Annotated in this window: 43 protein-coding genes, 9 tRNA genes, 1 other RNA gene and 1 pseudogene (1 of these 54 running past the window's edge); 23 read left to right on the top strand and 31 right to left on the bottom strand. The window is 72.7% G+C overall.

The features are described from left to right. The 9 genes from AB0910_RS28325 to AB0910_RS28285 all read right to left on the bottom strand — a co-directional run. Positions 1–281, bottom strand: partial view of a helix-turn-helix transcriptional regulator gene (locus tag AB0910_RS28325; protein WP_366747501.1) — the 5' portion only. 580 nt of this gene lie to the left of the window's left edge; the window shows 281 of its 861 coding nt (coding positions 1–281); the start codon lies at positions 279–281; its stop codon lies beyond the left edge, outside the window. A gap of 174 nt (positions 282–455) precedes the next feature. After that, positions 456–1,376 (bottom strand): metal ABC transporter permease, encoded by a 921-nt coding sequence (locus AB0910_RS28320; protein WP_366747500.1) that lies wholly within the window; start codon positions 1,374–1,376, stop codon positions 456–458. After that, a complete protein-coding gene (locus AB0910_RS28315) occupies positions 1,373–2,299 on the bottom strand; it encodes a metal ABC transporter permease (RefSeq protein ID WP_366747499.1) in 927 nt (308 codons plus the stop codon). The genes AB0910_RS28320 and AB0910_RS28315 overlap by 4 nt, the downstream gene beginning before the upstream one ends. Continuing rightward, positions 2,286–3,233, bottom strand: coding sequence for a metal ABC transporter ATP-binding protein (locus AB0910_RS28310; RefSeq protein ID WP_366747498.1), 948 nt, complete (start codon positions 3,231–3,233; stop codon positions 2,286–2,288). The genes AB0910_RS28315 and AB0910_RS28310 overlap by 14 nt, the downstream gene beginning before the upstream one ends. After that, complete coding sequence (locus AB0910_RS28305; protein ID WP_366747497.1) at positions 3,230–4,207, bottom strand: zinc ABC transporter substrate-binding protein; 978 nt, start codon at positions 4,205–4,207, stop codon at positions 3,230–3,232. The genes AB0910_RS28310 and AB0910_RS28305 overlap by 4 nt, the downstream gene beginning before the upstream one ends. 165 nt (positions 4,208–4,372) lie before the next feature. Further along, positions 4,373–4,445: transfer RNA gene (locus tag AB0910_RS28300), tRNA-Lys, on the bottom strand. A gap of 167 nt (positions 4,446–4,612) precedes the next feature. Next, a complete protein-coding gene (locus AB0910_RS28295; protein ID WP_366747496.1) occupies positions 4,613–6,718 on the bottom strand; it encodes a DEAD/DEAH box helicase in 2,106 nt (701 codons plus the stop codon). Positions 6,719–6,968: 250 nt separating this feature from the next. Further along, positions 6,969–7,550 carry a hypothetical protein gene (locus tag AB0910_RS28290; protein ID WP_366747495.1) on the bottom strand — a complete coding sequence of 194 codons (582 nt, stop codon included), beginning with the start codon at positions 7,548–7,550 and terminating at the stop codon, positions 6,969–6,971. Positions 7,551–7,822: 272 nt separating this feature from the next. Further along, positions 7,823–8,173 carry a metallopeptidase family protein gene (locus AB0910_RS28285; RefSeq protein WP_366747494.1) on the bottom strand — a complete coding sequence of 117 codons (351 nt, stop codon included), beginning with the start codon at positions 8,171–8,173 and terminating at the stop codon, positions 7,823–7,825. 131 nt (positions 8,174–8,304) lie between these two features. On the opposite strand from AB0910_RS28285, the gene AB0910_RS28280 reads away from it, so the two are divergent. From AB0910_RS28280 to AB0910_RS28260, 5 genes are all read left to right on the top strand, one after another. Further along, positions 8,305–8,377, top strand: a tRNA-Glu gene (locus tag AB0910_RS28280). A gap of 1,662 nt (positions 8,378–10,039) precedes the next feature. After that, complete coding sequence (locus AB0910_RS28275) at positions 10,040–10,285, top strand: type II toxin-antitoxin system prevent-host-death family antitoxin (protein WP_366747493.1); 246 nt, start codon at positions 10,040–10,042, stop codon at positions 10,283–10,285. Continuing rightward, on the top strand, positions 10,282–10,722 hold the full coding sequence (locus AB0910_RS28270; protein WP_366747492.1) for a PIN domain-containing protein: 441 nt from the start codon (positions 10,282–10,284) through the stop codon (positions 10,720–10,722). Before AB0910_RS28275 ends, AB0910_RS28270 begins: the two co-directional genes overlap by 4 nt. 24 nt (positions 10,723–10,746) lie before the next feature. After that, a complete protein-coding gene (locus tag AB0910_RS28265) occupies positions 10,747–11,013 on the top strand; it encodes a Txe/YoeB family addiction module toxin (RefSeq protein WP_366747491.1) in 267 nt (88 codons plus the stop codon). Positions 11,014–11,181: 168 nt separating this feature from the next. Further along, the gene (locus AB0910_RS28260; RefSeq protein WP_366747490.1) at positions 11,182–12,096 is read left to right on the top strand and encodes a helix-turn-helix transcriptional regulator; all 915 of its coding nucleotides are present in this window, start codon (positions 11,182–11,184) and stop codon (positions 12,094–12,096) included. A 31-nt stretch (positions 12,097–12,127) separates the two neighbouring features. Here the strand turns inward: AB0910_RS28260 and AB0910_RS28255 are convergent, their stop codons facing one another. Beyond that, positions 12,128–13,006 (bottom strand): SAM-dependent methyltransferase, encoded by an 879-nt coding sequence (locus AB0910_RS28255; RefSeq protein WP_366747489.1) that lies wholly within the window; start codon positions 13,004–13,006, stop codon positions 12,128–12,130. 108 nt (positions 13,007–13,114) lie between these two features. Further along, positions 13,115–13,537 carry a hypothetical protein gene (locus AB0910_RS28250; protein ID WP_366747488.1) on the bottom strand — a complete coding sequence of 141 codons (423 nt, stop codon included), beginning with the start codon at positions 13,535–13,537 and terminating at the stop codon, positions 13,115–13,117. 442 nt (positions 13,538–13,979) lie between these two features. On the opposite strand from AB0910_RS28250, the gene AB0910_RS28245 reads away from it, so the two are divergent. Continuing rightward, positions 13,980–14,846, top strand: a complete 867-nt coding sequence (locus AB0910_RS28245; RefSeq protein ID WP_366747487.1) for an endo alpha-1,4 polygalactosaminidase — start codon at positions 13,980–13,982, stop codon at positions 14,844–14,846. Positions 14,847–14,926: 80 nt separating this feature from the next. On the opposite strand, the gene AB0910_RS28240 is transcribed toward AB0910_RS28245, so the two are convergent. Further along, positions 14,927–16,648 carry an SDR family oxidoreductase gene (locus AB0910_RS28240; protein ID WP_366747486.1) on the bottom strand — a complete coding sequence of 574 codons (1,722 nt, stop codon included), beginning with the start codon at positions 16,646–16,648 and terminating at the stop codon, positions 14,927–14,929. Between the two features lie 319 nt (positions 16,649–16,967). Between AB0910_RS28240 and AB0910_RS28235 the strand changes: the two genes are divergently transcribed. Then, entirely contained in the window at positions 16,968–17,630 is a 663-nt protein-coding gene (locus tag AB0910_RS28235) for a 1,4-alpha-glucan branching protein (RefSeq protein WP_366747485.1), read from the top strand. A 129-nt stretch (positions 17,631–17,759) separates the two neighbouring features. Then, positions 17,760–18,548, top strand: coding sequence for an SAM-dependent methyltransferase (locus tag AB0910_RS28230; protein WP_366747484.1), 789 nt, complete (start codon positions 17,760–17,762; stop codon positions 18,546–18,548). A 75-nt stretch (positions 18,549–18,623) separates the two neighbouring features. Here AB0910_RS28230 and AB0910_RS28225 read toward each other — a convergent pair whose 3' ends face one another. After that, the gene (locus AB0910_RS28225; RefSeq protein ID WP_366747483.1) at positions 18,624–22,076 is read right to left on the bottom strand and encodes a glycoside hydrolase family 3 C-terminal domain-containing protein; all 3,453 of its coding nucleotides are present in this window, start codon (positions 22,074–22,076) and stop codon (positions 18,624–18,626) included. 351 nt (positions 22,077–22,427) lie between these two features. Here AB0910_RS28225 and AB0910_RS28220 point away from each other — a divergent pair, with 351 nt between their 5' ends. The 5 genes from AB0910_RS28220 (at position 22,428) to AB0910_RS28200 (ending at position 27,563) form a co-directional block, all read left to right on the top strand. Further along, positions 22,428–22,796 carry a hypothetical protein gene (locus AB0910_RS28220; RefSeq protein WP_366747482.1) on the top strand — a complete coding sequence of 123 codons (369 nt, stop codon included), beginning with the start codon at positions 22,428–22,430 and terminating at the stop codon, positions 22,794–22,796. Between the two features lie 201 nt (positions 22,797–22,997). After that, positions 22,998–23,072, top strand: a tRNA-Asp gene (locus tag AB0910_RS28215). A 23-nt stretch (positions 23,073–23,095) separates the two neighbouring features. Further along, positions 23,096–23,169 (top strand) — tRNA-Phe (locus tag AB0910_RS28210). Positions 23,170–23,339: 170 nt separating this feature from the next. Continuing rightward, complete coding sequence (hrpA, locus tag AB0910_RS28205) at positions 23,340–27,362, top strand: ATP-dependent RNA helicase HrpA (RefSeq protein ID WP_366747481.1); 4,023 nt, start codon at positions 23,340–23,342, stop codon at positions 27,360–27,362. A gap of 126 nt (positions 27,363–27,488) precedes the next feature. After that, positions 27,489–27,563: transfer RNA gene (locus AB0910_RS28200), tRNA-Asp, on the top strand. Between the two features lie 855 nt (positions 27,564–28,418). Here the strand turns inward: AB0910_RS28200 and bldC are convergent. Both bldC and AB0910_RS28190 read right to left on the bottom strand, forming a co-directional pair. Then, entirely contained in the window at positions 28,419–28,625 is a 207-nt protein-coding gene (gene bldC / locus AB0910_RS28195) for a developmental transcriptional regulator BldC (RefSeq protein WP_187827830.1), read from the bottom strand. 721 nt (positions 28,626–29,346) lie between these two features. After that, positions 29,347–30,258: a hypothetical protein gene (locus tag AB0910_RS28190; RefSeq protein ID WP_366747480.1), complete on the bottom strand. Its 912-nt coding sequence runs from the start codon at positions 30,256–30,258 to the stop codon at positions 29,347–29,349. Positions 30,259–30,490: 232 nt separating this feature from the next. Here AB0910_RS28190 and AB0910_RS28185 point away from each other — a divergent pair, with 232 nt between their 5' ends. Beyond that, positions 30,491–31,576: a Glu/Leu/Phe/Val dehydrogenase dimerization domain-containing protein gene (locus tag AB0910_RS28185; RefSeq protein ID WP_366747479.1), complete on the top strand. Its 1,086-nt coding sequence runs from the start codon at positions 30,491–30,493 to the stop codon at positions 31,574–31,576. 264 nt (positions 31,577–31,840) lie between these two features. Then, complete coding sequence (locus tag AB0910_RS28180; protein WP_345650816.1) at positions 31,841–32,092, top strand: DUF3073 domain-containing protein; 252 nt, start codon at positions 31,841–31,843, stop codon at positions 32,090–32,092. A 107-nt stretch (positions 32,093–32,199) separates the two neighbouring features. On the opposite strand, the gene purM is transcribed toward AB0910_RS28180, so the two are convergent. From purM to purS, 8 genes are all read right to left on the bottom strand, one after another. Then, positions 32,200–33,279: a phosphoribosylformylglycinamidine cyclo-ligase gene (gene purM, locus AB0910_RS28175; RefSeq protein ID WP_366747478.1), complete on the bottom strand. Its 1,080-nt coding sequence runs from the start codon at positions 33,277–33,279 to the stop codon at positions 32,200–32,202. Between the two features lie 139 nt (positions 33,280–33,418). Then, positions 33,419–34,945 (bottom strand): amidophosphoribosyltransferase, encoded by a 1,527-nt coding sequence (gene purF / locus AB0910_RS28170; protein ID WP_366747477.1) that lies wholly within the window; start codon positions 34,943–34,945, stop codon positions 33,419–33,421. Positions 34,946–35,239: 294 nt separating this feature from the next. After that, the gene (locus AB0910_RS28165) at positions 35,240–36,109 is read right to left on the bottom strand and encodes an META domain-containing protein (RefSeq protein WP_366747476.1); all 870 of its coding nucleotides are present in this window, start codon (positions 36,107–36,109) and stop codon (positions 35,240–35,242) included. A 173-nt stretch (positions 36,110–36,282) separates the two neighbouring features. Then, the gene (locus AB0910_RS28160; protein ID WP_366747475.1) at positions 36,283–37,074 is read right to left on the bottom strand and encodes a sterol carrier family protein; all 792 of its coding nucleotides are present in this window, start codon (positions 37,072–37,074) and stop codon (positions 36,283–36,285) included. A 134-nt stretch (positions 37,075–37,208) separates the two neighbouring features. Next, positions 37,209–37,361: a hypothetical protein gene (locus AB0910_RS28155; protein ID WP_366747474.1), complete on the bottom strand. Its 153-nt coding sequence runs from the start codon at positions 37,359–37,361 to the stop codon at positions 37,209–37,211. A 13-nt stretch (positions 37,362–37,374) separates the two neighbouring features. Next, positions 37,375–39,633, bottom strand: a complete 2,259-nt coding sequence (gene purL, locus AB0910_RS28150) for a phosphoribosylformylglycinamidine synthase subunit PurL (RefSeq protein ID WP_366747473.1) — start codon at positions 39,631–39,633, stop codon at positions 37,375–37,377. Further along, the gene (gene purQ, locus AB0910_RS28145; RefSeq protein WP_366747472.1) at positions 39,630–40,313 is read right to left on the bottom strand and encodes a phosphoribosylformylglycinamidine synthase subunit PurQ; all 684 of its coding nucleotides are present in this window, start codon (positions 40,311–40,313) and stop codon (positions 39,630–39,632) included. The genes purL and purQ overlap by 4 nt, the downstream gene beginning before the upstream one ends. Beyond that, positions 40,310–40,582 (bottom strand): phosphoribosylformylglycinamidine synthase subunit PurS, encoded by a 273-nt coding sequence (gene purS, locus AB0910_RS28140; protein WP_366747471.1) that lies wholly within the window; start codon positions 40,580–40,582, stop codon positions 40,310–40,312. The genes purQ and purS overlap by 4 nt, the downstream gene beginning before the upstream one ends. A gap of 1,005 nt (positions 40,583–41,587) precedes the next feature. On the opposite strand from purS, the gene AB0910_RS28135 reads away from it, so the two are divergent. From AB0910_RS28135 to AB0910_RS28120, 4 genes are all read left to right on the top strand, one after another. Beyond that, positions 41,588–41,923: an Lsr2 family protein gene (locus AB0910_RS28135; RefSeq protein ID WP_366747470.1), complete on the top strand. Its 336-nt coding sequence runs from the start codon at positions 41,588–41,590 to the stop codon at positions 41,921–41,923. Positions 41,924–42,053: 130 nt separating this feature from the next. Beyond that, positions 42,054–42,125: transfer RNA gene (locus AB0910_RS28130), tRNA-Gly, on the top strand. A gap of 67 nt (positions 42,126–42,192) precedes the next feature. Continuing rightward, positions 42,193–42,265 (top strand) — tRNA-Gly (locus tag AB0910_RS28125). Between the two features lie 159 nt (positions 42,266–42,424). Next, positions 42,425–42,497: transfer RNA gene (locus AB0910_RS28120), tRNA-Gly, on the top strand. 77 nt (positions 42,498–42,574) lie between these two features. Here the strand turns inward: AB0910_RS28120 and AB0910_RS28115 are convergent. The 6 genes from AB0910_RS28115 to ffs form a co-directional block, all read right to left on the bottom strand. Continuing rightward, positions 42,575–43,474, bottom strand: coding sequence for a phosphoribosylaminoimidazolesuccinocarboxamide synthase (locus tag AB0910_RS28115; protein WP_366747469.1), 900 nt, complete (start codon positions 43,472–43,474; stop codon positions 42,575–42,577). A gap of 212 nt (positions 43,475–43,686) precedes the next feature. Further along, complete coding sequence (locus AB0910_RS28110; protein ID WP_366747468.1) at positions 43,687–45,144, bottom strand: N,N-dimethylformamidase beta subunit family domain-containing protein; 1,458 nt, start codon at positions 45,142–45,144, stop codon at positions 43,687–43,689. A gap of 476 nt (positions 45,145–45,620) precedes the next feature. After that, a complete protein-coding gene (locus AB0910_RS28105; RefSeq protein ID WP_366747467.1) occupies positions 45,621–47,837 on the bottom strand; it encodes a hypothetical protein in 2,217 nt (738 codons plus the stop codon). 540 nt (positions 47,838–48,377) lie between these two features. Beyond that, the gene (gene purD, locus AB0910_RS28100) at positions 48,378–49,628 is read right to left on the bottom strand and encodes a phosphoribosylamine--glycine ligase (RefSeq protein ID WP_366747466.1); all 1,251 of its coding nucleotides are present in this window, start codon (positions 49,626–49,628) and stop codon (positions 48,378–48,380) included. A 142-nt stretch (positions 49,629–49,770) separates the two neighbouring features. Then, the gene (locus AB0910_RS28095; RefSeq protein WP_366747465.1) at positions 49,771–52,188 is read right to left on the bottom strand and encodes a DNA polymerase III subunit gamma and tau; all 2,418 of its coding nucleotides are present in this window, start codon (positions 52,186–52,188) and stop codon (positions 49,771–49,773) included. A gap of 22 nt (positions 52,189–52,210) precedes the next feature. Next, positions 52,211–52,309, bottom strand: an RNA gene (gene ffs, locus AB0910_RS28090) — signal recognition particle sRNA small type. Between the two features lie 72 nt (positions 52,310–52,381). Here ffs and AB0910_RS28085 point away from each other — a divergent pair. Further along, positions 52,382–52,466 (top strand) — tRNA-Ser (locus AB0910_RS28085). Positions 52,467–52,779: 313 nt separating this feature from the next. Then, positions 52,780–54,528 carry a DUF4209 domain-containing protein gene (locus AB0910_RS28080; RefSeq protein WP_366747464.1) on the top strand — a complete coding sequence of 583 codons (1,749 nt, stop codon included), beginning with the start codon at positions 52,780–52,782 and terminating at the stop codon, positions 54,526–54,528. 361 nt (positions 54,529–54,889) lie between these two features. Here the strand turns inward: AB0910_RS28080 and AB0910_RS28075 are convergent, their stop codons facing one another. Beyond that, the gene (locus AB0910_RS28075; protein WP_366747463.1) at positions 54,890–55,465 is read right to left on the bottom strand and encodes a hypothetical protein; all 576 of its coding nucleotides are present in this window, start codon (positions 55,463–55,465) and stop codon (positions 54,890–54,892) included. A 271-nt stretch (positions 55,466–55,736) separates the two neighbouring features. Next, positions 55,737–56,412 (bottom strand): annotated as a pseudogene (locus AB0910_RS28070) (DUF4291 domain-containing protein). A 171-nt stretch (positions 56,413–56,583) separates the two neighbouring features. Between AB0910_RS28070 and AB0910_RS28065 the strand changes: the two are divergent. Continuing rightward, entirely contained in the window at positions 56,584–56,967 is a 384-nt protein-coding gene (locus AB0910_RS28065) for a type II toxin-antitoxin system RelE/ParE family toxin (RefSeq protein WP_366747462.1), read from the top strand. Between the two features lie 77 nt (positions 56,968–57,044). Next, positions 57,045–57,299: a helix-turn-helix transcriptional regulator gene (locus AB0910_RS28060; protein WP_366747461.1), complete on the top strand. Its 255-nt coding sequence runs from the start codon at positions 57,045–57,047 to the stop codon at positions 57,297–57,299. The last annotated feature ends 372 nt before the right edge of the window (positions 57,300–57,671 follow it).

The following is a 57,671-nucleotide window of genomic DNA, read 5'->3' as shown; positions in this document are numbered from 1 at the left end:
TCGTGGAACCGCTGCCACCAGCCGGGCTTGTTGGCCTCCTCGGTGATCTCAAGGAAGGAGGTCACGCCCGCCGGGTCGACCCCGTAGGCGGGCAGCAGCACCTGCAGGTAGGGGATCTTGAGGGCGACCTCGGCCGACTCCATGCGGCGGATCGTCGCCACTGTCACATGCAGGAGCTTGGCCGCCTGGTCGCGGGTCATCCCGGCCCGTTCGCGCAGACCGCGCAGCTGTCTGCTCAGGACGAGCTGTCCTATGGTCGGGGCCGAGCGCGGTTCACTCATGACCCGTGCCCCCCAGTGCTCGCATGGGCGCAGTCTGCCACAGGACCAGAACGTGAGTACGGGAGCCCTCGTCCCGTTTTCGCTCTCTTTCCACCCCCGTCTCTTACCACCCCGGAACACCGGGTGCAGCGGCAGCCGCGCCCCGCGGGCCGGTGCGGGGCGCGGCCGCCGCCGTCAGAGCGCGGGCTGTACGGACCGCCCGCGGCCGCGCGCCCCCTTGAGGAAGGTCAGCGCGTACACCAGGGTCGCCGCCGCCATGATCCCGAAGCTCGGGGGGAGCGTCGGCACGGCGTAGCTCAGCGCGAGCCCTGCCCACATCTCGCCGAGGCCGAGTCCCGCGGACAGGGCGAGGCCGCGCATCGGACGGTCGGTCAGGCGCATCGCGGCGCCCGCAGGGGCCGCGAGCAGGCCGAGCAGCAGCAGCGCGCCGACCGCCTGGGTCGCCTCGGCAGCGCACGCGCCGACCAGCACGAGGAAGCCGAAGCCCAGCATCCGCACGGGCACGCCGCGCGCCGCGGCGACGGCCTCGTCGAGCGAGGCGAACAGCAGCGGGCGCGCGATGGCGAGCAGCGCGACGCAGATGCCCGCGGCGATCAGGGCCGCGGTACGGGCCTGGCCCGCGGACAGGCCGAAGATCGAGCCGAAGAGGACGTTCACCCCTGCGCCGCCGTTGGCCGCGCTGCGGGACGCCGTGTACAGGGTGAGGAAGAACGCGCCGAGCCCGAGGATCCACGCGAACACCGACCCGATGACCACGTCGTCCGCGCGGCCCTTGCGCCCGATCGTGCCGATCAGCAGCGCGACGGCGACGGTCCCCGCGAACAGGCCGAGCCGCAGGTCGTATCCCCCGGCGAGCGCGGCGAGCGCGCCGGTGAACGCGACGTGGCTGAGCGCGTCGCCGGTGAAGACCTGGGCGCGCAGCACCAGGAAGTACCCGGTGAGGCCCGCGGCGAGCGCGATGGCCGAGCCGGCGAGGAAGGCGTGCAGGAAGTACGGGTGGGTGAAGGCGGCGAGCCAGCCGTGGCCGCCGCCCACGGCGAGCCAATCGTGGCCGCCGCCCACGGCGAGCAGCGCGGCCGCGGGGTGCCCGGTCATGCCGCACCCCCGGCCGTGAGCGCGGGCCGCGCGGGCAGCCGCCCGCGCACGTACTGCCCGCCGCGCGCCAGCGCGTAGACGCCGAACGCGAACGTCGTCACGTAGAACCCGACCGGGTAGGGCGAGTAGTAGGCGACGATCAGGCCCGCCCAGGTGACGGCCACGGCGATCACCACCGAGAGCAGGAGGCTCGTGGCGGGCCTTGCGCTCAGCGCCTGCGCCGCGGCGCCCGGCATCACCAGCAGCGCGAAGACCAGCAGGGTGCCGGTGATCTGGCTGGCGCCCGCAGTCGCCGCGCCCAAAAGGACGAGGAAGACCGTGGAGAGCAGCCGCACCGGGACGCCGCGCCCTGCCGCCACGTCCGGGTCGACGGAGGCGAACAGCAGCGGGCGGCCGACGACCGCCAGCGCGAGGAGCGCGGCCGCCGTCACGCCGCCGAGCAGCCACACCTGGCCCGTCGTGATGCCGAGGAAGCTGCCGAACAGGAGGGACGTCACCCCGCCGAGCAGCCCCTTGTACAGGGTCGTGAAGAGGAACCCGCAGGCGAGCAGGAACGCCTGCACGGTGCCGGTGACCGCGGACTCGTGGCCGACCGCGGCCCGGCCCGAGCGCGGCAGGGCCGCGATGACCAGCGCGGCCACCACGCAGAAGGCGAAGTAGCCGTAGGTCGCCGAGACGCCGAGCAGGGCCGCGCAGGCGGCGCCGGGGAAGCCGACGGTGGAGATGGTGTGCCCGGCGAAGCTCTGCCGCCGCAGCACCATGAACCAGCCCAGCACGCCCGCGCCGACCGCGACGACCGTGCCGGCGCGGAAGGCGTTGACCATGAAGGGGAACGCCCACATCTCCCGCAGGTCGGCCGCCGGGTTCCAGGACCAGGCGGGCAGCGCCCCCGCGGCGAGCGCGAGCGCGTCAGCCGTCGGCACGGCGGCCCTCCCGCCCCTGCTCCGCGCCGGAAGCGGCGCCCTGCCCGGCCGGCGCGTCCCCGTGCCGGTCGGTGTGGCGCGCCGGGGCCTCCGGCTGTCCTACGACCACGAGCCGGCCGTCCGACGTGGTCAGCACCTCGACGGAGGTGCCGTAGAGCCGGGAGAGCGTCGCCGAGTTGATGACGTCGGCGGGGCGGCCCGCCACCGCGCCGCCCTCCGCGAGGTAGACCACGCGGTCGAGCCGGGACAGGATGGGGTTGACGTCGTGCGCGACCATGACGACCGCGACGCCCTCCTCCCGGCAGATCCGGCCGATCAGCGCGGCGACCGCCGCCTGGTTGGGCAGGTCGAGGCTGTCGAGCGGCTCGTCGAGCACGAGGAGTTCCGGGCGGCGCACCAGGGCCTGCGCGATCAGCAGCCGCTGCTGCTCGCCGCCCGAGCACTGACCGATCGGCCGGTCGGCGTACGCCTCGGCGCCGACCAGCCCGATCACCTCGGCGACCCGCTCGGCCGCCCCGCGCGAGCGCGCGCCCCACCGGCCGGGCAGCGGGAACGGCAGGGGCACGCCCCACCGGTCGCCGTCCCAGCCGAGCCGTACGACGTCCGTGCCGCGCAGCCGCAGGGACGCGTCGAAGCTGCGGCGCTGCGGGAGGTAGCCGACGCGCGCCCCCGCCCTGCCCGGCCGCGCGCCGAGTACGCGGACCTCGCCCGCGGCCGGCTGCTCGACGCCGAGCAGGACCTTGACGAGGGTCGACTTGCCGACGCCGTTCGGGCCGAGCACGGCGACGAACTCCCCGGCGCCGACCTCCAGGTCGACGCCGGACCACAGGGTCCTGCCGCCGACCCGGACGCCCGCGCCGCGCAGCGCGACCACCGGGGCCGCGGCGCCCGGCGCCGCTTCCGCCGTACGGGCAGGGGCGTGCGCCACGGTCATTTCCCGGTCGCCTTGTGGAGCGCCGCGGCGATGCCCTTGAGCTGGCGCACCTGCCAGTCCTGGAAGGAGGCGCCCGCCGGGGTGAGGGTCTCGGTGACGGTGGCGACCGGGATGCCCTTCGCCTTGGCCGCCTTGACCTGGGCCTGTACGTCGGGGGTGGCGTTCTGGCTGTTGTAGACGTACACCTTGATCTTCTTGTCGGCGATCTGCCGGTCGATCGTGGACTTGTCCTTCGCGGTGGGGTCGGTGCCCTCGCTGATCGCGTCGAGGAAGGACTCGGGGGTGGCGAGGTCGAGCCCGAGGCCCTCGGCGAGCGGCGCGAAGATCGACTCGGAGGCGCCGACCGGCGTGCCCTTGTACGTCGCCTTGATGTCGGCGATCTCCTTGTTGTACGGGGCGAGCGTGGTGTCCTCGAAGGTGTTCTTGAGCTTGTCGAAGTCGGCGGAGTCGGCCGGGTCGAGCTTCTTGTAGTCGGCGGTGATCTGCTCGATGACCTGGTGGACGTTGTCCGGCGAGTACCAGCGGTGCGGGTTGCCGTTTGCGGGGATGCCGACGAGCTTGCCGACCTCCAGGTCGGTGCGGCTCGTGCCGGGGTTGGCGGCGAGCAGCTTGCCGGCCCAGGAGTCGTAGCCGACACCGTTGACGATGGCGAACTGCGCGCCTGCGACGGTGCGGGCGTCGGCGGCGGTCGGCTCGTAGTCGTGCGGGTCGGCGTTGGGGTTGTCGATGATGCTGGTGACCTTGACGTGGTCCCCACCGAGCTGGGAGGCGATGCTGCCCCAGAAGTTCTCGGCCGCGACGACCTGGATGGTCTTGCCGGAAGCGGTGGACGCCGAGGCGCCTCCCGCCGCCGGTGTTCCGTCCCCTCCCTTGCTGCCCTTGCTGTCGGACGAGGAGGTCGAGCAGGCGGCGAGGGAGACGGCGGCCAGGGCGGCTATGCCGCCGATGGCGATACGGGAGGCTGTGGCGTTCATGCCCGCCACGCTAAATGGGAATGACTTTCAAAACCAGGCCGATCGCCCAGATATGAAAATCATTACCATTCTGTGATTCTGGAGCGGCGCCGCGAGGGGGGTGGGGCCCGGAGGGCAGGCACCCGAGGGCGGCGCCTGGGGGTGGCGGCGGGCGCGTGGGAGGGGTGGGCCGTGTGGGACTCGAACCCACAACCTACGGATTAAAAGTCCGCGGCTCTGCCAATTGAGCTAACGGCCCCTGGGCGCCCCGCAGGGCACACCGAGCATAGCCCGCACGGCCGTTGGGGCCGATCGGGTATCCGCGCGGGGCGAAGACGGCGGCGGGCCCGCCCCACCGGAGAAGGTGGGGCGGGCCCGCCGCCGTGGTGTTCAGCGGGCCCGGGGTCGCCCGGGCCCCGCGAGGGGTCAGCTGCCGCGCTTCCAGCGGGGCTTGTCGTCGCGGCGGCCGAAGGAGCCGGCGCCCGCGCCGCCACCGCGGTGGTCGTCGCGGCGGCCGTACGGACGGTCGGACGAGCCGCCGCGGTAGCCGCCGCCCGCCGGGCGGTCGCTCTGCCGGTCGCGGTTGAACGGGCGGTCGCTGCCCCGGTGGTCGCGGCGCTCGAACGAACGGCCGCCGCGGTCGTCACGGCGCTCACCGCGGTCGCGGTTGAAGCCGCCCCGGTCGTCACGGTCGTCACGGCGCTGGAAACCACCGCGGTCGTCACGGCGCTGGAAACCGCCCCGGTCGTCACGGTCGTCACGGCGCTGGAAGCCACCGCGGTCGTCGCGGTCGTCCCTGCGGAAACCGCCACGGTCACCGCGGTCGCCCCGGTCGTCACGGCGGAAGCCGCCCCGGTCGTCACGGCGCTGGAAACCGCCGCGGTCACCGCGGTCGTCCCTGCGCTGGAAGCCGCCGCGGTCGCCCCGGTCGTCCCGGCGCGGGCCGCGGTCGTCACGGCGCTCGAAGTTGCCGCGCTCGTCGCGCCGCTGGCGCTGGCGCTCGGCCTCGGCGGCAGCGGCCTTGGCCGCCGCCTCCTCGATCGCGCGCTCGGCCTCGGCCTGCACCTCGGCGACCGCGGCCTCCGGGTCCTCACCGCGCTCGCGGGCGGCGCGCGCCACCAGGCGGCCCGCATCCTCGCGCAGCTCCGTCGCGCGGCGCTGCGCGCGCTCCAGCTGCTTCGTCAGGTCGGCGACCTCGCGCTCGGCCTGCTTGGCCGCGTTGTTCGCGGAGTCGGCCTGCACCTCGGTCAGCGACCTGGCGCCGGTGATCTCGGCGACCTCGGGGTCGAAGGCGCCCGCGCCGCCCACCATGTGGCGGGAGGCGTCGACGCCCGCGTCCTCCATCAGCCGGAAGATCTGGCGGCGCTGGTGCGGCAGCGCGAGGGAGACGACGACGCCGGACTTGCCCGCGCGCGCCGTGCGGCCCGAGCGGTGCAGGTAGTCCTTGTGGTCGCCCGCCGGGTCCACGTTGAGCACCAGGTCGATGCCGTCGACGTGGATGCCGCGCGCGGCGACGTCGGTGGCGACCAGCGCGTTGACGCGGCCGTCCTTGAAGTCGGCCAGCGTCCGGGTGCGCGCGCCCTGCGTCATGCCGCCGTGCAGCGCGTCCGCCTGGACTCCGGACTCGCGCAGCTGCTCGGCGATCCGGTCGGCGCCGAGCTGGGTCCGCACGAAGATGATCGTGCGGCCCTTGCGCGCGGCGATGGCGGCCGTGACGGGCGCCTTGTCCTTGGGCTTCACCACGAGCACGTGGTGGGACATGGTCGTGACGTTGCCCTGGGCGCTGTCCACCTCGTGGCTGACCGGGTCGGTCAGGTAGCGCTTGACCAGGGTGTTGATCTCGTTCTCCATCGTGGCGGAGAACAGCATGCGCCGGCCGCCCGAGGGGACCAGGTCGAGCAGCTCGGTGACCTCGGGCAGGAAGCCCAGGTCCGACATCTGGTCGGCCTCGTCGATGACGGCGACCTGGACCTGTTCGAGCGAGCAGGCGCCGCGGTTGATGAGGTCCCGCAGCCGGCCGGGCGTGGCGACGAGGACGTCGACGCCGCGTTCGAGGGCGTAGATCTGGTTGCCCATGGACGTGCCGCCGCAGACGACCTTCATCTTCAGGCCGAGCACGTCGCCGTACGGCTGGAGGGCGTCGGCGACCTGCATCGCGAGCTCGCGGGTCGGGGTGAGGATGACACCGCGCGGCTTCTTCTTGTCGGTGTGGCCGCCGGCCAGGGTGGCGAGCAGCGGCAGGCCGAAGGAGAGCGTCTTGCCCGAGCCCGTGCGGCCGCGGCCCAGGATGTCCTTGCCCGCCAGCGCGTCCGGGATGGTCGCGGCCTGGATCGGGAAGGGGACGGTGACCCCGTTCTGCGCGAGCTTGCGCACGATCGACTCGGGCAGCCCCAGGTCGCCGAAGGTGGTCTCGGGGGCGGTGGTGCCGGTGCCCTCGCCGCTCTCGTCGACGACCGCGGCGAGGGCGGCGTCGTTCTCGGGGTTCTCAGGGTTCTCGGGCATGACGGCGTGGTCAGTACTGGAAACGGACATGCGAAATGCGAAACCTTCCGGAGTCTCGGCACGCGCCCAAACTCCGTGTTTCACCTCTCGACCGCCTCAATGCGGTCAGCCACGGTAAGGGAGAGTACGCGCCACACGGCGCTCTTCTGTTTCGGCGCCGGGGGATGATCAAACGATCTACTACCATACGCAGTCTTCGCCGGTTGAGGCAAACCGGCGCGGGGCGACGCTGCTCACACCGCCCCCGCCCCGCGGGGCGGGGGCGCCCGGCAGCCCGGGCTCAGGCCGGGCCCAACTGCGGTGAGGCGGACGGCTCCTTGGCCGGTCCGGCGCCCGGGCCGAGCGCCGCCGTGCGGACGTCGGCCGCGGGCGAGGCGGACGGCGGGTCGGCCGGCCCGGTCGGCTCGCCGCCGCCCGTGCCGCCGTCGCCGCCACCGGCGGGCGGCGGGGGCGGCGGTGCCGACTGGTCGCCGCCCGGCGGGTCGGCCGGCGGCGCGGGCGGATCCGCGGGGGCGCCGCCCGAGCCGCCCGCCGCGCCCGGCCGGTGGCCGTGGCGGCCGGGGCGGCCGTCCGCCGTCACCACGGGCGTCGGACGTCCTGGCGAACTGGGCCCGGCCGAGGCGCCCTTGCCGTCCTTGCCCGCCGCGTCCTCGCCCTTCGCGCCCTTGCCGTCCTTGCCGTCCGCGTCCTTGCCGCCGCTGCCGCCGTCCCGGCCGCCGTGGGCGCCCCGGCCCGCGCCGCGGCCCGCGGCCCCGCCCGGCACACCCGTACCGGCGTCGGAACCGCCCTTCGAGCCGTCGGCGCCGTGCCCCGCCACGGAGTGTCCCGGCGCCGGGGCGCTCCCGGAGTCGCCGACGCTCATACAGCCGGCACAGGCGGCGACGGCCAGCGAAGCGGCCACCCACACGGCGGCCCTGCGGGGACGGGCGGGCCGGGACGGCAGAGGGGCCGAGGGCAACGGCGGGGCGGGCGAACGGCGCACGGGGCACCTCCGGGGCAGGGGCGGGCAGGCGGACTCCCGCACGGGGCGAGCGGTACGTCCCCCTGTCCAACGGGCCCGCACCCGTCAGGGACACGCCCATTCACGGACCCCACCCATCCCGGCGGCCGCCGGGATGGGTGGGGTCCGCCCGCTCAGCCGTACCCGAGCGCGTGCAGCCGCTCCTCGTCGATGCCGAAGTGGTGGGCGATCTCGTGCACCACGGTCACCTCGGTCTCCCTGACCACGTCCGCGCGGGTCTCGCAGTACCGGAGCGTGGGGCCCCGGTAGATCGTGATGCGGTCGGGCAGGACGCCCGCGTACCACTCGCCGCGCTCGGTCAGCGGCGTGCCCTCGTACAGCCCCAGCAGTTCGCGGTCGGAGGGCGGCGGCTCGTCCTCGACGAAGACGGCGACGTTGTCCATCAGCCGGGTCAGTTCCGGCGGGACCCGGTCGAGCGCCTCCGAGACCAGCTCCTCGAACTCCTCGCGCGTCATCTCCAGCACCCTGCCATTGTCGCCGCACGGGCCGCGCGGCGCGACGCTGACCACCGGGAAACCGTTTTGGCGATGTTCCGCGCCATCGCCTATGCTGCCGATGTCCTCCGAAGCGCCGCCCGGCGTCAGGCGGGCCCTTCGCCCTCATCGTCTAGTGGCCCAGGACGCCGCCCTTTCAAGGCGGTAGCACGGGTTCGAATCCCGTTGGGGGCATCCATCAAGACCCTCCTGACTGCGGAAAAACGGACAGGGGGGCTCTTTTGTCCCGTTTTCATATGCCGACATGCCATCACCGAGGTGCTGGCGCGAACGATCAAGAACGGCCGTGACCCGAGCGTATTCGGCTTCCAGGCCCTCTCCCGTTCCCGTGCTGGTCGATCAAGTCGCGCGGACTCAAGACCGCCTCTCCGCCGCCGCAGATGAGGCAGATCTTCAGGTCCACGAACTGAGGCACGTGCCCGGCGGAGACGGAGGACGACGTGACCTGCGGCATCCGCTCCGCGTCCTCGCCGCTCACCGCCGGGCAGACTGTTCGCGCGCAGGGCCCCTCAGTGAACTGCCCGACAGCCGGGACCCCGAAGCCACCGAGCGCGCCGAAGACACCCCGATCGAGTGCGACGACCGCTCGGTCGACGCTCGGCGCCATGTCATCCACAGCGCCACGCATGAGTTTCGCCATCCACTGACCGGATGACATGCCAGGACGACTCAGCGGCGGGACCGGAAAAGGGAAAGTCCGTTGGCCACGACTCCGACCAGGCAGATTGCAGCGTAGAGGCCCCCCAAAAGCTCGTACACGAGTGCCCATCGCGTCAGCGTGGCCAGGGGGTACCCGAGAGCAAAGAGCACGACGTACACCACGCAGATTCGAAGACGAATGCGCGTCCGCCGAAGGAACTTGGCTCGTTGCCTCGCCGCTGCGGCTCGCTCCGCGTCTTCAGCACCCCAAATCGCTTTGTCGCGCGCCATCATGCGAGCCCGGTGCTGAGCCTCTTCAGGACCGTACGTGTACGCACCAGACGACATCACCACATTGTGAACAACCCCTGCCTGTACGACAGGCCCCTCCACATTTCCGCTCACATCGTTTCGCACGCGCGACTGTTCGTCCATGGGACGGAAGATACGCCGGACACACGGTAGACCCACAAGGAGGAGCTGAGCGCTCACCGGTCCGCCGCCCCACCTCCAAGACCACTTGGACGAGACCAGCCGCGACGACGCGTGGCGCACCGCCGAGCGGCACCACCTCACCACGTACCGCGCCGACGCACTGCACCGCCGCGAGCGCCGCTGTCTGCGGGGACAGAACCGCTACCACCATGCGCCTCGCCTACACGTCCTCTTGCCGAGCGACGTAGCCACAACCAGCGACGACGGGATTACTGCATGATCAGGCGGCAGCGGGGTTCATGCAGCGAGAGCTGCTGGCGGGTCATGATGGATTCGTACTCGGCAGGTGGCAATCAGCCCAGGCGTCTCTGGCGCTGGCACCGGTGGTGGGTAAGCTCGAACCAGGTCACGATCGTGATCCGCAACTCCTTACGTGTGCCCCAGACACGGCGGTTTAGGTCATTCTTCTCCAGCAGCGCGAAGAAGCTCTTTTCTGCCATGTAAAGCCAGGCATGAGCGTGAGCTGTCAGACCTTGGGGGTGAGTGAAGAGAACCATCTCCACCACGCACAGAGATCTACCCATGATCAACAGCCAGCACGCCGAATGCGCAGGCCGTCGACCACGCGACCGTGCCGAGACTGTCGGCATGTGCGCCGGGTCGGCCCCGTCAGACCTTGACGACATGCCGCGTCCACGCTCAACACAGCGAGGCCTCCTGCCTCGGAGACGAGGACAACACGGGGGTAGTAACATGTACTACATGGAGACCACAGCTCGGGAGTTTAATCAGAAGTCGTCCCAAATCCTTGCGGCGGCGGCCCAGGGTGAGACCGTCACCGTCACCAAGAACGGCGTCGCCGTCGCACGCGTCGTGCCCATCGGGGATGATGTCCCTCCTTACCCTACCGACCCGATGGGGGAGATCGACCTTCCCGATCTCGGCCTCCTCGATCTCACCAACGGCGAGATCGAGGACGTGCTGAAGGGGATGGGAACGTCTTCGTGATCGCTATTGCCGATACCAATGCTCTCTACCGGCTCCTCGATCCACGCCTCACGGAGCACAAGGCACACAAGGACGGACTCGCGGCAATCAGCCACCTCGTCATCTCACCCATGGTTCTGGCCGAGCTGGACTACTTGATCTCCGCGCGTTCCGGGGCCCGCAAGGCCCTGACAGCAGCACGGTTCGTCGAGCGCTACACGCTCACCCGCCGGTTCGAGGTACCTCCAGTGGCCACGCACCTGTCTGCGGCAATCGCCGTCGCCGAGGGCTACGCGGACACAGACGGAGGAAAAGGCATCGGGATGACGGACGCCATGAACGTCGCTCTGGCGGCCGCGTACGGCACCGAAGTGCTGTTCACCACTGACCGCCACTTCCGCATGATCCGACCGCTGACCGGCCACAAGGCGTTCCGGCTGCTACCCGACGACCTTTAACGACGGGGCAAATCGCGGCGGTGTATGAAGGTGTTGTTCCTCGATGACGGCTGGGACGACTACCTGTGGTGGCAGGCGAACGATCGCAAACTGCTGAGGCGCGTCAACCAACTCCTCACCGACATCAAACGCGATGGTCACGAGGGAATCGGCAAACCCGAACCACTGCGGAACGACCTCTCCGGCTACTGGTCGCGACGCATCGATTCCGAGCACCGGCTGGTGTACCGCATCGATGAGGACGACACCATCCACGTCGTGGCGTGCCGCTTCCACTACGACCGTCGCTGAGAACGTGCCCACTGGTAGCCACGTTGCAGAGAGGAGGGCTCCGAGGAGTGGTTCTTCGGCGCAACCTCCGTCGCGTATCCGTCCGTTGGCCGGTGCTGCGCGGGCGGCGCTGCCATACTGGGGTGCTTCGCCGGTCGGGGTACCGGGCACGGAGAAGGGGGCCGCACCATGGCAGCACCGGCCGGAGCCGGGCCGTCGATCCTCGACTTCCCGCACCGCCCCGAGTGGGGCTCCGCGGTCCACCGGCTCGCGGTGGGGGCGCACTTCAGGCGGTGCAGGAAGCGCGCCTCGCTGGCCGCAGCCCCGGTCGCCGCCCGGCTGCGCACCTCGCCCGCGACGCTCAGCCGGATCGAGCGCGGGCAGACCCCGCTGGCCTGCGAGGACGTGGAGCGGCTCCTCGACCTGTACGCGGTGGACGACGAGCGGGAGCGCACGCGGCTGCGCGAGCTGGCCGCCGAGTCCCGCAAGCCCGAGGTCTGGCAGACCTACCGCGAGCCCGTCGCCCGCTGGGCCAGGCAGCTGATCGCCGTGGAGCCGGGCGCGCAGCGCATCCTCGCGTACGAGCCGCACCTGGTGCCCGGCTGGCTCCAGACGGAGGAGTACGCGCGCACGGTGCTGAGCGCCCACCACCCCACGGCGTCCGCGGAGTCGATCGCCGAGCGGGCCAGGCAGCACGCAGGCAGGCTCGCGATGCTGCGGCGCGCCGAGGGGCCGCCCGTGCTGCTCGCCGTGATGGACGAGACCGTGCTGACCAGGCCCGTGGGCGGCCCCGGCGTGATGTTCCGGCAGATCGAGCACCTGGTGCGGCTGCTCGACGAGCTGCCGTACACGCTGAAGATCCAGGTGGCGCCGCTGAGCATGGGCGCGGTGGGCGCGATCAGCCATCCGATCGTGCACCTGCGCTTCTCCTCGCCGCTGCTGTCCGACCTCGTCTACCTGGAGCAGGCGAACAGCGCGCGGTACGTGGACAAGCCGGAGAGCACGGAGCGCTACCTCGGCATCCTCAACAACCTGTCGGGCGCGGCCGAGCCCTTCGACCGCACGCCGTCGCTGCTGCGGGAGCGGCTGGAGCGCCACCGCTGAGAAGACCGGGCGGCGCGAAGGCGCGGCGCGCTCAGCGCACGACGCGGCCGAGGCCCCCGTACTCCTCCCACTCGAAGGTCTCCTGCGCGGGCACGCGGTCGGCGTCCGGGCGCCAGGTGGAGACCTCCACGAGGCCGGGGGCCTGGATGTCGAGGCCCTCGAAGTAGCCGCGCACGTCGGCCTTCTCGCGCACCCGGCCCCAGGCGCCGTGCGTCTGCTCGGCCATGTAGCGGGTGACGAAGTCGCGGATGCGGGGGTCGTCGCTGACCAGCTGGCACACCACCAGGAAGCTGCCGTCGGGCAGCCGGTCCCGCACGCGGGCGACCAGGCCCTTCGGGTCGTCCGCTTCGGGGATGCAGTGCAGGACGGAGACGAACAGCGCCGCGACCGGCTCGCGCGGGTCGATCAGCCGCCGCACCTGCGGGTCGCCGAAGACGGCCGCGGTGTCGCGCAGGTCGGCCCTGAGGACGGCGGTGTTCTCGTTGCGCTCCAGCATCGCGCCGCCGATGTTGCGGACGATGGGGTCGTTGTCGATGTAGACGACCCGGCACGACGGGTCGACCCGCTGGGCGACCTCGTGGACGTTGTCCCGGGTCGGCAGCCCCGAGCCGTGGTCGATGAACTGCCGTACGCCGTACTCCCGGGCGAGCACGCGCACCACGCGGCGCAGGAACTGGCGGTTCTGGAGGGCCAGGTTGCGCATGCTCGGCACCTGGGCGAGCAGCTCCTTGTTGGCGGCGCGGTCCACGGGGAAGTTGTCGCGGCCGCCGAGGAGGTCGTCGTACATGCGGGCGACGCTCGGGACGCTGATGTCCACGAAGCCGGTGCCGTCGTCGGGTCCTGGGGCGCCTGCGGGACCCGCCGCGGGTCCTGGAGCTGCGCCGTCGTCCTGTCCGTCTGTGCCGGGCATGCCAGCTCCCCCTCAGCGGCCGGTGGCGCCGCCTGGCGGGGCGCGCCTCCCGGGAGGCTCATCGTAGGGCGGAACGGACGGGTCCGGGAGGCGCGCGCCGGGGGCGGTTCAGCAGCCGCTCGCGAGGGGGGCGTGCAGAATGCCGGCCTGTGCGTCGCCGAGCAGTTCCGTGACGAGGTCGCGGCCGAGGCCGAGGCGGCCGGCGAGCAGGGCGGCGTCGTCCCCCTCGGGTAACGGCCGCCCTGCCTGCGCCTCCACATGGCGGCGCAGGCACGCCCAGGCGGTGGCGGCGAGGCAGGAGGAGCGCAGCACCCGGGCCCAGCTGCCCGAGAGTTCGGCGAAGGCGGCGCGGGCCGCGCGCCTGCCGAGGGCCGAACTGCCGAGCCGCACCGCGGCGTAGGCGGCGTAGTGGCCCTCGTAGAGCGCGCGGAAGGCGGCGAAGGCCATCGCGGCCGAGGCGTTGGCGCCCGCGGCGGGCGGGGCGGGTGGTCGCAGGAGGGCGGGCGGGGTGGTGCCGTGCGGCTCTGCCATGGCGGAGTGGTGTTCCTTTCACCCGGCCGGGGCTGTGGGTGGTGCCGGTGGCCAGGTCCTGGAGTCTCGGGAGCGGTCGTGCCCGCCGCGCGGTGCCCGCCGCCCCCTTCTCGTTCCGGCTGTCTCCCGCGCTCAGCGGGGCGGCGCCGGCTCCGCCGCGCAGGTGGTACGGGCCAGGGTCGGCGCAGCCCGTCCCGCGCCGGTCGCACGGCCGCCGGGCTGCGCGCCCCCGGCGTGCGCTGCGGGGGTGTGTCGGTCGTCCATCGCGGTCCCTCGCCCGTCGTGACGCCGCTCTCCCGGCGCCGGTGACCCGTGACTCTAACGCTCTGTCAGCAGCCGACGCCATGTGCGTATTCCCGCCGGGGGGTGCGCCGCCGAGGTCGTGCGCCCGCCGGGCGGGGGCGCGCACAGCCGGCGCACAGGGTCCGGGGAGACTGGCAGGATGCCCGCCCAGGTCGCCGCCCCCGCGCGGTCCCGCACCGCCGCCCCCGCCGTGCTCGCCGTCCTCGCGCTGCTCGCCGCCGTCCTCACCGCCTGCTCGGCGCGGCCCGGTAAGGCGGCGGCCCCCGCGGCGCGGGTGCGCCTCCCGGCGGCGAACGCCGCGTTCGACTACCAGCTCGGCGGGGCGTACGCGCCGCCCGCCGGGGTGCGCGCCGTCTCGCGCGACCGGTCCGCGCGCCCGGCGGCCGGGCTCTACTCGGTCTGCTACGTCAACGCCTTCCAGGCCCAGCCGGGCGCCGCGGCCGCCGCCTGGTGGCGCGCGCACCACCCCGGGCTGCTGCTGCGCGCGGGCCACGACCCGCAGGGCGCGCTCGTCGTCGACGAGGACTGGGACGAGCCGCTGCTCGACATCTCGACGCCCGCGCGCCGCACCGAGCTGCTCGGCGTCGTCGGCGGCTGGATCGACGGCTGCGCGCGGGCCGGGTTCGACGCCGTGGAGCCGGACAACCTCGACTCGTACCAGCGCTCGAAGGGGCTGCTGAGCCGGGCGGACGCGGCCGCCTTCGCCCGGCTGCTGGTGGCGCGCGGGCACCGCGACCACCTCGCGGTGGCGCAGAAGAACACCGGTGAGCTGCTCGGCCTGCGCCGGGACATCGGCTTCGACTTCGCGGTCGTGGAGGAGTGTGCGCACTACGGCGAGTGCGCGGACTTCGCCTCCGCGTACCACCGGCGCGTCTTCGACGTGGAGTACGAGGCGGCCGCCTTCGCCGCAGGCTGCCGCCGCTGGGGAGCGAGCCTGTCGATCACCCTCAGGGACCGGGACGTCGTACCGGCGGGCGAGCCGGGGCACCGCGACCGCCGCTGCTGAGCCCGGGCCCCCGGGGCCCCCGTCCCCGCCCGCGCCCGGCCTGGCCTCGTGACGCCCGCGCCCCGGATCCCGCGCCCCGGTCAGGCCGGCGGGACCCCGGGGCCCGGGTGCCAGGCGCGGCGGCGCAGCGCGCCGACGGCGCGCCTGGCCCGGGGCGCGGGGCGCAGGGACGTGCCGGCGGCCGCGCCGTCCAGGTCGCGGGCGGCGGCCGCGATGTTGCGGAGCATCCCACCGAAGATCACCGCGTGGAAGGGGTAGACGCTCCACCAGTACGCCTGCCCGAGGAAGCCGCGCGGGTGGAACAGGGCGCGCTGGCGGTAGACCGTGCGGCCCGCGCCGTCCTCGTCCGCGCGCATCTCGAGCCAGGCGAGGCCCGGCATCCGCATCTCGGCGCGCAGCCGCAGCAGGCTGCCGCGCTCGATCTCCTTGACGCGCCAGAAGTCCAGCGAGTCGCCGACCCGCAGATGCTCGTCGTCGCGGCGCCCGCGCCGCAGCCCCACCCCGCCGGCGAACCGGTCGAGCAGGCCGCGCACGGCCCAGGCCGCCGACATCGAGTACCAGCCGTGCGCGCCGCCGATGCCCTCGATCACCCGCCACAGCGACGCCCGCGTCGCCTCGACGGGCGCCTCGCGCTCGTCCGTGTAGAGGCTGCCGCCCGCCCAGTCGGGGTCGGTGGGCAGCGGGTCGCTCGGCGCGCCCGGCACCGCCGCGTTCGACCAGCGCGTGTCGACGCGCGCCTCCTGCACGCGCCGCAGCGCGAGCTCGATCGCCCGGTCGAGGCCGTACGGGTGGCCCGAGGGGTCGTGCACGTACCGCGCGATGTCGTGCTCCGCGCACACCACCTCGTGCCGCAGCGACTCCGTCAGCGGCTTCGCGATGCCCGAGGGCACGGGCGTGACCAGGCCGATCCAGTGGCTGGAGAGCCGGGGCGTGAGCACCGGCAGGGTCACCACGAGCCGCCGCGGCAGCCGCGCCACCCGCGCGTAGCGCCGCATCATGTCCCGGTAGGTGACGATGTCGGGCCCGCCGATGTCGAACGCCCTGCTGACGTCGGCCGGCAGCGCGGCGGCGCCGACCAGGTAGCGCAGCACGTCCCGCACGGCGATCGGCTGGATGCGGGTGCTGATCCAGCTGGGCGTCACCATCACCGGCAGCCGCTCGGTGAGGTAGCGCAGCATCTCGAAGGAGGCGGAGCCCGAGCCGATGATCACCGCGGCCCGCAGCACCGCGGTCGGCACCCCGGAGCCGAGCAGGATGTGCCCGACCTCGGCGCGCGAGCGCAGGTGCGGCGAGAGCGCGCGCTCGGGAACGCCCGCGGGGGTGAGGCCGCCGAGGTAGACGAGGCGGCGCACCCCCGCGGCCCGCGCGCTGCGCCCGAAGGTGCGGGCGGCCCGCCGGTCCGTCTCCTCGAAGTCGCGCCTGCCCTGGCCGAGCGCGTGCACCAGGTAGTACGCGACCTCGACGCCGTCCATCGCCGCGGTCACGCTCTCCTCGTCGGTCACGTCGCCCCTGGCGATCTCCACCTGGCGGGCCCAGGGGTGGTCGCGCAGCTTCTCCGGGGTGCGCGCGAGGCACCGCACCCGGTACCCGGCGGCGAGCAGCTCGGGGACGAGCCGGCCGCCGATGTACCCGCTGGCGCCCGTCACCAGGCACAGGGCGCCCTTGTGCACACCGGGCCCGCCGCTCCCCTCGTGTCCCGCGCGCTTCTCACCCTTCTCACGCTCCTCGTGTCCCGGGCGCCCCTCGCGCCCCTCGCGCTTCCCGTGTCCCCCGCGTCCGCCGCGTGCTCCGTCGTCCGCCATCCGGGCCTCCACTGCCGCCTCGTCGGTGCGCTGCCGCGCTTCGCCGTACGCACCCGGGCACGCCGCGCTGCGCGGCCGTGCGTGCGGTGGGCACGGCGGGCCGGGTACCCCGCGCGGCGCCGTGTCCCCGGGCGCGTGTCCCAGAATCCCCCGTGCGGGCGCTTCCCGCGCGTCGGCGTACGGGCGGCGGCGCGGGCGGCCCGGCCCGTACCCGCGGCCGAGGCGGACGCCCGGCCCCTGCTCGCGGCCGGCGCGGACGCCCGGCGTCCCGCCTGGCAGGATGACCGGCGTCGGCGAGACGACGAGAGAGGCTCCTGAGATGGCCGTGATCCACCGCACGACGATGATCCCCTCCAAGGAGGAACTGCTCGCCGCCTGGCTGCCGTCCCGCCCGTGGTTCCGCGGCGGGACGCCCGGTCTCGTGCGGGCGGGCGGCTACCGGCTCGACGATCGGGCGGGCGCGGTCGGCATCGAGTTCATGCTGGTCACCGACGTGTCCGGGCCCGAGCCCACCACCTACCAGGTGCCGCTCGCCTACCGCGACGCGCCGCTCGACGGCGCGCAGGACGCCCTCGTCGGCACCTCGGAGCACGGCGTGCTCGGCCTGCGCCAGGTCTACGACGGCGTGCACGACCCGGTGCTCGTGGAGCGGCTGTACGCGCTGGCGCGCCGTGCCGCCGAGCCGCAGGCGCAGCGCGAGAGCAACACCCCCGACCCGACCGTCACCGCCGACCCCGCGGGCGCCGCGCTGCCCGAGGCCGCCTTCGGCACCCCGCCGCTCGCCGTGACCGAAGGCCCCGGGTACAGCGAGGTCCGCGTGCCGGACGGCGGCCCGGTCCTGCGGGTGCACCGCATGCTGCGCCCCGCGGACGCGCCGGAGGCCTCGGACGCGGGGGCCGTGCTCGGCCGGATCACCGCGGGCTGGACGCTCCCCGGCGGCGCGGCCGTGCGCGGCACCCTCGCCACCGTCCTGCGCCCCTGAGGTGCGCGGGGGCGCCGCCCGGCGTCCCACGTCCCGGCCGCGTGCGGCACTCTTGGAGGTGTCGCCCCCCGCAGTCCCTGGCCGGCCGCCGATTCCCGCGGCGGCGGCCCTCGTACACCGGAGTCCTCCATGTCCCACGGCACACCCAAGCCACGGATCGACACCAGCAAGCCCCATCCGGCGCGGGTCTACGACTGGCTGCTCGGCGGCAAGGACAACTACCTGGTCGACCAGGCGGTCGGCGACAAGCTGCCGGAGGACTCCAAGGCGGCCGCGCGGCAGAACCGCTCGTTCATGCACCGCGCGGTCGCCTGGGCGGCGCGCGAGGGCTTCGACCAGTTCCTCGACATCGGCACGGGCATCCCGACCCAGCCGAACCTGCACCAGATCGTGCAGCAGGTGAACCCGCGCGCCCGGATCGTCTACACGGACTTCGACCCGATCGTGCTGCGGCACGCGGAGGCGCTGCTCATCTCCACGCCCGAGGGCACGACCGACTACATCCAGGCCGACGTGCGCGACCCCGGCACGATCATCGAGCACGCCCGCACGATCCTCGACTTCGACCGGCCCGTGGTGCTCTCGCTGATCGCGCTGATGCACTTCATCCAGGACGAGGAGGACCCGTACGGGATCGTCGGGACCCTGGTGGGCGCGCTGCCGCCGGGCAGCCTGCTGGTCTTCTCGCACGGCACGACCGACTTCCACCCGGCCGAGCTGGTCGACACGGTGAAGGAGGCGTACAAGAAGGGGACGATCCCGCTGCGCTTCCGCACCCGCGCCGAGACCGAACGGTTCTTCACCGGCCTCGAACTGGTCGAGCCCGGCCTGGTCACCGCGCCCGACTGGTACAAGGAGGAGCCGCGCCCCGAGCCGGAGCGCAGCGGCATCTTCGCGGCCGTCGCCCGCGTCCCGTAGGGGACGCGGCGGGCCGCACGGGCCGGGGGCCGGAATCCGCAGCCGCGGGTACCGGCCCCCGGCCCGTGCGCGCCGTCATCCGACGGCGGTCGCGAAGACGTGCAGCGCCGGGTTGGCGGGGAGCGTCACATAGGCGACCTGCTTGCCCGCGGTCAGCGGCACCGACGAGGCGTACAGGCTGACCCGGTGGTCGTGCGGCAGCGTGTCCTTCGCCGGGTTGTTCCAGTGCACCGTGGTCGCGACCAGCGCGCAGCCCTCGACCGCCTGGTCGGCATACCAGTCGGCCAGCGTCACCGTGCCGGTCGACGTGGTGCCGTCGGTGTAGGTGACGGTGGCCTGCCCGCTCTGGGTGCCGTTGGTGCCCGCGCCGAGGAACGCCAGCCGCGTGCCCGCGCCGTGCACCTCCACCGCCTGCCCTGCGGCCGGTACCTCGTCGGGCGTGCCCGCCGCCACAGCCGGCCAGGTGAAGGTGGCGTCCGCGGTGCGCACCTGGCCGCCCGGGGTGATCCCTGCGGCGGAGAGCGCCTGCGCCGAGTAGCTGTAGCCCGCGCCGCCGAAGCCGCCGGGCGCCGGGTCGGCGTCGTCGGTCACGCCGACCTCGGTGGCGGCCGACGCCAGGTCGGGGTGGGCGACCTGCACGGTCGCCGTCCCGTCCCCCGGAGCGGTGCGCGGCGAGCCCGGGTAGCGGGTGGCGCCGGTCAGCCGCGCCGCGCCGCCCGCCGCCCCCGCGGGGACGCGCACGGACCAGGTCGTCGAGACCGACTTCCCCGGCTTCACGAGCGGGTGCGCGGTGGCGCCGCGGGGCGCGGCCGACCAGCCGGCCGGCACCGTGAGCTTCGTGGCGGCGCCGCGCACGGGCTGCGTCGAGCCGTTGGTGAAGGTGGTGCGCACGGTGAGGGTGGCGCCCCCGGAGGTCAGGGCGGGCGCCGAGACCTTCGTGTAGCGCGGGCCCGTCGTCGTGCGGACCCGGAAGCCGCCGCTGAGGGGCAGGCTGCGCGACGAGTCGCCGACATGCACCCGGTAGGCGCCGGGCGCGAGGGTCCACGCCTGGGCGTCGCTGCTCCAGTACGAGGCGTCCCGCGCACTCACCTCGAAGGCGACCCGCTTGGTCTGGTGGGCCTTGAGCGCCACCTTCGCGAAGCCCCGCAGCTGGTTCTCCGGCTCGCCCGCCGCCTTCGGTCCCGTGAGGTAGAGCTGGGCGACCTCGGAGCCCGCGCGGTCACCGGTGTCGGTGACGTCGGCGGTGACCAGGACCTTGCCGTTCTCGCGCAGCGTGCCCGTGTCGAGCCGCAGGTGCGAGAAGCGGTACGAGGTGTAGGAGAGGCCGTAGCCGAAGGGGAACAGCGGGGTCTCGCCCGTGGCGTCGTAGTACTTGTAGCCGACGTCGAGGCCCTCCGTGTACCGGACGGTGCCGCCGGTGCCGGGCCACTGTGCGGGCGTCGAGGCGGGCACCTGGCCGAGCGAGGCGGGGAAGGTCACCGGAAGCCTGCCCGACGGGTTCACGTCGCCGTACAGCAGCGCGGCGATCGCGTTGCCCGCCTCCTGGCCCGGGTACCACGCCTCGATGACGCCCTTGACCCGGTCGAGCCAGGGCATGGTGACCGCAGAGCCGGTGTTCAGCACCACGACCGTGTTCGGGTTGGCCTTCGCGACCGCCTCGATCAGGGCGTTCTGGTCGCCCGGCAGGTCGATGGAGGAGAGGTCGCCGCCCTCGGACTCGAAGTCGTTGGCGTAGACGACCGCGACGTCCGATTTGGCGGCGAGGTCGGCCGCCTGGCCGGCCAGGTCGCTGCCGGGGGTCTCCCAGCCGAGGTGCACCTCGTCGCCGCCGGTGCCCTGGTAGTAGTCGACCTCCACCGGGACCGGCTCGCCCGCGGTGAGGGTGACCGTGCCGGTCTCGGTGTGGGTGGCCTGGTCGCGCCAGTTGTCGATGACCTGCTTGCCGCCGATCAGCAGCCTGCTGCCGTCGTCGCTGGTCAGACTGAAGGTGTAGGTGCCGGTCCTCGGCGGCGTGAGGGTGCCGGTCCACTTCGTGGAGAAGTCCGTGCCGGGCACGCCGGGCGCGGGGGCCGCGCCGTTCCAGTCGAAGTCGACCCGGGCGTCGGTGCGGGTCGCCGCGGGGCTGCCGGAGAGGGTCTTGTTCGCGTAGTACGCGCCGGTCAGGCCCTGGCCCGTGCCGGAGGCCGGGGTGAGGTAGGCGCTGTCGACGAGCGGCAGCCTGCCGTTGGCGCCGAGGTCGCCCTGCGCGTAGGTGACGGTGGTGCCGGAGCCCGCGCGCGCCGCGATCCCCTCGTACGGCGTGACGGTGCCGGTGCCCGTGACGGCCGCGCTGCCGCCGCCCGCGGTCATGGTGTCCTCGCCCGCGCCGTCGCCGATCACCGCGATCGACCTGGTCTTCCTGCCGAGCGGCAGGAGGCCGCCGCTGTTCTTGAGCAGGACGGAGCCGTCCTCGGCGGCCCGCCGGGCGACGGCGCGGTGCGCCGGGGTGGAGGCCGCGGCGTCCGGGGTGTCGGGCGAGGGGTGGTCGAAGAGGCCGAAGCGGAACTCCTCGCGCATGATCCGCGCGACCATGTCGTCCACCCGGGCCCTCTTGACCTGCCCGTCCTGCACGGCCCGGGTGAGGGCGGCGCCGAAGTACGAGTCGTCGGGCATCTGCATGTCCATGCCCGCATTCGCGGAGGCGGCGGTGGAGTGGGTGCCGCCCCAGTCCGACGTGATGAAGCCGTCGAAGCCGAACTCGTCCTTGAGGATCGTGTCCAGGTAGGCGTTCTCGCAGGCGAAGGTCCCGTTGACGGACGAGTAAGAGCACATCGCCGACGACGGCTTCGCCTGCTCGACGATGGTCCCGAAGGCGGCCGTGTAGACCTCGTGCACGGTCCTGTCGTCGATGACAGCGTTGTCGGCCGCGGTGTTCCTGTTGGTCTCCTGGTTGTAGACGGCCCAGTGCTTCACCTGGGCCATCACGCCCTGGGACTGGATGCCCTCGATGTCGGCCGCGCCGATCCGCCCGGTGAGGTACGGGTCCTCGCTGTACGACTCGAAGGCGCGGCCCCAGCGCGGGTCGCGGACGATGTTCACGGTCGGCCCGAGGTCGACGTCGACGCCCTTCGCCTTGTCCTCGGCGCCGACGACCGAGCCGTACGCCCGGGCGAGCGCGGGGTCGAAGGAGGCGGCGACGCCGGTGGCGCCCGGCAGTTGGGTCGTGTCGGCCATCCGGACACCGACCGGCCCGTCCTGCATCTTCAGCGCCGGGATGCACAGCCGGGCGTCGCCCGGCACATAGCCGGTGTACGCGGAGCCCGCGACCCCGTGCACCATCGCGATCTCCTCGGCCGGCGTCATCCGCGCAAGCACCTGGGAGACGCGGTGCTCGACGGGCGCGTGCGAACCGACCCAGGGACAGGCGGCCGCGGCGTGCGGCGCGCCTCGGGCGTCCGCGGCGGACGCGCCGCCCGCCGGTACGGCCAGGGCCGCGGCGAGCAGCGCGCCCGACGCGACCGCGGCGACGTGCGGTCTTCTTCTGCGCATGGGGGAACTCCTGAGAGCGGGGGCGGGGGGCGTGCGAGGGCCTGCGTTGCACGAAGGAGAGGGGGCGGGGCGCTCGGCGCACCGGTGACAGCGGGTGCGCGCGCGGAGACGGAGACGGAACAGGGCCACCGTGTTTCTACGGCCTGCCATGGGCAGGGACAAGACGACGGCACGGGAATTTGGCCGGAACATTGAACTCACCTGTTCCGCCCCGCGCTTGCCCCCGCACGCGCGCCCCCTCCACCGCCCCGCACCGCCGTCCGCCGCGGCGCGGCCGATCTGCCGGGGCGCGCGCGCCGGCCGACGTAGAGTACGGCCACCCGCACCGCACGGCAGGAAGCGAGCGTGCCCATGCCCGAGAGCCCAGAGCGCTACGTCGCCCGCGTCGTGGACGTGCCCGACACGGGCATCAGGCTCGCGCCCGCCGCCGGGACCGCGGCGCCGGCCGAGCCGACCGAGGCCAACCTGCTGGGCATGGCCGTCGCGCTCGCGCTCGGCGCCGCGGGGTACGCGCACCGTCCGGCGCCCCGCGAGGCGGCGCAGACCGTGGCGGCGCTGCTCGCGGGGGAGGCCGCGATGCCCTGGCGCGCCACGGCGCCGACGGCGACCGGCGCCCGCGAGACCGTGCCGTACGTGGTGTGCGAGCGCCCGCCCGGCGGCCACTACGCCTGCGCGCTCCAGCACCGCCCGCCCGGCGACGAGCCGCCGGCCGGCGACTGACCCCTGGGCTCCCGCGGGGGCCCGCGCGCACCCCCGCGGGCCCCTGGTCACGGCGCTCGGGGCCGGTCGGGGCACCCTCCCCGTTCTGATACGCTCATCTAGCGACTTCGGACAAGGAACTCCTCCACTGCCACCGGGCCTACCGGTTGCCCGGTGGGGAGCCGTCACCACTGTGTGCGAGACTTGTCCGCGTCATCGCCTGGTCCTGTGGAGCAGTTTGGAGTGCTCGCCACCCTGTCAAGGTGGAGGCCGCGGGTTCAAATCCCGTCAGGACCGCTGCGACCCCCCGCGGGTCGCGTGGCTGGGTAGCTCAGTTGGTACGAGCGATCGCCTGAAAAGCGATAGGTCGCCGGTTCGATCCCGGCCCCAGCCACTTTCCGTACGAGAGCGACTCCCCCGCAGCGAGCGGGCGGGTCGCTCTCGTCGTATGTCGCGGCCGTCCCGGCGCCACGTGCCGGCGGTCCGCCTCCTGGCCCGCGGGCCAGGAGGCGTACGTAAAGCGTTCGCCGCTTCGGCGGCGGCGGTGAGATCCTGGGATGCGGTATGTCTACTTCCCTCGCCGACCTCCAGTCCCTGCTGGCCGAGGTCTCCCTGCGCGACGCGCAGCGGCTCGGCCGCCGGCTCGAAGGCACCCGGCGCATCCGCAAGCCCGAGGCGCGCCAGGCCGTGCTCGACGAGATCGCCACCGAGGCCGGAAAGGCCGCGGAGCGCCTGCGGCGGCGCGCCGCCCGGCTGCCCGAGGTCACCTACCCCGAGCAACTCCCCGTCAGCCAGAAGAAGGACACCATCCTGGAGGCGATACGCGACCACCAGGTCGTGATCGTCGCCGGTGAGACGGGCTCGGGCAAGACCACGCAGATCCCCAAGATCTGCCTGGAGCTCGGCCGGGGCGTGCGGGGCATGATCGGACACACCCAGCCCCGCAGGATCGCCGCCCGCACCGTCGCCGAACGGGTCGCGGAGGAGCTCGGCACGCCGCTCGGCGAGACCGTCGGCTGGAAGGTCCGCTTCACCGACCAGGTCAACCCCGAGTCGACGTTCGTGAAGCTGATGACGGACGGCATCCTCCTCGCGGAGATCCAGACCGACCGCGACCTGCGCGCGTACGACACGATCATCATCGACGAGGCCCACGAGCGCAGCCTCAACATCGACTTTCTCCTCGGCTACCTCGCCCAGCTGCTGCCGCGCCGCCCCGACCTCAAGCTCGTCATCACCTCGGCGACCATCGACCCGGAGCGCTTCGCCCGCCACTTCGGCTCCTTCGCCTCGGTGGCCGCGGGGGCGCCGGCCGCGGACGGCGGGCGGGCGGCGCCGATCGTCGAGGTCTCCGGCCGCACGTACCCGGTGGAGGTCCGCTACCGGCCGCTGCTCGAAGAGGACGGCGACGACGGCGACCGCGACCAGATCACCGCGATCTCCGACGCCGTGGACGAGCTGATGGCCGAGGGCCCCGGCGACATCCTGGTCTTCCTCTCAGGCGAGCGCGAGATCCGCGACACCGCGGACGCCCTGGAGCGGCGCCGCCTGCGTGGCACGGAGATCCTGCCGCTGTACGCGCGGCTCTCCCACGCCGAGCAGCACCGCGTCTTCCAGCGGCACACCGGCCGCAGGATCGTCCTCGCGACCAACGTCGCCGAGACCTCGCTGACCGTGCCGGGCATCAAGTACGTGATCGACCCGGGCACCGCCCGCATCTCCCGCTACAGCCACCGCACCAAGGTGCAGCGGCTGCCCATCGAGCCCGTCTCGCAGGCCGGCGCCAACCAGCGCAAGGGCCGCTGCGGCCGCACCTCGGACGGCATCTGCGTCCGGCTGTACTCGGAGGACGACTTCCTCGCGAGGCCCGAGTTCACGGACGCGGAGATCCTGCGGACGAACCTCGCCTCGGTGATCCTCCAGATGACGGCTGCGGGCCTGGGCGACATCGAGAAGTTCCCCTTCATCGACCCGCCCGACCACCGCAACATCCGCGACGGCGTGCAGCTGCTCCAGGAACTCGGGGCCCTCGACCCCGACCAGAAGGAGCAGCGGGGGCGGCTCACCCCGCTCGGCCGCAAGCTCTCGCAGCTGCCCGTCGACCCGCGCCTCGCGCGCATGGTGGTCGAGGCCGACCGCAACGGCTGCGTCCGCGAGGTCATGGTGATCGCGGCCGCGCTCTCCATCCAGGACCCGCGCGAACGGCCCTCGGACAAGCAGGCGCAGGCGGACCAGCAGCACGCGCGCTTCAAGGACGAGACGTCGGACTTCCTCGCCTTCCTCAACCTGTGGCGCTACCTGCGCGAGCAGCAGGAGGCCAGGTCGTCGTCCTCGTTCCGCCGCATGTGCAAGTCCGAGTACCTCAACTACCTGCGCATCCGCGAGTGGCAGGACATCTACAGCCAACTGCGCACGGTCGCGCGGCAGATGGGGATCGTCCTCAACGAGGACGACGCACCGGAGCAGCGCGTCCACGTGTCGCTGCTCGCCGGGCTGCTCTCGCACATCGGCATGAAGGACGTGAAGGAGTCCAAGGGCCAGGACGCCAAGGGCGGCGACGGCGGGCGCGGCGCGCGCGGTGGCGAGTACATCGGCGCGCGCAACGCCAAGTTCGCGATCTTCCCCGGCTCCGCGCTGTTCAGGAAGCCGCCGCGGTTCGTGATGTCCGCGGAACTGGTGGAGACGTCCAGGCTCTGGGCCCGGGTCAACGCCAGGATCGAGCCCGAGTGGATCGAGCCCCTCGCGGGCCACCTGCTGAAGCGCACCTACAGCGAGCCGCACTGGGAGAAGGACATGGCGGCCGTGATGGCGTACGAGAAGGTCACGCTGTACGGCGTGCCGATCGTCACCGACCGCAAGGTCAACTACGGCAGGATCGACCCGGAGGCCTCCCGCGACCTGTTCATCCGCAACGCCCTCGTGGAGGGCGACTGGCGGACCCACCACCAGTTCTTCCACGACAACCGCAAGCTGCTCGGCGAGGTCGAGGAGCTCGAACACCGGGCGCGGCGCCGCGACATCCTGGTGGACGACGAGACGCTGTTCGACTTCTACGACCGGCGGGTGCCCGAGGACGTCGTCTCCGGCGCGCACTTCGACTCCTGGTGGAAGCGGAAGCGCACCGAGGAGCCCGACCTGCTCGACTTCGAGCGGTCGATGCTCATCAACGAGGCCGCGGAGTCCGTCACCAAGGACGACTACCCGGACGCGTGGCGGCAGGGCGGGCTGAAGTTCCGCGTGACGTACCAGTTCGAGCCGGGCGCCGACGCGGACGGCGTGACGGTGCACATCCCGCTCCAGGTGCTCAACCAGGTCACGGGTGACGGCTTCGACTGGCAGATCCCGGGCCTGCGCGAGCAGTTGGTGACGGAGCTGATCCGCTCGCTGCCCAAGCCGGTCCGCCGGCACTACGTGCCCGCGCCGAACTTCGCGCAGCGCTTCCTCGACCTGGCCGTGCCCCGCCAGGAGCCGCTTCCCTCGGCGCTCGCCCGCGCCCTCCAGCAGATGGTCGGGGTGCCCGTGGCGGCCGAGGACTTCGACCTGTCCCGCGTCCCCGACCACTTGAAGATCACCTTCCGGATCGTCGACGAGCGGCGGCGCAGGCTCGCCGAGGCGAAGGACCTGGAGACGCTCCGCCTGAAGCTGCGGCCCAGGGCGCGGCAGGCGCTGTCCAAGGCGGCGGCCGCGACGGCGGAGCGCTCGGGCGGCGAGGCGATCGAGCGCTCCGGCCTCAGGGACTGGACGATCGGCACGCTGGTGCGGGTCTTCGAGACGCGCAGGGCGGGCCAGCCGGTCAGGGCGTATCCGGCCCTCCTCGACCAGGGCGAGACGGTCGCGGTGCGCCTCTTCGACACGGAGGACGAGCAGCGGCGCGCGATGTGGCGCGGCACCCGCAGGCTGATCCTGCTCAACGTCCCGGTCAGCCCGGCGAAGTTCGCCTCGTCCAAGCTCACCAACCAGCAGAAGCTGCACCTGTCGAGCAGCCCGCACGGCTCCCTCCAGGCGCTGTTCGAGGACTGCGCGACCGCCGCGGCCGACAAGCTGATCGCCGACCACGGCGGGCCCGCCTGGGACGAGGAGTCGTACCGCAAGCTGTACGACTCGGTACGCGCCGACCTGGTCGACGCGACGGTGCGCACGGTGGCGCAGGTGCAGCAGATCCTCGCCGCCTGGCAGGCGTGCGAGCGGCGGCTGCGCGCGACGACGAGCCAGGCGCTCCTGGCCAACGTGCAGGACGTCAGGGACCAGTTGGCGCGTCTGGTGCCGCCTGGGTTCGTGACGGCTGTGGGCGTGCGGCGGCTGCCCGACCTGATGCGCTATCTCGTCGCGGCCGACCGGCGGCTGCAGCAGATGCCGACGGCCGTCCAGCGGGACACCACCCGCATGGAGAAGGTCCACGAGATGCAGGACGAGTACGCCTGGCTGCTCGAACAGCTGCCGCAGGGCCGGCCGGTGCCCGAGGAGGTCGAGGGCATCCGGTGGATGATCGAGGAGCTGCGCGTCAGCTACTTCGCGCACGCCCTGGGCACCCCGCGGCCGGTCTCGGACAAGCGGATCGTGAAGGCGATCGACGCGGCGGCGCCGTAGGGGGACGGCGGACCGCCGGGGCCGCGGTCCGGTAGCGCGGGGGTCGCGCTGCGTGAGTTCGACCCCACCCTCTGAGCTGCTGTAGAGTCTGTCTCCGCAGCCCGCACTCGTCGGGCGGCGATTCCAGGTCCTGTGGAGCAGTTTGGAGTGCTCGCCACCCTGTCAAGGTGGAGGCCGCGGGTTCAAATCCCGTCAGGACCGCACAGCAGGCGAAGGGCCCGCGTCCCCGGTGGATGCGGGCCCTTCGCGTTGCCCGCCGCCGAGCGGCCCTTCGTGCGGCCCGCGCTGACGGCCCGTGAGGCGGGCGGTGGGGCACCGGGTCGCCGGACGCCTCCCCCATCGGGCCGCAGGAGGCCCTGCGGGGCCTCGCGGGCCCCCGCGCGCCCGTGGGCGGCCCGGGGAGCGGCCGGGGGCGCGTACGGGGCGCACAGGGGCCGGGGCCGGGGCATGCCCGGGCGGCACCCGCCCCCCTGACCCCCGGTTACAGGCCGATGTGCGTATTGACGCTCGTATGTGCACGCCGGTATTCACGTGTCAGGCGCATGGGTCCGACCGGCGTGGGCACGCGGCGGGTCCGGCGGGGAGACCTGCGAAACCTCCGAGGTGTCGGCGCTTTCGACGGCGACCGGAGGCGGCGTTCCCGCCGCCGGCAAGGGCCCGGAAGTGTGACGGGAGTCACTGAACTGTGAGGTGCATCGCATCCGTTCAACAGTGTCCCCCATCACCACAATTTTGTATGTGCAATTGCACTCTTCCGCACGCGGGGCACACGGGTCGGGAGACGGACACTTCCCCACCTTCCGCCGGACCGACCGGTCGGAGTGCCGACCTCCGTGGACGGGCTGCGGACGGGCCGCAGACGGGCCGCGGACGGACACAGAAAGATCGCGCCGGACTCGACGGAGTCCGGCGCGATCGAACGACTCAACCCACTGCGCGTGGGTCCGATGCCTGTTGGGGCAGGCACCCGTCGTGTGGAGCTATGGGCGGGACCGACCGAGTTGGGGGAACTGGCCAGGCCCTGCTTGTTGTGCGGGTTGAGCCCTAATGTGCTGTTCAGGCCTCGCTGCGCTGCTGCGGGATACCCGCGAGCAGTGCGCGAACCTCAGCCTCGCGGTACCGGCGATGTCCTCCGAGGGTTCGGATGGACGTGAGCTTGCCTGCCTTTGCCCAGCGTGTGACCGTCTTCGGGTCCACGCGGAACATCGAAGCAACCTCAGCCGGGGTCAGCAGCGGCTCGGCATCAGGGGTGCGAGCGGTCATGAGCGGCCTCCTCGGGAGAACCGAACCATCTCGGTTCTTTCCTCTAAATTCTGCACCTTGACCCGCGTTGCCCGAAATGGCGGACGCGGGCCGAGTCGGTTATAGGACGAACGGCTTGTCCTCGGCACTACAACTACACCATCTGTCCAGCCACGTCGGCCAAACCGATGGAATTGCCCTCTGAGGTGTTCATCAGCGGCGGAAGCCGATGGACCGTGCCATAGCGGACAGTCACCCGCCCGTGACGATCAGTCACAGAACCACCAGGAGCCATCAGACCCCCCATAGAGTGCAATGCCAAGCATTCCGCCCAGACTTGGGCGGAAGGAACCCTCCCCGGACTCCTTGTCCTATTTTGGCACGAGGATGGGGGATGGGCACAAGGCCCTTGTTAGTGCGGTCCGTCACGCTTCAGGGTCAAACGCCCGGAATCGGGACGTCCGACCGAGACGAAGGACCCTCCCACGGCAGCGAAGGACCCGGTGACGAGCCGGTGGACTCTGTTCGGTCCTGTTCGACTCTGGGAGCCGCGCTGTGCGGGAGTGTACGGACAATACGTGACGCGCGCCGATTCCGATACGTCGATCTGCGCATCGCACCCGCACACCGCGTCCACACGGGGCGAACGGGACCCCCACAGGACGACGACATCCGGCGCCCCCGGGGTTCCACGGGGACGGGGATCCCGCGCCCCGGACTCCCGCGGCGGCCCCGGCCGGCGTCAGTTCGCGAACTGGCGTTCCTTCACGGCGCGCCAGCGCTCCGTGAACCGGGTGTACGCGGCGCCCGCGCCCTCCCCGTCGCCGTCCCGCAGCGCCGCGATCCCCTCGGCCACGTCCGCGGCGGAGTGGTCCTTCGCGAGCTGCTCCTCGGACAGGGCGTGCACGAGCCCGCCGTAGTCGAGCTCCACGAGCGACCGCGGGTGGAACTCCTCCAGCCACCGCCCCACGTCGACCAGCGACTCGGTCAGCGGGCCGTCGTCGATGGTGTCCCGCAGCGTCTTCAGGCCGCGCGCCAGGCGTCTGCGCGCCTGCACCATCGGCGTCCGGTAGCGCAGCGCCGGCGCGTACGGCACCGGCTCGCCGCCCTCCGCCGGCTCCCCGCCCTCCGGGTCTCCGCCCGCCGCCGCAGGGCCGTCGCCGACAGCCGTGCCGTACTCCCGCTCGTCGTCCGAGAACAGCGTGAACCAGCCGACGGGCACCTGCCAGACCGAGCTCCTGATCCAGGGCCGCGCGTCCGGGTTGTCCTCGCGCCAGCGCTCGTAGTCGGCCGCCGCCTGCCCCCGCACCACCGGCGGCAGCGCCACGTCGAGCAGCGCTCCCGGCAGCGCCTCCCCCAGTTCTTCGAGGGCGAGCCAGCCGCGCAGCCGGGTGCGCCAGGGGCAGACGCACACCACGCCGTCGACCTCGGCGACGAAGGCGTCCGGGCTCTCGTGCACCCGCACGGGCACCGGCGGCGTCGGCAGCAGGTCGGCGAGGGAGCGGCGCTGCTCGTCCTGGGCGGTGGGCCGGTGGCCGCGGCGCGCATAGCGCGTCCAGTGCGTGCGCTCGGGCTCGGGGAACGCCGCCAGCGGCTCGTACACCCGCAGGTAGGACGTATAGGGGACCAGGACTGAGGAGGACACCGCCGGCATGCGGAAATCGTCCCACGCCCCGCGCGGTAAGGAGAGTGGTCCCCGGCGCGCCCGGCCGGCGGGCACCTGCGGAGGGGCTCGTTCCCCGCGGTCAACTCCGCCGGGGACACGGGCGGGTGGGGCCCTGCGGGGCTACGCTCGTGCCGAACCGGTCCCCGCGCACCCGCGTGCCTCCCCATCCTCAGGAGGCCGGGCGAGGGGGCCCGCCGCTTCGTACTTGGGAGTCACCACCGTGACCGATGTGACCGACGGCGTCCTGCACACGCTTTTCCACTCCGACCAGGGCGGACACGAGCAGGTCGTGCTCTGCCAGGACCGCGCCTCCGGCCTGCGGGCCGTGATCGCGCTGCACTCCACGGCCCTGGGCCCCGCCCTCGGCGGCACCCGCTTCCACCCGTACGCGACGGAGGAGGACGCGGTCGCCGACGCGCTGAACCTCTCGCGCGGGATGTCGTACAAGAACGCGCTCGCCGGGCTGCGGCACGGCGGCGGCAAGGCCGTGATCATCGGCGATCCCCGGCGGATCAGGACCGAGGAGCTGCTGCTCGCCTACGGCAGGGCGGTCGCCTCGCTCGGCGGCAGGTACGTGACGGCCTGCGACGTCGGCACGTACGTCGAGGACATGGACGTGGTCGCGCGCGCCTGCCCCTGGACCACGGGGCGTTCGCCCGAGCACGGCGGGGCGGGCGACTCCTCGGTGCTCACCGCCTTCGGCGTCTTCCAGGGCATGCGGGCCGGTGCGCGGGAGCGGTGGGGCGAGCCGTCCCTCGCCGGGCGGACGGTCGGCGTCGCCGGGGTCGGGAAGGTCGGCCGCCACCTGGTGGAGCACCTGCTCGCCGACGGTGCGCGGGTGGTCGTGACGGACGTGCGCGCCGAGGCGGTCGCCGAGGTCACGGGGCGCCACCCCGGGGTGCGCGCCGTGGCAGGCGCCGACGAGCTGGTGCGGCTGCCCGGCCTCGACGTCTACGCGCCGTGCGCGCTGGGCGGCGCGCTCGACGACACGACCGTGCGGGACCTGACGGCGTCCCTCGTCTGCGGCGCCGCCAACAACCAGCTCGCGCACCCGGGCGTCGAGAAGGACCTCGCCGACCGCGGCATCCTGTACGCACCCGACTACGTGGTGAACGCGGGCGGTGTCATGCAGGTCGCCGACGAGCTGGACGGCTTCGACTTCGAGCGGTGCAGGGCGAAGGCGGCGACGATCTACGACACCACTCTGGAAATCTTTGCACGTGCACATTCCGATGGCGTCCCCCCGGCCGCGGCGGCCGATCGGATCGCCGAACTCCGGATGGCGGAGGCCGCCGTGCGGGCATGACGGAGGCACCGGCGAGACGAGACTCACGCCGGTCGGGCGGGTCGACCCACGAGAAGGGGTTAAAATCGCCACTGACCAGCGAGTACGGGGCGTCTCGCCGGTTCTGCCCCCGGGCGCGTCATGTGGACGGCGTACCGCATGGCCGCGGAAGCAGGTACGGTTGAAGCCCTGAGGACGGGTCTCTCCGAGGAGAACTCGTTCCGAAACATGAACGCGTGTCAAGACTCTGGGGCCGAGTAGCCCCGTCACCGAGGGGGTCGAGCCATGGGGCGCGGCCGGGCCAAGGCCAAGCAGACAAAGGTCGCCCGCCAGCTGAAGTACAACAGCGGCGGGACTGACCTGTCGCGTCTGGCCAACGAGCTGGGCGCGTCGACTTCCAGTCAGCCTCCGAACGGCGAGCCGTTCGAGGACGACGACGAGGACGACGACCCGTACGCTCAGTACGCGGATCTGTACAACAAGGACGACGACGAGGACGACGAGTCAGGTCCCTCGTCCCAGCGCCGCGGCGCTTGACGTCCCACACCTCCGGCGTTTCGCACGCTCCACCTGCCCGGCCCGGGGCCCTGGTCCCGGACCGGGTTTGTGCTGGCCCGGGGCCCCCGCACCGGGCGTCCGCCGGGTCAGGCCGCGTGGTCGCCGACAAGGGTGGCTCCCGTGGCCTGTCCGCCGCGCTCGGTGATCTCCCCCGCGACCCAGGCGTCGACCCCGCGGTCGGCCAGCGTGGCGAGGGCCGGGTCGACCGACTCCGCGGGCACGACGGCGATCATGCCGACGCCCATGTTGAGCGTCTTCTCGATTTCGAGCCGCTCGACGCCCCCGACCTCGGCAATCACCTCGAAGACCGGGGCGGGCCGCCAGGTCGCGCGGTCGATCGTGGCGTGCAGACCCTCCGGGATCACCCGGGCCAGGTTGGCCGCGAGGCCACCGCCCGTCACATGGCTGAACGCGTGCACGTCGGTGGTCCTGGTGAGGGCCAGGCAGTCGAGCGAGTAGATCCTGGTGGGTTCGAGCAGCTCCTCGCCGAGCGTCCTGCCGAACTCGGCGACCTCGCGCTCCAGCGACCAGCCCGCGCGGTCGAAGACCACGTGCCGCACGAGTGAGTACCCGTTCGAGTGAAGCCCGGACGACGCCATCGCGATCACGGCGTCGCCCGCGCGGATACGGTCCGCGCCCAGCAGCCTGTCCGCCTCCACGACGCCCGTGCCCGCGCCCGCCACGTCGAACTCGTCCGGGCCGAGCAGCCCGGGGTGCTCGGCGGTCTCGCCGCCGACCAGGGCGCACCCGGCCAGCACGCAGCCCTCCGCGATGCCCTTGACGACCGCGGCGACCCGCTCGGGGTGGACCTTGCCGACGCAGATGTAGTCGGTCATGAACAGCGGCTCTGCGCCGCACACCACCAGGTCGTCCACGACCATGCCGACCAGGTCGTGGCCGATCGTGTCGTACACCCCGAGCCGGCGCGCCAGGTCGACCTTGGTCCCCACGCCGTCCGTCGCGGACGCCAGCAGCGGCCGCTCGTAGCGCTTGAGGGCCGAGGCGTCGAAGAGGCCGGCGAAGCCGCCGATGCCGCCGAGCACCTCGGGCCTGCGGGTCTTGCGCACCCAGTCCTTCATCAGCTCGACCGCGCGGTCGCCGGCCTCGATGTCGACGCCGGCGGCCGCGTAGCTGGCACCGGTGCGGGGGGCGGGGGACTCAGGCATGGCGGAGAACTTTCGTGTCGTGGAACGTACACAGCGGCACGCGGTACAGGGGTGGGGCACCGGCCGCGGACTGCGGGCACGGGTGCGTGCGGGACCGCCGCGGCGGGAAGCGGCGCGGGCGCCTTCGCCCGCGCCTTCGCTACGGGCGGCGCAGGGCGTCGGCCGCTGCCGTGTCGGCGGGGCCGGCGGCGAGCTCCGTCTCCAGCAGCTGCTTGCCCAGCAGTTCGGGGTCGGGAAGATCCATCGGGTACTGGCCGTCGAAGCAGGCGCGGCACAGGTCCGGCTTGTCGATCGTGGTGGCCTCGATCATCCCGTCGATCGAGATGTACGCGAGGGAGTCGGCGCCGAGCGAGGTGCCGATCTCCTCGATGGTCATGCCGTTGGCGATCAGCTCGGCGCGGGTCGCGAAGTCGATGCCGAAGAAGCAGGGCCACTTGACCGGCGGCGACGAGATGCGGATGTGCACCTCGGCGGCCCCGGCCTCGCGGAGCATCTTCACCAGGGCGCGCTGGGTGTTGCCGCGGACGATCGAGTCGTCCACGACCACCAGGCGCTTGCCCCTGATGACCTCCTTGAGCGGGTTCAGCTTCAGCCGGATGCCGAGCTGCCTGATCGTCTGGGACGGCTGGATGAACGTGCGCCCCACGTACGCGTTCTTCACCAGGCCCGAGCCGTACGGGATGCCGCTCGCCTCCGCGTAGCCGATCGCGGCCGGGGTGCCGGACTCCGGTGTCGCTATCACCAGATCGGCGTCGGCCGGGGCCTCGGCGGCGAGCTTCCTGCCCATTTCGACGCGGGACAGATACACGTTCCGGCCGGCGATGTCCGTGTCGGGACGGGCCAGGTACACATACTCGAAGACACAGCCCTTGGGCTTCGCATCTGCGAATCGAGTCGTTCGCAGCCCGTTCTCGTCGACGGCGATGAACTCGCCGGGCTCGATCTCGCGCACGAACGCGGCGCCGCAGATGTCGAGGGCGGCGGACTCGGAGGCCACCACCCAGCCGCGCTCAAGACGGCCGAGCACCAGCGGGCGGATGCCCTGCGGGTCGCGGGCGGCGTACAGGGTGTGCTCGCTCATGAAGACGAGCGAGAAGGCGCCCTTCACCTGGGGCAGCACCCGGGGCGCCGCCTCCTCGACCGTGAGGGGCTTGCCGTCGTCGTCCACCTGGCCCGCGAGGAGCGCGGTGACCAGGTCGGTGTCGTTGGTGGCCGCGACCTGGGTGGCCCGGCCGTTCTCCTTCGGCAGGCGCGCGACCAGTTCGGCGAGCTCCGCCGTGTTCACGAGGTTGCCGTTGTGGCCGAGGGCCACGGAACCGTGCGCCGTGGCACGGAACGTCGGCTGCGCGTTCTCCCAGACGGAGGCACCGGTGGTCGAGTAGCGCGCGTGACCGACGGCGATGTGGCCCTGGAGGGAGCCGAGGGAGGTTTCGTCGAAGACCTGCGAGACCAGGCCCATGTCCTTGAAGACGAGGATCTGGGACCCGTTGCTCACTGCGATGCCCGCGGACTCCTGTCCGCGGTGCTGCAGGGCATACAGTCCGAAGTAGGTGAGCTTGGCGACCTCTTCACCCGGAGCCCAGACTCCGAAGACGCCGCAAGCGTCCTGGGGGCCCTTCTCTCCGGGGAGCAGGTCGTGGCTGAGTCGTCCATCACCACGAGGCACGCAACCGAGTGTAGGCGAGATCGACCACTGGTCCGAATTGGGGACGAGGAAAAATCTGGGTCGTCGGCCCGGTGCGGCCACGCGGCGTGACCGGGGCGCGCCGCAGGGTGGAGCGCGTACGTCCGCCGCCCTCCGGCCGCGCGGGGCGGCGGCGCCCGCTCCCGCCCGTGCCGCGCGGGGCCCGTGGGCGCCGGGGACCGGCGCGGCGCGGCACCGGGCGGCGGCCACGGCCCGGAGCCGCCGCACAGTGAGCCAGGCCACATGTGACCTTGCCCCCAGCGGGCGGCCCCGCGGTCAGTGCGCGGCCCGGCCGCGGGCCGCGGCGAGGCCGGTGCCGTCCTGTCCCGCCAGGTACAGGGAGCGGTGGCTGACCTGGGCGCGCGCCGTCCCCCGCACCACCGCGAGCATGGCCTTCTCGACCTTGGTCGTCGCGGGCGAGCAGGCCATCTTGGTCGACGTGACGGCGCCGAAGGTGACCTTGGAGCCCTCGACGCGGGCGGTGGCGTGGAAGGCGTTGCAGCCGAGGCTGCCGCTGACCGTGCCGTCCTTGCCGATGACGAGGTGGGCGCGGCCCGCGGCGTCCTTCGGCAGGCCGGTCGAGGAGCGCGGCCCGGTGAGCGCGTCGACCTTCCAGTCCGTGCCGACGAGCGGCGCCGCGGGCCTGGTCGTGAGCGCGACCCGGGTGCCCGAGCCGGACTCCGAGGTCAGCACCAGCTGCCGGTCGTCGGCCGAACCACCGCTGACCTGTGCGGTCAGCGGCTTCTTGAGGGCCTTGCCGATGGCTTCCTCGTACTGCTCCAGATACATCGAGCAGCCCATGAACGTCCTGTTCAGGCCGGAGACCACGGTGACCTTCGCGCCGTCGACGCGGGCCCTGCCGTGGTAGCCGTTGCACCCGGTGCCCACGGTGAGCGCGCCGTCGTGGCCGATCTCGACCGTCGCGGCCGCGGGCACCGCGGGCTTCGCGCCGTCCACGGTGAGGCTGTCGACCTTCCACCGCACGCCGGCAAGGGGCAGGTTGGTACGGACCGGGCCGCTGGACGAGGCGGCCTGCCCTGGGTCTTCCGTCGCGGACTGCGTCCCGCAAGCGGCCGTGAGGGCCAGCAGTGCGGCGACGCCTGCTGAGGCGATCTGCTGCTTCTGCATGTCCCTCGGACGATCCACCGCCACGGACGGTTCCGCAACCGCGCCACACGGTCACACTCCGCACACAAACGGAAGACCGCCGGCCGGGCACGCGGACGGGCCGGCCGGGGCGCACGGACGGGCGGTGGGCGCCCAGACGGGCCGGCGGGCGCCCAGCCTTTCGGCTCAGCCCGTCCGGCCAGCCCGTCGGCTCAGCCCATCAGCGGCAGCAGCTCCGACAGGTCGGCGCGCTCGCCGCTCGCGCTGACCTGGGCCTCGGCCACCGCCTCGTGCCAGGCTGCGCGGCCGGTCACGAGGCGCAGCCAGACGAGGGGCTCGGTCTCCACGACGTTCGGCGGGGTGCCGCGGGTGTGGCGCGGCCCCTCCACGCACTGGACGACAGCGAACGGCGGCACCCGCACCTCGACGGAGGCGCCGGGCGCCCGTACCGCGAGCGTGTCCGCGAGCAGCCGCGTCGCCGTGGCCAGCGCCTGCCGGTCGATCGGCACGGACAGGTCGGCCGCCCTGTTGAGGTCGTCGGTGTGGACGACCAGCTCCACCGTGCGCGTGACCAGGTAGTCCGTCAGGCGCATGGGGCCCGCGTTGGTCTCGATCAGCCGCTCACCCGACGCCCCGGGCAGCAGCGCGGCCGCCCGGTCGGTGACGGCCGTGAACAGCTCGTCGGGCTCGCGGGCCGCGGCGAGCGCGGTCATCCGGTCGGCGATGTCGCGCGCCCGGGACGCGGTGCCTGCGGGCCAGTCCAGGAGCGGCACGGCGGGGCCCGCGGGCTCCGGCGCCTCGATGCCCCGGTTCACCGACTCCACCGCGGTCGTCAGGTGCACAGCGAGCTCTCTGACCGTCCACTCCCCGAGCCCGGTCGGCAGCATGAAGCGATCGGCGTCCAACTCCCGTATGGCTTCCCGTACATGCTCGAACTGAGTGAGGAGCGCGGCACACGTGCGCTCGTGGTCGTAGCTGCGGAGGCGCTTCTTGGCTGGCGGCACGCCGACGAGGGTAGCCGAGCGCGCGCCGGCCGCCGAGGGCGGCGGCCCGCCTTCCGCGCCGGGACGTGCTGGAACGCACCGCTGCCGGTGCCGAACGGGTGTCGGCACCGGCAGCGGCGGAGGCGGTGGGAGGCTCAGGCGCCGACCGGGCACTCGAAAGTGAGGAGCAGGCCCTCGACCGCGCCGGGACCCACGCGGCCCTTCACGTCGGCGGCGGTGACGGCCTTGAGCCCGCGTAGCGGCCTCGGCCCGCACGGCGGGACGCGTGCGGCGCCCCATCCCCTCACGGGTGCTCCCGGCTCAGGCGAGCAGTGCCGGGATGGCCCCTTCGTGCACGGCGCGCAGCTCGGACAGCGGCAGCGCGAACTCGCCCTGCACCTCGACGGTGTCGCCGTCGACCACGCCGATCCTGGTCGCGGGCAGCCCCCGCGCACCGCACATGTCGGTGAAGCGCAGCTCCTCGCTGCGCGGCACCGAGACGACCGCGCGGCCCGCGGACTCGCTGAACAGCAGCGTGAACGCGTCCAGGCCGTCCGGCACGATCAGCCGGGCGCCGTGCCCGCCGCGCAGGCAGGACTCGGTGACCGCCTGGATCAGGCCGCCGTCGCTCAGGTCGTGCGCCGCGTCGACCATGCCGTCGCGGGAGGCGGCGACGAGGATCTCGCCGAGCAGCTTCTCCCTGTCCAGGTCCACGGCGGGCGGCAGGCCGCCGAGGTGGTCGTGGACCGCCTGCGCCCAGGCGGACCCGCCGAACTCCGCGCGGGTGTCGCCCAGCAGGTACAGCAGCTGCCCCTCCTCGGCGAACGCCATCGGCGTACGGCGCGCCACGTCGTCGATCACCCCGAGCACCGAGACGACCGGCGTCGGGTGGATCGCCGCGTCACCGGTCTGGTTGTAGAGCGAGACGTTGCCACCGGTCACCGGCGTCCCCAGCTGGAGGCAGCCGTCCGCGATGCCGCGCACGGCCTCGGCGAACTGCCACATCACCGCCGGGTCCTCGGGCGAGCCGAAGTTGAGGCAGTCCGAGACGGCGAGCGGGCGGGCGCCCGAGGCCGCCACATTCCGGTACGCCTCGGCGAGCGCGAGCTGCGCGCCGGTGTACGGGTCGAGCTTGGTGAAGCGGCCGTTGCCGTCGCTGGCCAGCGCGACGCCGAGGCCCGTCTCCTCGTTGATCCGCACCATGCCGGAGTCCTCCGGCTGCGCGAGGACCGTGTTGCCCTGCACGAAGCGGTCGTACTGGTCGGTGACCCACGCCTTCGACGCCTGGTTCGGCGAGCCGACGAGCCGCAGCACCTGCGCCCGCAGCTCCCGGCCGTCCGCGGGGCGCGGCAGCCGGGCCGCGTCGTCCGCCTGGAGGGCGTCCTGCCAGTCGGGGCGCGCGTACGGGCGCTCGTAGACGGGGCCCTCGTGCGCGACCGTGCGCGGGTCGACGTCGACGATCTTCTCGCCGTGCCAGAAGATCTCAAGCCGGTCGCCCTCGGTGACCTCGCCGACGACCGTCGCGATGACGTCCCACTTCTCGCAGATCGCGAGGAAGCGCTCGACGTTGGCCTCCTCCACGACGGCGCACATGCGCTCCTGCGACTCGCTCATGAGGATCTCCTCTGGCGAGAGCGTGGAGTCGCGCAGCGGCACGTCGTCGAGTTCGACGCGCATGCCGCCCGAGCCGTTGGACGCGAGCTCGCTCGTCGCGCAGGAGAGACCGGCGGCGCCGAGGTCCTGGATGCCGACGACCAGCTTCTCGGCGAACGCCTCGAGTGTGCACTCGATCAGCAGCTTCTCCTGGAAGGGGTCGCCGACCTGCACGGCGGGGCGCTTCGAGGGCTTCGTCGCGTCGAACGTCTCGGACGCCAGGATCGAGGCGCCGCCGATGCCGTCGCCGCCCGTACGGGCCCCGTACAGCACGATCTTGTTGCCGGCGCCCGACGCCTTCGCGAGGTGGATGTCCTCGTGCCGCATCACGCCGATCGCGCCGGCGTTGACCAGTGGGTTGCCCTGGTAGCAGGCGTCGAAGACGAGTTCGCCGCCGATGTTGGGCAGGCCGAGGCTGTTGCCGTAGCCGCCGATGCCCGCGACGACGCCGGGCAGCACCCGCTTGGTGTCCGGGTGGTCGGCCGCGCCCATCCGCAGCGGGTCCACGACGGCGACCGGGCGCGCGCCCATCGCGATGATGTCGCGGACGATGCCGCCGACGCCGGTGGCCGCGCCCTGGTAGGGCTCGACGTACGACGGGTGGTTGTGCGACTCGACCTTGAAGGTGACCGCGTACCCCTCGCCGACGTCCACGACGCCCGCGTTCTCGCCGATGCCGACGAGCATCGCGTCGCTCTGCGGGGCCTTCTCGCCGAACTGCCGCAGGTGCACCTTGCTGCTCTTGTACGAGCAGTGCTCCGACCACATGACGGAGTACATGGCGAGCTCGGCGCCGGTCGGGCGGCGGCCGAGGATCTCCCGCACGCGCGCGTACTCGTCCTCCTTGAGGCCGAGCTCCCTCCAGGGCTGCTCGACGTCGGGCGTCTTCGCTGCGTTGTCGACGGTGTCGAGGATGGCGGGGCTCATGAGGCGCTTACCAGCTTCTTGAGGATCGAGGTGAAGAACCCGAGGCCGTCGGTGCCGCCCGTGCCGATCAGGGGCTCGACCGCGTGCTCGGGGTGCGGCATCAGGCCCACGACGTTGCCCGCGGCGTTGCTGATGCCCGCGATGTCCCTGAGCGAGCCGTTGGGGCTGCCGCCGAGGTAGCGGAAGGCGACGCGGCCCTCCGCCTCCAGCGCGTCGAGGGTGTGCTCGTCTGCGGTGTACCGGCCGTCGATGTTCTTGAGGGGGATGCGGATCTCCTGGCCCGCCGCGAAGTCGGCGGTCCAGGCGGTGCCCGCGTTCTCCACGCGGAGGCCCTGGTCCTTGCACACGAAGTGCAGGTGGTTGTTGCGGAGCATGGCGCCGGGCAGCAGGTGCGTCTCGGTGAGGATCTGGAAGCCGTTGCAGATCCCGAGGACCGGCATGCCCCCCTTGGCCTGCTCGATGACCTGCTCCATCACCGGCGAGAAGCGGGCGATGGCGCCCGCGCGCAGGTAGTCGCCGTAGCTGAAGCCGCCGGCGAGCACGACCGCGTCGACCTGCTTGAGGTCCTTGTCCCGGTGCCACAGGGCGACGGGCTCGGCCCCCGCGATCCGCGCGGCACGCAGCGCGTCGCGGTCGTCGAGCGTCCCGGGAAAGGTGACGACTCCGATGCGGGCGGTCACTTCACCGGCTCCGCTGCCGCCGCGGGGTCCTCGACCTTCACGGCGAAGTCCTCGATCACGGTGTTGGCGAGGAAGGTCTCCGCCAGCTCGCGGATACGGACGAGGGCGGCGTCGTCCACCGGCCCCTCGACCTCCAGCTCGAAACGCTTTCCCTGACGGACGTCGGCAATGCCGTCGAACCCGAGGCGGGGCAGCGCGCGCTGAACGGCCTGTCCCTGCGGGTCGAGGATCTCCGGCTTGAGCATGACGTCGACTACGACGCGTGCCACGGGCACTCCCGGTGGTGTGGTGCGGGCTGTGTTCGCTGTGTTCTCCGGGGAAGGCCCCGGGCTCTCCAGGAGAATCCCCGGCGGCCCCGGGCCCGGCGGTGTCCCCGACCGGCCCCGACGGCTCCCCCGACAGGGAATCCCCCTCGACCCCCCGAGCTCCCCTCAGGGTACCCGGCCCCGGAATCTACGCGAGTAGATACGCCAGGTCGCAGCTCATGTACGGGTATGCGACGCGCTGAGCCCGCCTGGCGTCGAAGGCGCCGGGGGGCCCGGGGGGCCGGGGGCCGGAGGCGCTCGGGGGCCGGAGGACCGAGGGGCGCGGCGGGTCCGGCATGGAGATCCCGGGAAGAATCCGGGAAGAAACCGCAGGGACGAAGAACCCGCAAGGGACGGCGGGGAGAACCCGGCGGAAAACCGGGGGGAAACCACCGGAAACCGCAAAACCCCGAAGGGATGCCGGCACGGCGGTCGGGAACCGGCATCGCGGCGGAAGCGGACGCGCACGCGGAAGAGGCGGCCGGGATGAAGAGGCGGCCGGGAAACGCGCGGCCCCTGACGCCCCCTTCGGCGAACCGGCGAGCGCACCGCCGAATGCGCGCACCGGGGAATCGGCCGCCGGCCGCACGCCCCGGCAGACCACCCGCAGGACCGGCCGCACGGCCCGCCGGCGGACGCGCCACCGGACCGGCGGACGAAGCGGCCTCGAACCGGCGCGGCAACGCGGCACAGGACGCCCCGGGGAACGGGCGGACGAAGCGGCGGCCGCGGCGGCCGCGGCAGGCAAGGAACGGCCGACGGAAAAAGCCCCCAGGCGCGGGCGGCATTGACTCGGGACACGCTGAGATAATTGACCGGGCTTCACAATGCCGCGCCTTCCGCTGTACAAAGGAATACAGCGGAAAACAGCATTGTCCGAGAACATCAGGGAAATCGGTGTCGCCGCACGTCAGCCTGGTGCAAACCGAGGCGGGACCGCCGCGATGCCACAAGAAAGGACCGAGATCCGTGGCGCAGCGCGTAGTGGTCACTCTCTCCGACGACATCGACGGTGGAGAAGCAGCGGAAACGGTCGCGTTCGGTCTGGACGGCAAGACGTACGAGATCGACCTCAATCCCGCGAATGCGAAGAAACTACGCAAGGCGCTCGCCCCGTTCGTGGCGGCGGGCCGCAAGCAGACGAACGCCGCGAGGCGCGGCAAGGGCCGCGTGCCCTACCAGCACACGTCGCTCGCGCCCGACCCTGCGGCGGTCCGCGCCTGGGCGCAGTCGCACAAGATGGAGGTGCCGGCCAGGGGCCGCATCCCGAAGCGGGTCTACGAGGCGTTCCGCGCGGCGAGTTGAGTCCTGGACCGGGCCCCGGACGCCCGATCACCCGTCCCGCGCACTCGATTTGCCATGCACCCCGGGTGATCGGCTAGAGTCTGGAGCACGCCGAGGGGCAAGGCCGAAAGGCAAGAACCTCCCGGAGCGTGCGGGTGTAGTTCAGTAGTAGAACGCCCCCTTTCCAAGGGGGAGGCGCAGTGTGCAATTCCTGTCACCCGCTCCGCATCGCTCTCCGACCACTCCAGTGGATCAGGTAGGGTGATGAGCACATCGGAAGCTCGATGTGTGCGGACGTGGCTCAGTTGGTAGAGCATCACCTTGCCAAGGTGAGGGTCGCGAGTTCGAATCTCGTCGTCCGCTCAGTGATCAGAGGCCCCGGTCGAACCGACCGGGGCCTCTGGCCTGTGCGCGTCGCCGGTTCCTTGTGACGGGCCTGTCCTTGTGGCGAGTCGGTCCGCGTGACGGGCCGGTCCTGCTCCGGCGGAGGTTGGGTATAGTGGGGTACGCGCCCAGGCGCATGCGGACGTAGCTCAGCTGGTAGAGCGCAACCTTGCCAAGGTTGAGGTCGCGAGTTCGAACCTCGTCGTCCGCTCGTCGGAAGGCCCCCCGCCCGGGACGGGCAGGGGGCCTTCGTCATGCGCGGCGGCCGTGCTCGGGCCCAGGCGGTGCTCAGGCCCAGGCGGTGCCGGTGAGCCGCTCGTACGCCTCGGCGTACTTGGCGCGGGTCGCCTCGACGACCTGCTGCGGCAGCTCGGGCGGCGGCTGCTCGCCTTCGCGGTCCCAGCCGGAGGTCGGGGACGTCAGCCAGTCCCGTACGAACTGCTTGTCGTACGACGGCTGCGGGTGTCCTGGCTCCCACTCCTCTGCCGGCCAGAAGCGGGACGAGTCCGAGGTCAGCACCTCGTCCGCGAGGACGAGCCGGTCGCCGTCGAAGCCGAACTCGAACTTCGTGTCGGCGAGGATGATGCCACGGTCCCTGGCCACGTCCCGGGCACGGGCGTAGATGTCGAGGGTCGTACGGCGCAGCTGCGCCGCGGTCTCGGCGCCGACCCGGCGGGCGACCTCCTCGTACGGCACGTTCTCGTCGTGGTCGCCGACGTCGGCCTTGGTGGCCGGGGTGAAGAGGGGCGCGGGCAGCTCGGAGCCGTCGACCAGGCCCTCGGGCAGGGCGAGCCCGCAGACCGTGCGGGACTCGCGGTACTCGGCGAGGCCCGAGCCGGTCAGGAAGCCGCGCGCGACGCACTCGACCGGGACCATCTCCAGCGGGGTGCAGACCATCGTGCGGCCCGCCCAGTCGGCGGGGGCCCCCGCGGGGAGGTCGGTGGAGACCACGTGGTGCGGCACGATGTCCGTGAGGCGGTCGAACCACCACAGCGAGAGCTGGGTGAGGATGCGGCCCTTGTCGGGGATGGGCGTGGGCAGCACCCAGTCGTAGACGGAGATGCGGTCGGTGGCGACCATGACCAGCTCGCCGGCCTCGTTGCGGTAGAGGTCGCGGACCTTGCCCGTGTGCAGGTGCGTCAGGCCAGGGACCTCGATCGGCTCGGGTTTCTCCACGAATCCGGCCATGTTCCGTCCACCCTTCTCTGGGATCCCCTGCGGGGCCTCATGTGGGAGGGACCTCGGGTCCAGGACGGGCCTCGGGTCCGCGGTGAGGAGGCCGCCGCGCGCACTCGCCGCACGGCCGCGGCCCCGGTGATCAGCGCGATCACCCCTCCGATTCTCCCGCACGCGCGGGGAGAGGGAGCCGGAGGGTGCGCGGGCCTGCGGGCGTGCGGGCCTCAGTCGCGTTTGCAGATGCGGTCGAGCAGGTTGGCCGTGGCGCGCTGGACGCGGGCGTCCACATGGCCGGGCCGGTCGAGCGCGGGCGACCAGGCGAAGGTGCCCGAGGCGAAGACGAGGGCGCCGGAGGGCGCGCGGTACAGGGAGGTCTCCTGGTGACGCGGCACCCCCTCGCCGTCGTGGTAGCCCGAGTGGGCGAGCAGGATGCGGTCCTCGTGGTCGGGGAGCGGCGCCCGCGGGAAGTAGCGGTCGGCCTCGCCCGCGACGAGCCCGTCGATCCGGTCGCCCTCGACGGCGCCCGACGCCTCCCACAGCCAGTGGTCCACATTGCGGACGACGAGCGGATGCGGCTCTGGCACCCGGCCCGCGTACTGGATGCCGATGATCTGTTGCTCGGCCACGTCCACCTCGCGCCACAGCGACGGCTTTCCCGGGCCCCGCCGCTTGCGGCAGGTCAGCAGCCGGTCCGGCACACCGGCCGGCGAGGGACCCAACTCGACCTGCCAGTACATGGAGTTGGCGGAGAGGAAGACGAGTGAGGTGCCGCCGGCGCGGGCCCGCTCCACGGTGCGGCGCATGGGGACCGACCAGTACTCGTCGTGGCCGGGGAAGATCAGGCCCCGGTACCTGGACGGGTCGACGCGGCCCGCGTGCAGGTCGCGTGCGTCGGCGTAGGCGAGGTCGTAGCCGTAGCGCTCGGCCCAGCGGATGAAGTCGTACGCGTGCCCGACGTGGAGCGGCAGTCCCGCGCCCGCGTACGGGCGGTCGAAGGAGACGGTGACCGCGGCATCCTGCTCGCCGAGCAGCCGGCCCTGCTCGTCCCAGGCGTGGTAGAGGCTCGCGCCGGTCCTGCCGTCCTCCGGGTAGAGGTTGTACGCCTGCCAGGTCAGGTCGGGCAGCAGGAGGAGCAGGTCGGCCGGGTGGTCGTCGCGGACGGTGAAGGGGACGTGGGAGCGGTAGCCGTCCGCGGTGGTCAGCACGGCGACATAGGCGCCGATCGACCAGTACGACGGCACCTGGAGGCGCCAGGAGAGCCACCAGTGGTGGCAGGAGACCGTACGGTCGGCGGTCAGCGGCGGCGGCTGCACGATGCCGGCCAGCCGGGGGCTCGTGATGATCTTCCGGGCGCCCTCGCCGTTGTAGTGGCCGATGCGGTAGATGTCGACGGAGAACTCCTGAGGCGGGTCGACCGTCACATGGAAGTCCAGCGCCTCACCCGGGGCGACGGCGCCGCTCGACGCGAAGCCCTTGATCTGGCGGCGCACGTCGTCAGCGGTCCGCGGGCCGCCCCGGGCCCGGCCGAGGTCGGGGTCCGCGTACCAGGGGACGACCTGCCCGGTGTCGCCGAAGTAGTTCTCACTGCCGCGCAGCCAGGGCAGCGGGCCCTGGCCGAAGGGGTCGGTGACGGCGTGTGCGAGCGCGCCGGACTCCCATCGCCTGATGTGCTCCGCCCCCATCGCTCGCTCCCTCTCCGAGCCCCCTGACGCGCGGCGCTGGGGACCGCGCGTACGTCGGTGACACGACCTTCCGTGCGCCGGTTGTCAGCGCCCGGCCCCCAGCACATCACATAACGCACGCGGCCCGTCACCGATCGTCGCGAATTGACGCGATCGGAAGGACCGGGCCCGCGCGGGCCGGGAAGCGGCGGGGGCACTGGGACGACTGGGGCCCCTGGGAAGGGAGTTCGGCCCACCCGCCCCGGCGACCGCACACCCCGGGCGCGGCGGACGTCACCGTGTCGCCCGCCGTTCACCCTCGCCGTGGTCTTCTGCCCGAGACGCACGGCCCGCGCCGGGGAGTGGGCTAGGGGGCGGAGTGCGCCGGGGTGGGGCCGCTGCCGGGGGGTGGCGAAGTGCGCCGGAGCAGGGCAGCTGCCCGGGGCGGTGCGGGCCGGGGCCCTGAGCGGCGCTCGCCCCTGGTGGCCGCGGGAGGGTCAGACCAGGCGTACGGGCTTCTCGGGGCGGATGCCCAGGGACGCCAGCCAGGAGCGCAGGGGGCCGGGGTCGCCGTCCTCGACGAGGCTGTGCACCGGGCCGCCGAGGTCCGAGCGGCGCTCGCCGCCCACGAGGAGGGTCGGGCCGTCGAGCCAGTCGAGCCCGGGCAGGGCGCCCGCCGTGTCCACGGCGGAGCAGCAGATCATCGCGGTGACATGGTCGGCCAGGAGCTCGCGGCCCGTCCTCGGCGGCTGAAGCGGAACGAGCGGCAGGGAGTCCGTCGCCCGCGCAGACCTGCCCCCCGTACGGCCCTCGCACCCGTGGGGCGACGCCGTCTCCCGGGCGATCTCCGCGCTGATGCGGGCGGCGAGCGCGTCCGCCGAGGCGGTCGTGGCGGGGCCGGTGGCCGCGGTCGTGGCCGTGGTCGTGGCGGGTGCGGTGGCCGCGTCCGCCGCGGCGCACGCGTCCCTGTCCGGGGCCGCCGGCCCGTCGTCCGGGGCCGCCGGCCCGTCCGCATCCCCCGCGTGGCCGCCCGCCGCCGGGGTCGCCTGAGGGGCCGGAGCCGTCGGAGCCGACGGAGAAGCGGAATCCTCCGCGCGGGCGTCGGACCGGGCCGAAGCCGCGCCCGGCTCGGCGTCGAGCGCTTCGAGGCCGGGGGGCACGACGGGCAGGCTGTCGTCGTACGGGTCGCCGAGCAGCGCCTCGGGGTCCCCCGCGGCAGCGGCGGTCTCGCGCGGCGCGCCCGCCCGGGGCCCAGGCCCCGCGTGCTGGCCGCCGACCCGCGCGTACGCGAGGCCCGCGTACGGGTCCTCGCCGCGATCCTGGCGGCGGGAGAGGTGGTCGAGGACGCGGTCGAGCGTCGGGCCCGCCTGGCCCGCCAGGTCCGTCTGCCCCGTCCGGTCGTCGGGGCCGCCCGTGTTCCGCACGCCGAGCTCGTCGAGGACGCGGTGCAGCCTGGCCGCCTCCGTACGCCATGTGCGGTCGACGACCTCTTCCGGGTAGTGCTGCCAGTCGACGGGCGACCAGTCGGGGCCGGCCTCTGCCGGGCCGCCGTGGAAGAGGCGGGCGGCCAGCAGGGAGGCGGCCTCGTCCACCGCGCCCGGCTCCTCCAGCAGGTCGCACGCGGGGCGCTCGCCGAGCCGCGAGGCGAAGCCCTCGGCGAGGCGGTCGCGGCGGGACAGCTCCGTGAGCGCGGAGACCACGCCGGCGTCCAGCCGCGCGGGCCAGCGGCCCATCCGCCAGGCGGGCAGCGCGACCCTGGTCAGCAGCCTGTCCCACCCCGCGTAGGCGAGGCCGACCTGCTCCTGGGCGACGATCCGCAGCCCGTAGTCCACAGCCTGTGCACGCTCGGACGCCGCCGTGGCGACACCGCGCTCCATCAGCGCGGCGTGCTCGCCGCAGCCCCGCAGCATGAGCCGGGCGATCCGGCCGACCGGGGCGAGCGCGGCCCTCCGTACCGGCCCGAGGTCCCGCCTGGCCGCCACGGCCACCGCCGCGTCGAGCCCGCGCACGAACCTGCGGGCCGCGGCTATGTCGGGGTGCGCCGCGGGGCCCGTGCCCGCGACGACGGGGGCGAGCACGGCGCGCAGCTCGGCGACCCGCATCCACCAGAGGAAGGGCGAGCCCACGACGAGGACCGGCGCGGCCTTGGCCGGGCGGCCGCGCCCGCCGCCCGCGGGGCGCGCCGCGTGGGACGGATGGGTGCGGTCCTCCAGCCAGCTGTCGCAGTCGGGCGTCAGCGCGATCGAGGAGGGCCCGGGCACGCCGAGCCGCTCGGCCAGGTCCCTGACCAGCCGGTACAGGTCGGGCGCCGACTTCTCGGCGACGGCGACCGTGGGGCTCAGCGCGGGCTCGGCCCGCTGCACCACGACGGCGACGGCGCCGGCGAGCAGCAGCACCGCGGCGGCGAAGCAGGAGACGGCCCACCGGGCGGTGTCCCAGCCCTGTCCCTCCAGCCTGCCCGTGCCCCCGGCCGCGAGGAGGACGACCGCGACGGCGGCGGGCAGCAGCGCGGCGCCGAGCGCCCTGCCGCGGACGCGCAGCACGGCGAGCGCCTTGGCACGGGCGAACCTGGCGCCCACCTCGTCACCGATGGCGGCACCCGCGTCGGCGCTGCCGCTGCTCTTGGCGTGGTCGGTGTTGTGTGCCTTCTTCGCGTTCTTGGCGTTCTTCGGGTTCTTCGCGCCGTTGACGCCGTTCGTGCTGGAACCGGACATGGTCGGACCTCACCCCCTCTGCCCGCGGCGGTTGCTCACTCCCCCCACTGTGGCATCCGCCACTGACATCGCAATGCCGGTGGGCCAACTGCCCGAATGCCTGCGCCGCACCCTAGTTGGGGCCTGGCCCGGCGTCCCGCGGTTGGCGGACCCGTCACTCGATGGAATGGCTTTGGGCAAAGGTGCTGGCGTATCGCCGCTCGGCGGTTCCGCGATACGACAAAGACTCCATACGACAAGGACGCGATACGACAAGAGGATGGCGGCCCGGAGGCTGCGGAGGCGGTGGATCTCCGGGTGCCGTCCGGACGTACGGCCAGCTCAGGCGGTCGGCGCCGGGCCTGCGCGGCCGGGCCTGGCCGCTCGGGCCGGACCGTGCGGGCACGGCGTCCGTGGCGCGCGCCCCGTCCGGGTGGTGCGCGTACGCCCGCGTACTCCGATCGGGGCGGGCGTGCGTACGGCGCGTACCCGGATCGTGGGAGGGGCGTCGGCCGGGCGGCGGCGCGCGCCACTCGCCGAGCCGGGCTCAGCTCCCGGCGCTCAGCCCTCGGCCGCGCGCCGCGCGATGTCCGTACGGTGCTGCGAGCCGTCGAGGCGGATGCGGTCCACCGCCGCGTACGCGCGCTCCCGCGCCTGCGCGAGGTGCTCGCCCGTCGCCGTGACGGACAGCACGCGGCCGCCCGCGCTCACCACGCGCCCGCCGTCGACGCGGGTGCCCGCGTGCAGGACGTACGCGTGCGGGGCGTCCTGTTCCGCGATGTCGGCGAGGCCGTCGATCGGGTCGCCCGTGCGGGGCGTACCGGGGTAGTTGTGCGAGGCGACGACGATCGTGACGGCCGCGTCCTCACACCAGTTGAGCGGCGGCAGCCCGGCCAGCGTGCCCTCGGCGGCCGCGAGCAGGACGCCGGCGAGCGGGGTCTTGAGGCGGGCCAGCACGACCTGCGTCTCGGGGTCGCCGAACCGCGCGTTGAACTCGATCACCCGCACCCCGCGCGAGGTGATCGCGAGCCCCGCGTACAGCAGTCCGGCGAACGGCGTGCCGCGGCGCCGCAGTTCGTCCACGGTCGGCTGGAGCACGGACGCCAGGACCTCGTCGACGAGCTTCGGATCGGCCCACGGCAGCGGCGAATAGGCGCCCATGCCACCGGTGTTGGGGCCCTCGTCACCGTCCAGGGCGCGCTTGAAGTCCTGCGCGGGCTGGAGCGGCAGGACCGTTGTGCCGTCGGTGATCGCGAAGAGGGAGACCTCGGGTCCTTCGAGGAACTCCTCGATGACCACGCGCCCGCAGGCCAGGGCGTGTTCGCGGGCGGCGGCGACGTCGCCGGTGACGACGACGCCCTTGCCCGCGGCGAGGCCGTCGTCCTTGACGACGTACGGCGCCCCGAAGGCGTCGAGGGCGTGGTCGATCTCCTCGGGCGTGGCGCAGACATAGCTGCGGGCGGTCGGGACGTTGGCCGCGGCCATCACGTCCTTCGCGAACGCCTTCGAGCCTTCGAGCAGCGCCGCCTCACGGCTCGGGCCGAAGCAGGGGATGCCCGCCTCGCGCACCGCGTCGGCGACTCCGGCCACCAGCGGGGCCTCCGGGCCGACGACGACGAGCCCGGCCTCAAGATCGGTGGCGAGGCGGGCCACGGCCGCGCCGTCGAGGGCGTCGACCTGGTGCAGCTCGGCCACCTCCGCGATCCCGGCGTTCCCGGGCGCGCAGTGGAGGGCGGTCACGTCGGGGTCGAGGGAGAGAGCGCGGCACAGGGCGTGTTCGCGGGCGCCGCCGCCGATGACAAGGACCTTCACGGGAGTCAGCCTATCCGGCGCCGCGCCGGGGCCTTCCCGGTGTGACGGGAGGCGCTGCGACGGGAGGCGCTGTGACGGGAGGGCGGATGCCCCGGAGCCACGTGGCGGCCGCCGTCACTCGTTACTCGTTACTCGTTACTCGTTACTCGTTGTTGTACTCCTCCAGGACCGTCGCGCCGAGCTCGCGGACGATGAGGTCGTGTCCGGAGAGCGCGGAATCGACCAGGTCGGGGTCGTCCTCCTCCGGGATGTCGTCCTCGATCGAGACGGGCGGCCGTGCGGGCGGGGCCTGCGGGGCCGGCTCGGGCCCGGGGCGCGGCCCCGGGGCCGACTGCGGCGGTCCGCCCCGGCCGGGGTCGCCGCCTGTGGTGGTGCCGGCAGCGGCCCCCGAGCCGCCGGCCCGCGGTGGCGCCGACTGCGCGGCGCCCGCGAAGGGCGCGCCGCCGCCGTACGCCCCCGGGCCGCCCTGGCCGGAGTCGCCGCCGCCGGGGCCGGGCTCCGGCGCGGGCGCCGCGCCGGAGCCCGGTCCTGTGCCGGAGCCCTGGGGGCGCCCGCCCTGGCCGTACGCGGCCGGGCCGCCGTACCCGCTGGAACCCGGCGCCGGGGCGCCGCCCCCGCCTCCCCCGCTGCCGAAGCCGCCACCGCCGCCGCTGCCCCCGGGGGGCGGCGGGTTGGCGCCGCCGGACGGGTCGACGATGGCCTCGATCTTCCACTGCACGCCGAACTGCTCGGAGAGCGCCTGCCGCAGCACGTCCTCGCTGCCGCTGCCGGAGAAGTTGTCGCGCGCGCCCGCGTTGATGAAGCCGATCTGGAGGGTGGTGCCGTCGAACCCGGCGACCTGCGCGTTCTGACTGAGCAGGATCCAGGTGAAGCGGCGGCGGTTCTTCACCGCCTCCAGGATGTCGGGCCACATGTTCCGCACCTGGCCGGCGCCCGCCGCCGGGTTGACCGCGGCGCCGCCGCCACCACCTCCCCCGCCCTGCGGGCCCGCGGGCGCCGGGCTCGCGGCCGGCGCCGCCGCCGGCCCGCCACGGGGCGCGCCGCCGCCCGCGGTCGGCCAGCCGCCCGGCCGACGCCCGCCGCCGTCGCCCGCGGCCGACGGCTGGGCGGAAGGCTGGGCCGGCGGCGGCGAGACCTGCGGCTGCTGCGGTTGCTGCTGCGGCGGCCGGAACTGCTCAGCCGGTGCCTGCGACGGCGGCTGCTGCGAGGGCTGCTGCGGTGCCTGCACGGCCTGCGGCGGCGGCGCGCCCGCCGGCGCACCGGGCGGCCGACCCGCGGCGGGCCCGGGCCCGTGCGCCTGCGAGGGCGACGGTACGTACTCGACGGGGGGCGGCCCCGCAGGTCCGGCCGCACCCGGGCCGGGCGCCGCGAACTCCCCCGGCGCCATCGCCGCGCCCGCGGCGGCACCGCGCTCGAGCCGGTCGATCCGCGCGCGCAGGGACCGCTCGTCGTCGAAGGCTGCGGGCAGCAGCACGCGCGCGCAGATCAGCTCCAGCTGGAGGCGCGGCGAGGTGGCTCCCCGCATCTCCGTCAGCCCCGTATTGACGAGGTCGGCCGCACGGGACAGCTCGGCCGCGCCGAAGACGGACGCCTGCGCCTGCATCCGCTCCACCACGTCGGCCGGGGCGTCGATCAGCCCCTTCTCCGCCGCGTCCGGCACGGCCGCGAGGATCACCAGGTCGCGCAGGCGCTCCAGCAGGTCGGCGACGAAGCGGCGCGGGTCGTTGCCGCCCTCGATCACCCGGTCCACCACCTCGAACGCGGCGGCACCGTCCCCCGAGGCGAAGGCGTCCACGACGGAGTCGAGCAGGGAACCGTCCGTGTAGCCGAGCAGGCCGGTGGCCATGGCGTACGTCACACCGTCCTCGGCGGCGCCGGCGAGCAGCTGGTCCATCACGGACATCGAGTCACGGACGGACCCCGCTCCCGCCCGCACCACCAGCGGCAGGACACCGTCGGCCACGGGGATGCCCTCCTGCGTGCACACCTGGCCCAGGTAGTCGCGCAGCGTGCCGGGCGGGACCAGCCGGAAGGGGTAGTGGTGGGTCCTCGACCGGATGGTGCCGATGACCTTCTCGGGCTCGGTGGTCGCGAAGATGAACTTCAGATGCTCCGGAGGCTCCTCGACCACCTTCAGCAGGGCGTTGAACCCCGCCGACGTGACCATGTGCGCCTCGTCGATGATGTAGATCTTGTAGCGGCTTCCCGCGGGCCCGAAGAACGCCTTCTCCCGCAGGTCGCGGGCGTCGTCCACGCCACCGTGCGAGGCGGCGTCGATCTCGATGACGTCGATCGAACCCGGCCCGTTGCGCGCCAGGTCGCGGCAGGACTGGCACGCGCCGCAGGGGGTCGGCGTGGGGCCCTGCTCACAGTTGAGGCAGCGCGCGAGGATCCGCGCACTGGTGGTCTTGCCGCATCCCCGGGGGCCGCTGAACAGGTACGCGTGGTTCACACGGTTGTTCCGCAGGGCCTGCTGGAGGGGGTCGGTGACATGCTCCTGCCCGATGACCTCGGCGAAGGTCTCGGGGCGGTAGCGGCGGTACAGCGCAAGCGACGACACACCCACGACGATATCCGCCCCCTACGACAACGCCCCCCACGCACCCGCCAGAGCCGACCTACCCTTGCTGCCTTCCGGCCCTGGGGGAGTTCAGTCAGATAGCGCCACGTGAGGGGCTGCGCACACAGTACCTGATCGGAGGCCCCTCCAACGAGTTCGCGAGCACTCCCTCCGGTCTTGTATGGTTCGTCGCGGAGGATTCGCCTAGAGGCCTAGGGCGCACGCTTGGAAAGCGTGTTGGGGGCAACCCCTCACGAGTTCGAATCTCGTATCCTCCGCTCATGCTCTCACCGGGCATAACGTCGATGGCCCCCGCTGCTCGCAGTGGGGGCCATCGACGTTTCTGCGACGGCGCGGTCTCAGGAATGCCGGCCGCGGTCCTCCCCCGCGTCATCGGTCCCCTCGGCGACCTCCCAGGCGAGCCCGTCGCGCGCCGTCAGGGACCGGCAAGAGCGATCGTCCGTGGGCGAGTGGCTCACACGACCGCAGTGGCAAGGTGGACGGCGTCCCAAAATCGCCCGGGTGACCGCAGGAGGCGGCGTACGATCCGTCAAAGCCTTGTGAGGGGCAGCTACGGCGAGGGCATGGGGCATGGCGCTGGCGCACGAGTGGCACGACGGGACGATAGCCGCACTGAAGGAGGCCCTTGACGAGGGCCTGGACCAGTACGAGACGGCTGCGCGCATGATCGCGCTACTCGGCCCCGAACCTCAGGCGCACGCCGCCTCCGTCGTTCGAGCGTTGCAGTACCACCCAGCGCTACGACCGCATCTCAAGGATCCGGGTTCGCGAATCTACGCTCCGATGTTCGAGATTGGTGGAAGCTGCCATCCTGAGCCGGTGGGTGAGGCGACGGAGGAGACACTCTCGGCCTGGGCGGACGCCCTTGATCTTCTTGCCGCATACCCGCTGGTGGTCGCGCGGCTCGCGGATCTGCTGTGGTTGCGACGGTTCGGTGCAAAGCCGTACGTGTACGCCCAGGCCTCACAGCAGGCCCTGCGTGCACTGTGGGCCTACCCGAGTATCGCGGAAGTGTATCGAGCAGACTGTCTAACCCGGGCGCTTGACATCACCGCCGAGGCGGGGATGAAGGAGCATGCCGTGGAGACCGTTGGAGAACTCGTCTCGGCGGCGAAGCAAGTTCTGGCGAATCCCGAGCCGATGCCGGGACCTTGCCTGCGCCTACTGACCCGGTTGGCGGCGCTGCCGGCCAAGCAACGTCCCGTGGAGATGGCCGACCTCCTAGGCGTCGCCGGTACTGCGTTCAGTGCGGATCCCTTCAGCCTCGATGCGGTCATGCAGTTGCGCCTGCAGTTGGCGGGGGCAGATCCCGAGGCGCGCCGGACCGTCGCCACCGACATCGTGGGGTTGTGGGAGGCGGCGGCGGAAGACGCCGCCGCTCCGCTGGTCGCGATTCGCCACCTTGAGCAAGCTCTGGCGGTAGCGCGCTCCGTGGGTCTACGCGAGGACACGCAGCGTCTGCTGGTGCGCTTGCAGGAGATTAGCCGCGGCGACCAGGGCCTCGTCGAGTTCTCCGCAGAGGTAAACCTTCCGTCCGAGCACGTCGAGGCGTTCATTGGCCAGTTCCTCGTGGGAGACGATCCCCGCGCATGGCTTGCCAGGTTCGGCAGCTACTGCCCTGTCCAGGCCGATCGCGATGCAGTCGCCGAGCAGGTGCGTGCCGCGATGCGCGAATCGCCGATTTACTATCTGACTACGCTTGTCAAACTCAACGGCCAGGGACTGCCCGTCAAGATCCTCTCCGGAGACGACGCTCGCTTCGCCCAGGCTGTCATCGATCACGACACGCGCAGTATCACGTCCTGGGGCGTGTTCGCAGCCGAGACCCTTGGCCGGATCGTGGCCGACCCCTGGACGACGCCGGAAGCGATCGCTGGCTTCCTGACCGAGGGTATATTCGACGAACTGCTCTCCGACGGCCTGGTGCGCGCCTTCGGCCACTTTGCCGCAGGCCGGTACGAAGAGGCACTCCTGTGCGCCGTTCCGCGCCTGGAAACGGCGCTTCGGTCAGCGTCGATGGAACTGGGCCTGGTCGTCTACACGGAACCGGCCGCCGCGCGAAATGGCCTGGGAACCTTCGTCGGCCTCGGCGAATTGCTCGCCGGACTCAAGGGGCGTACACCCGATGCCGAGCGAGCCTACCTGACGCTGCTGCTGTCGGACCCGTTGAGCCTGAACCTGCGCAACAGGGCGCTGCACGGTCTCATGCAGCAGGTATCCAAGCAGGACGCCGCGCTCGTGTTGCACGCTGCCGCCACCCTCGCCTTGTGGCACAAGACCACCACCAACGACGGCGGGGCGGGCCAGGCAGAGAGCTGACCTATTTTCCCCGCGGCACCGAGGCATTGATGGCGCGTACAGGCGGCCGGGAGCGGTAGCGGGTCGCCCCAGTGGATGGGGCGGCGGGCACGGATTCAGCACACATGGGGCCGGAAGTCCGTGCGCACCACTGGCAAGAGGCGAGCACCATTTCCGCAGGTCAGCGGTGCACCTGTTGCGTCTCCGCAGATCAGTCGCCCGCCCCGAGGGATCTTGCAAAGCAGATGTCAGGCATGCGGGAAGCACAGAAGATCAAAGCGCCCACGTGCCTGCGCGCAGGTCAGCGGCTTGTCGACGCCTGAGTCCGGCGCTCTTGAATCTGTCCCGTGGCACCCCCGGGCGCCCGACAGCGTCTCCCTGCTCAGGTTCCTGGCATGGATGTGATCAGTACGGTCGCTCTGGAGCGGATCATCCGCAAGTCGCTCAGCTCGATGTCCACAGCGAGCTGCGATCCAAGTTGCCCTCCAGCGCTCGGTTGCCCGGTGATCTTAGCAACCGGCGCTTGCGGGAGAGGTCCGCACAAATCCACCGGGTCGTTCGGGTCCCCAGTGACGAAGCGGCCGTCGGTCAAGTCGTCCAAGCCGCCGTGCACCAGCCCATCCTGAGTGAGCAGTGCCTCCATCTTCTGTTGGCTGCTGTGGAAGACCACAGCGAGGGCGTGCTGGCCCGGTTGCGGCGAGGCATGCGTGATGTAGTGCACGTCGGTGGCATCCGGCGGCAGGCGGATGCCGGCCTGGTCGAGGGCGACTTGCAGTGGTACGTCGCTCCCGGCGCAAGCTCGGTCATCGTCAAAAGGGTCGCTGGTCCCGAAGACGCCGGACAGCCAAGCACCCGCAACGAGCGCTGCGAGAACAGGAATCGAGACGAAGACCGCTGGGCGGACCCAACGCGGCAACCGACTCGCAATCGGCGCGGCGCCCACAGCGTCACCGAGCATGAACCCCCCTGGGATCACTCGGGAGCATAACCACGCTCTCCCGTCGTCGCTGCGCAGAGCATCTGGCGTTGTCCTGGTCGTTGTCCAGTTCGCCGCGAGGCGCTGCGGTTCACCGTCGTGCGCCCACCCTGTCTGACCTGCCTCATGAACGCCTACGACCACCCCTGTACGGCACGCGGACAGTTGGAAGCGGGTGGGGGCAACCCCCGGACAAGAGCCCTCAAGACGGCCGGTCCGGCATAGCTATACGTCCACCCCCACCCGACCACGGTCACCAGCCCGGCTCGGCGCCGGAGCGTTGCCCGCCCCGGGCAGCCGCCTGCCTGCCACCGCCCGCCCGGGGCTCTGGACGCGACGCACCGATATGCGACGCGAGTGAGCTGGAGAGTGAGTAGGGGCGTTCAACCGGCAACAGCCCGGTGGCCTGCTCTCCCGCACCCTCACGGCTCCGTTCGTGAACCGCGTGGGCGAGATCCGTGACGTCGTCGATCCCCACGATCCACTCGTCGAGGTAACGGTGAACCGCCTCGCCGCGCAGACCGACCTGCAACGAACGACGCGGCATCGGCTGAAGGGCGACGTCCCGCTCCGGGTCCCACTGGATGCGCACAGGGCTACGGCGCATCTCGCGTTTCCACTGGCCCCGGGACACATGAACGCGGCCGTCGTACCCGGACAATTTCACTGTGGGAGAGAGCCCACTCGAACCCTGCCCGGCGGATCCGGATCGCCAGCACCCGCTCCTGTCCCACCGCGGGGCCCCAGGAACTGCGGTACATCATCCACAGGAACGACGGCTTGATCCACGTCATCCGGCCTCGGTCGTACGTGTGGGGAAAGCAGCCTTCAGCTGCCGCAGGACCGGCGATCTCCGGGGAGTATGCCTGGTAGACCGTGATCGTCTCGGCACAATGGAGGGCGCGGATCTCGCGCGTCCCAACGGACACTGCTCCATGCTCGCGACAGGCACCGCCGAGGGCCAGCGGGTTTTTACCTCCGAGCGACAGCCTGCTCAGGCGTCGGCGAAGACTCCAAGGACGAGTCAGCTGTTGTCCAGCAACGGAGGGGCTCCCGCCGGCCACCTTGCTATACATTCGACTATCTATACACTCAGCTATATGAACGAAGCGTGGGACATCGAGATCGAACCGGAGGTCCGGCAATGGCTGAACAACCTGTCCGATCGCGACTACCTGCAGGCGGAGCACGCCGCGGAACGCCTGCTCGATGCCCCGACGACGCTCGGCGAGCCCTACTCCCGCCACCTGGGCGAGGGCCTACGCGAGCTGCGATTCGCGCTGGGACACGACGGCAACGCCATTCGGCTGACGTACTGGCTCACGCAGAACCGCCGGATCGTGCTTCTGACCGTGTTTCGCAAGACACGGATGCGCGAGGATGCCGAGGTGGCGCGCGCGAAGCAGGCCATGAAGGTCTGTGAGACCGAGCGCCACACAGCCCATGACGAGTTCAGCCGGGATCTCACGAAGGGAGAGGGCTGATGAATCATTCTCGATGGAAACTCGCCCGCGAACGTGCCGCTGCGGAGGGCAGCAAGGAAGCACCTGACGTAGAAGCGATGCGTACCGAGATCCGTATGGCCTTCGACCTCGGGCAGGCCGTCTACGACCGCAGGACCGAGCTCGGCATCTCCCAGACCGAGCTCGCCCGACACGCAAACATGACCCAGCCGCAGATCTCGAAACTCGAACTGGGCGGCACGGTCCCGACGCTCCCACTCCTGGCCCGACTCGCCAAGGCCCTCGATGCGTCGCTCAACATCGCGCTCGACGGCGACACCTCATCCGTCGTGTTCACCGCACACGCCGCCTGACTGACTCATTGCAGGCAGTGGAGGCAGCTCCGGGTCGGCATCGGATCCACCGAAGGCGCCATCTTCTCCTTTCGCGGGCCAGTACCGCGCCAGTCGGACGGGGGGTTGCAGTTCGGGTTGCATTTAGCCTCGTTCAGCGACGTCCGTTGACCACCAGAGATGGCGCATAAACGCAGTTCAGGACGTATCCGAACCCGCCTGAACCCCCACACGAACATTTGGAAAGCGTGTTGGGGGCAACCCCTCACGAGTTCGAATCTCGTATCCTCCGCTCATGCTCTCACCGGGCATACGTCGTTGGCCCCCGCAGCTCGCTGCGGGGGCGTACGACGAGGCGAGTTTCTCGATGTCGCCCTCGGCGGCCAGGATCTC

The sequence above is a fragment of the Streptomyces sp. NPDC047002 genome, from assembly GCF_040704505.1.
Taxonomy (GTDB): domain Bacteria; phylum Actinomycetota; class Actinomycetes; order Streptomycetales; family Streptomycetaceae; genus Streptomyces.
Note: the sequence above shows the minus strand (reverse complement) of the source record. Positions and strands in the feature narration are given on the sequence as shown.

Coding starts and splice junctions, on each gene's coding strand:
- AB0910_RS28320 (WP_366747500.1), bottom strand. CDS start 1,376: ATGACCGGGCACCCCGCGGCCGCGCTGCTCGCCGTGGGCGGCGGCCAC.
- AB0910_RS28310 (WP_366747498.1), bottom strand. CDS start 3,233: ATGACCGTGGCGCACGCCCCTGCCCGTACGGCGGAAGCGGCGCCGGGC.
- AB0910_RS28305 (WP_366747497.1), bottom strand. CDS start 4,207: ATGAACGCCACAGCCTCCCGTATCGCCATCGGCGGCATAGCCGCCCTG.
- AB0910_RS28295 (WP_366747496.1), bottom strand. CDS start 6,718: ATGTCCGTTTCCAGTACTGACCACGCCGTCATGCCCGAGAACCCTGAG.
- AB0910_RS28290 (WP_366747495.1), bottom strand. CDS start 7,550: ATGAGCGTCGGCGACTCCGGGAGCGCCCCGGCGCCGGGACACTCCGTG.
- AB0910_RS28275 (WP_366747493.1), top strand. CDS start 10,040: ATGGAGACCACAGCTCGGGAGTTTAATCAGAAGTCGTCCCAAATCCTT.
- AB0910_RS28265 (WP_366747491.1), top strand. CDS start 10,747: ATGAAGGTGTTGTTCCTCGATGACGGCTGGGACGACTACCTGTGGTGG.
- AB0910_RS28260 (WP_366747490.1), top strand. CDS start 11,182: ATGGCAGCACCGGCCGGAGCCGGGCCGTCGATCCTCGACTTCCCGCAC.
- AB0910_RS28255 (WP_366747489.1), bottom strand. CDS start 13,006: ATGCCCGGCACAGACGGACAGGACGACGGCGCAGCTCCAGGACCCGCG.
- AB0910_RS28250 (WP_366747488.1), bottom strand. CDS start 13,537: ATGGCAGAGCCGCACGGCACCACCCCGCCCGCCCTCCTGCGACCACCC.
- AB0910_RS28245 (WP_366747487.1), top strand. CDS start 13,980: ATGCCCGCCCAGGTCGCCGCCCCCGCGCGGTCCCGCACCGCCGCCCCC.
- AB0910_RS28240 (WP_366747486.1), bottom strand. CDS start 16,648: ATGGCGGACGACGGAGCACGCGGCGGACGCGGGGGACACGGGAAGCGC.
- AB0910_RS28235 (WP_366747485.1), top strand. CDS start 16,968: ATGGCCGTGATCCACCGCACGACGATGATCCCCTCCAAGGAGGAACTG.
- AB0910_RS28230 (WP_366747484.1), top strand. CDS start 17,760: ATGTCCCACGGCACACCCAAGCCACGGATCGACACCAGCAAGCCCCAT.
- AB0910_RS28225 (WP_366747483.1), bottom strand. CDS start 22,076: ATGCGCAGAAGAAGACCGCACGTCGCCGCGGTCGCGTCGGGCGCGCTG.
- AB0910_RS28220 (WP_366747482.1), top strand. CDS start 22,428: ATGCCCGAGAGCCCAGAGCGCTACGTCGCCCGCGTCGTGGACGTGCCC.
- hrpA (WP_366747481.1), top strand. CDS start 23,340: ATGTCTACTTCCCTCGCCGACCTCCAGTCCCTGCTGGCCGAGGTCTCC.
- bldC (WP_187827830.1), bottom strand. CDS start 28,625: ATGACCGCTCGCACCCCTGATGCCGAGCCGCTGCTGACCCCGGCTGAG.
- AB0910_RS28190 (WP_366747480.1), bottom strand. CDS start 30,258: ATGCCGGCGGTGTCCTCCTCAGTCCTGGTCCCCTATACGTCCTACCTG.
- AB0910_RS28180 (WP_345650816.1), top strand. CDS start 31,841: ATGGGGCGCGGCCGGGCCAAGGCCAAGCAGACAAAGGTCGCCCGCCAG.
- purM (WP_366747478.1), bottom strand. CDS start 33,279: ATGCCTGAGTCCCCCGCCCCCCGCACCGGTGCCAGCTACGCGGCCGCC.
- purL (WP_366747473.1), bottom strand. CDS start 39,633: ATGAGCCCCGCCATCCTCGACACCGTCGACAACGCAGCGAAGACGCCC.
- AB0910_RS28115 (WP_366747469.1), bottom strand. CDS start 43,474: ATGGCCGGATTCGTGGAGAAACCCGAGCCGATCGAGGTCCCTGGCCTG.
- AB0910_RS28110 (WP_366747468.1), bottom strand. CDS start 45,144: ATGGGGGCGGAGCACATCAGGCGATGGGAGTCCGGCGCGCTCGCACAC.
- AB0910_RS28105 (WP_366747467.1), bottom strand. CDS start 47,837: ATGTCCGGTTCCAGCACGAACGGCGTCAACGGCGCGAAGAACCCGAAG.
- AB0910_RS28080 (WP_366747464.1), top strand. CDS start 52,780: ATGGCGCTGGCGCACGAGTGGCACGACGGGACGATAGCCGCACTGAAG.
- AB0910_RS28075 (WP_366747463.1), bottom strand. CDS start 55,465: ATGCTCGGTGACGCTGTGGGCGCCGCGCCGATTGCGAGTCGGTTGCCG.
- AB0910_RS28065 (WP_366747462.1), top strand. CDS start 56,584: ATGAACGAAGCGTGGGACATCGAGATCGAACCGGAGGTCCGGCAATGG.
- AB0910_RS28060 (WP_366747461.1), top strand. CDS start 57,045: ATGCGTACCGAGATCCGTATGGCCTTCGACCTCGGGCAGGCCGTCTAC.